The sequence below is a fragment of the Porphyromonas sp. COT-239 OH1446 genome (assembly GCF_000768875.1).
Classification (GTDB): domain Bacteria; phylum Bacteroidota; class Bacteroidia; order Bacteroidales; family Porphyromonadaceae; genus Porphyromonas.
Map to the genome: position 1 here is coordinate 1 of NZ_JRAO01000015.1, position 57,671 is coordinate 57,671.

Genomic DNA, 57,671 nt, shown 5'->3' on the forward strand with positions numbered 1-57,671 from the left:
ACCTTCAGGGAAGATGCCTGCCGTGCTCGTAAGAATTATTCAGCCACCAACCTAAACACGTTGAGAAAGTTTGCTTTAGCCATTGTCTCTCAATACAAAGACAAACTATCCTTACGCAAGAGGCTGTTCAAAGCCGCTCTCAATATAGACTATCTCAAGAAGCTCCTAAAGATTTGATGCGGTTGCCCTGNAAACTATCCTTACGCAAGAGGCTGTTCAAAGCCGCTCTCAATATAGACTATCTCAAGAAGCTCCTAAAGATTTGATGCGGTTGCCCTGACTTTTGAGATCGACGGCTGGGGGCGGTAAGAAGTGAGGCGCGACCAGTCTGAGACCTCCATCGAGCCTCCGAGAGGACTTCGCCCGAGAAACTATCTATCCCCTCAGGAGAGACACCAGCAGGTGCACAGCTGAGACTCAAATAGGATCACAACAGAGATCTAGATAGGAACTCCAACGAAGCATAAGTAGGATCGTAACAGAGACCCAAGTAGGAGCTCCATCAAGGGTTAAATAGGAACTCGATCGAGGCCCAAGTAGGGGCGTCAAAGAACATTCGGCTAGAGGTCCTTGGGTTCCTAAGTAGCAAAAAATCTTGTAAGTTATTAGTCCATTGGCTGATAAGTCGCAATGAAAAATCTTGTAAGTTAGCAGATCACAGAGAGCTAACGAGGAGATCCGTCGAGGTATAACTGGAAGCACAATGGAGGGGGAGAGAGACCTATAGATGAGCCCTCTGTCGGGCCTCTAGCGAGGAGATCCGAGGGCATCATGAGCTGCTCAACTGAGAGCATCAGAGCCCCATTGCAAGGCTCTAGGGAAGCGAGCCACAGACAACAAAAAAGGGCGGGTGCTGCAAGCCCAAAGGCCTACAGCACCCGCCTAAAGAGGGAGAAGAAGTATAGGGGTTTAGTAACGCATATTGAGGATGAGCTGGGCGATCGACTTACCCTCTCGATCGAGGAGGCTTAGGCGGATCTTATGGTCTCGGCCCTTATCCTCATCCTTGCGCACCAGGTAATGCAGCTGCACACTCTGCTTCTGATGTTCCTCCAGGCTCGTATCTAGGTGCAGATACTTGAGCGAGAGATCGCCCTCATAGTAGCTCGTATGCTCTGCGATGAAGCACTGGCCATTGAGGCAGACTTGTCCAAGACCGATCTGTGTCAGGTCGAGATGATCGAGCTTCTCGAGGCGTACCCGATAGTCTCCCAGCTGGGTCTTGAGCCCTGGGACGACAAAGATATAGGGGCTGAGGAGCTCATCCTTCGTACCGATCTCCTCATCAGCAGGGACGAAGGAGCCACACTGGACTTCCGCCCCCGACCCCCACTGCTTACCATCGACGACAAAGCTCATCTGCTCCCTGGGTTCGATCTTGAGCTTGGGAGGCTGTGGCCTATTGGGGTCTTCCTCCTCATGAGAGCCTCCTCCTTCACCCCAAGCTCGCAGCGTAGTACTGACGACCTGCCCCCTTGCATCAGTCGCAAAGGCTATGAGCTTGGCAGCCCCCCACGAGGTAATGCGTGAGGCCTCGATCCGACGACGATAGAGGATCTCTTGCTCCATAGAGATACCCTCACGGGGGGTTAGGCTGTGGCGTAGGACTTGGCGGTGGAGGTGCTCTTTACCCTTGGGGCTATTGCTCTGCCAGGCACGCACATCCTCGACGAGCCATAGATGCAGACGGAGATCCTTGGCCACACCTTCGACAAGGCGAAGCCTTGCCTGGAGCTCGTCTCCAGTGCGAGAGAGCTCAGCGATTTGAAGCTGAGCCTGACGCTTCGCAAGAAGCATCTGCCCGATAAGACCACGCCACTGACCAGTATCTTGACTGAAGCGTGAGCCGTCGGGCAGGAGGGGGCTGCGATTGATCATCACAAGAGGGAGCTGTCGGGGCAAGCCAAAGGCTTCGCCGAGGCGATTGGCCTCCTCCGAAGCCAGGGCCGAGGTCGTTAGGCCACTACGCTCAGCGTGCATAGCCACGACGATGATCCGCCCCCGATGCTGCGAGGCCAGCTCCTCCAGCAGTCGAGCCGCCTGAGGGCATTGGCTGCATAGCTGCCCCGTGTATTCCTCGACGAGGAGGGTAGAGCCAGTCTCCCCACCCTCCATAGGAGGCGAGGGGACTGGCTCGAAGCGTTGATAGTTAGGATTACAAGCCCCCAGTACGACAAGACTCAGCACGAAGAGTCCTCGCCACACAGAGGAAGAGATAGGACGATACATATTCGGAGGGAGTTTAAAGAGAGAGTAGTAGGGAGAGATTCAAACCAAAGGTCTCGGGGACATAGCGGCATACCCCACCCGAGCAGTTAATTCCCGCTCGGGTTCGCCCCCAACCCAGCTGCAGGCGATGAGCCTTGTAGCTATGAGCCACAGAGAGCTGATAGTAGTGCTGATCCGAATGAGAGGCCCATTGGTCGCTCAGGGAGATGATCCACCTTGGGGAGAGGCCTAGTTCAAGGGCGGCGTAGAGCCAATGCCCTCGATCCTTGTCCGAGACCTTAGAAGGATCGAAGGACTCCTCGTGCAGATACTGCAGCTCCGTACGCAACGAGGTCTTCGCCCCAAGCTTGTGTTTGCCTTCGTAGACGAAAATATGGCTTCGGATGAGCCCAGGCGTATCGCTATGCCCCTCGATCACCTCTTGATTGTAGGCTTGGTGGGTATAACTCAGCGTGGCAGCATAGGAGCGGGAAAGCTTGCGAGAGGCCTCAAGCGTAATATCATGGAAGTACTTCTCTCCAAAACCCAAGAAGCTATAAACTGCCCCATCCGAACCATAGAGCTGCTCCTTAGAGGTCTGCCCTCGCAGTACACTCAAAGGGCTAAGCTCCGATCGGTCAGCAATCCGCAGAGCATTGATATGCGAGGCACTCAGACGCAGCTGCGTGCCATATCGGCCACCTAGGGCTGTACCCCGAGGGATCGTATAGCGTAGCTCTGCCTGCATTGCCCATTCGCCCCAGGCTTGCGTAGCATAGGGTCTGAGGGCAGAGAGGGTGTAGCTCTGCTGCTGGGTAAAGGGGATGAGGTGATTGATACGCAGGTCTAGCTGTCCAGCCGAACGCTGCGAACGGAAGTCGAAGTTCTCACTTCGCCTTGCCCCGAGCATGAAACTGAAGCCTCGGGACGAATAGCTCGTCATGAGCATAGCCACCGAGCCTGAGCTGAAGATATAGTTATTAAGTCGATTGGGGTCGGCCCACTTATAAGCGAACTCACCATTGACCTCCCAAGCTCCTCGCTGCAAGAGCATACGTCCCGACCAAGCAGGCACTTGCCTAGGAGCGACAAGGCGTAGTATGGTGCGCCCCTCACCCATGCGCTGGATCAAATGCACATCGCTCAGATCTGTCTCACTCTTGACTACCAAAGAGAGACCGAAGTCAGCCCGCCAGCCTCGTTGGCTCAGAGGGCTGATCCACTCGGAGAGGCTAAGCGAGACATCGCCCGCCACAACGAAGCCTCTATGGCGATTGAGTAGTCCCCAATGTCCTCGGTCGAAGTGATTTCTCTGCTGACCCGCCGAGGCCTTAATCTGTAAGCCCTCAATAGGAGTGAGTCTGAGGTGAAGCCCTCTAAGAGAGTTATCAATACCCAACAAGCGATCTTCATAGGTGCGTAGCAGCAGCCCAGAACCAAGCTGGTCGTAGCTATCGCCCAGCGACACCTCAGCCCATCCGAGCGAACTCATCAGCTGCCAATAAGCGAGACCCCATCCAGCCCCACCCTCAAGCCCTGGCAGTGGCCGAGGCATGTGCTCCAGGCGTGCGGCAGCACTGAGTCCTCGGCCCTCAGCCCAGAGGTTTAGGTAACTGTTGCTATGCAGCCTATAGCTATTCGTAGTCTTGGAGGCATAGTGTGCCTCGCTCTGCAGCACTCCCCTCACCCGCCGGTCCTCAGCAGATAGTCTTTCAGTCTGCCAAAGGAGAAGCGAGAGGGCTAGGGCCCAGCCTTTCAAGATACATCCTTTGCCCCTCATCACTGCTTTTTGCTCTTACGAATAGCCTGGATGAGCTCCTCCTCGCTACCTGAGGAATAACCTGTATGACGATAGATCTCCTTGCCCGAGGTATCGTAAACAAAGACTGTAGGCAGATAGACTACGCCGAGATGACGTTTGAGCTCCTCGTTGGGGTCTAGCAGCACCTCATACTCCCATCCTCGAGAGCGCACCAGGGGCTTCACACGGAGGCTATTGCTGCCCTTGTCGATGGAGATCGCAAGCATGCGCACATTTGTCTCCTCTTGCCAATCGGCGTAGACCTCGCTGATGGCCGAGAGCTCCATGAGGCAGGGCTTGCACCAAGTAGCGAAGAAGCTGATAATGACGGGGCGACCTTGGCCAACAAGCGTGCTCACATCAACCTTGCGCCCCTCTATATCAGAGAGGATCATCTTGGGCAGCTGAGCTGCCAGAGGAAAGACAGAGATGAGGATGAGCAGGAGGCCCAAGAGAGTTGTGTGGATCTTCTTCATTGTGCCTAGCCCTTCTTCTGAAGTGGGAATGAGGTAGCATCGATAATGCGCTTCGTATCACTATCCATCAGCAGCACGATGAGCTCGCAATGCTCGGGGTTGAGGTAGCTAGGGAGTGTGTACTGCTTGCTGTACTTCTTGCCCAGCTCGATCTTCTCACCCCAAACTCCGTTGAGAGAGCCTCGGAAGACGAAGTTATGCTTAAAGTTACGATCGAGACTGCCTGAGGGCATTCTCTGATAGCTAATGATATTGTTCTCTATAACCCAAAGGACCAAGTTTATCTTACCCTCCTTGTGGCGTGCTCGCTCACTTTCATACAGCTGCATCACGAGCTCTAGGTCGAGCTTGCGATCCGCAAGCTTGATGCTCGCAGAGGCCTTGTAGATATCCTTGAGATTGATGAGCGAACGAACATCTAAGGGTTCATGGACAACGTTGTTAAATCGGCCAGTAGGATAGCTCGTAACCTTCAGATGAGTGTGATAGATAGCAGCATCAGGGTGGTGCAATGCCTGGGAATAGAAGCGACCATCGCTGTGCAGGGCTACAGCGATGTAATGAGGGGCGAACTCTTCGTAAGTTCTTTTGAGCGCAGCCAAGCTACCTGGGCAAGCAGGGCAGAGCTGCCCTGTGAAATCCATCGCAACTACATTGCTCTTGCCTGCCTGCTCGCTGGTCATAGGTGCTGTCGGCAGAGTGGGCTCCTCTTGTTTGGGAGGTACTGGCTCTTCCTTTTTCGGAGGTGTAGGCCCTTCCTTACCGGGTTTAGGTTCGGGAATGTTGGGTTTGTCTTTGTTACAGCTGACTGGTAGCAAAGTCAGCGATAAAGCGCAGAGAGCAAGTCCTGCCGATGAGTAAGATCTCTTCATCTTTTCTATATCGTTAAGTTTATTTGCAACAGTAAAATCTCCGAAATTTGGTGAATCTTTGATCTAAGTGGTGAGCAAAACAATCTTCAAGAGACTAACCACTCCCCACAGGGCTCTCTAGAAGGGGTAACCCACGGCTAGGTGAAAACCCAGAGCATCCCCAAACTTGGGGATATTGTACCACCCCGAGCGGCTTGTCTTGTAGGGCAGATGCAGCCCCACACCAATGTCCAGTCGGACGACAAGGTAGCTAAAGTCTAACCTAATCCCCCCACCAGTACCGACTGCGATCTGATCGAGGAAGTCCCCTACGCTAGAGACCTCAGAGAGAGCTCCGCCTGGGCGCAGCGGATCGGGACGGAGTAGCCATACATTGCCTGCATCTACGAAGAGAGCTACATCAAGCAGACCTGTCAGCTGCTTGCGCCACTCTATATTCGTCTCGAGTTTAAACTCCCCCACGTGATCCATGAAGGCATAGGGGCTCTGGTTGTCTAGAGCACTGAAACGACCAGGACCTAAGCTACGCACTCGGAAGGCTCGTAAACTATTTGCCCCACCGACGTAGAACTGCTCCATATAGGGCGCACGCAGCATATTGCCGTAGCTATAGATCCCTCCAAGGAGTAGCCTTGAGACGAGCTTGGTACGTCTATCCAGCTGCCAGGAGTGGCGGGCCTGTCCGCTAAGCTTGACAAACTGAGCGAAGGGGACACCGAGGATGTGCTTTGTCTCGTCGAAGGACTTTCGACCAAGAAGGGCGAAGAGACCCGAGGTCAGATTGCCCGCTTGACTCACGCTAGCCCCAATGAGGAGATTGCTGCGTCCAGGTCTTAGGGTAGCATTGTCATAGACGAAGCTATAGCCAATCTGTGGTACGAGCTGATCTCTCATGCTGAGCCCCAGGGAGGGGTTGTACACGAGCATCTCTCTAAACTCTGCTGTACTACTGCGCAGGCGGTTGTAGCTCAGATCCAGCACTCGAATGCTGTGCGTCTGAGTAGCATTGGGCTGAAAATCGTAGGAGAGGTTAAGCCCCACAGAACCCAGGCTATAGAAGCCCGAACGGTTGATCATCTGTGCGCTGAGACTCAGCGTCGTCGAGGTCGGGTAAAGGTGATAACGATCGAGCCTGCCAGGGAAGAGGAGGGTCGGTAGCGTAAGCCCAACATTTGCCCCGAGCTGGTAGCTGTTGATGCTCACCTCGGAGGCTTTGCCGAGAGCGTTGGAGCTATTGGTCTGCCACTCATAGCTGCCGAAGAGGGCTGCGGTAAAGGTCTCCCCTCCGCCGAATACATTCCTCTTGTCGAGGCTAATCTTCCCCCCAGGCCCTACGAGGTCATTGGTCTTGGTCGTAAAGTGTGCTTGCACACTCGCATCCCAGGGGAGGTCGCTACGCAGCAGCACATTCATATCCATGACCCTATCCCCGTGTCCGTAGGTGATCAGTGGGGTTGCTGCCCCACCGGTATGTTCCTGGGCGAAGAGGCTCGTCTGCGGGAAGGCAGCGGCAGGGGTGAAGCTAATATCCACGGAGGAGAATGCCCCCAAAGCCCCTAGAGCCTTAAGGCTACTGCCCTCGAGACTCTGACGATAGAGGCTATCAGGCTTCAGATGCAGACGATTGGCCAATACTCCTCGTCTAATGGGTAGGCGACCTCGGTAATAAGCCTTCAGCCTCGGGGATAGCTCGAGACTATCTCGTCCACGCTGGCCGTAGCTGTCTACGAAATGTATGCGCACCTGGCCGATGCGCCAGCGTTGCTTCGCCTCCTCGGGTAGCCCACTGACCAGTGAGCTGCGCAGCTGCACCCGTCCTGAGTGTTGTAGGGTATCCGCCTCGTAGGCGATATAGCTGGGCTTGAAATAATAAAACCCATGCTCACGCAGGTTCGCACTGACCTCTGTGCGGTCGCCCTCAAGGACATCTACGCCGAAATAGCCACCACGGTGCAGACGGCTGTACCTCTGATGATCATACACCAAGCTGTCCTCTAGGTCAATGGGCGGCAGATAAGCCACCGAATCAAGTAGATAGGGCGAACCCATACGCACCTCATAGGCAACCTTGGCCTGTAGGCTGTCCGCCCTCCGGGGGATGATCCGTGCGCGAACCTCGGCATTGAGATAGCCATACTCTCTGAGAATGCGCTCCGAGACCTTGGCTCGCAGATCGGGGGCTACATCTGAGATCCAAATGGGTTTACTCCCAAGCCTACGCATCCATCGCCCCATGAAGGTACTATCAGCCTCGTACTTTTTGTAGAGCCAGAGCCCCATACTCGGCCAGGGCCATCGGTAGATCGAGCTACCGAAGATTGCATTGTTGGGGGCATAGGCCAATTGCTCCTCGATGGCCTCGATGGCCCTCTGTCCATGCGAAGACTTATCCTCATCCGAGATCTCGATGCTCTTGATCCCGATGTAGAGTTGCTCACCCGATCCCTGATACTGGGAGATGGAGCAAGAGGAGAGTAGGAATATCAGAGCTAAGAAGATAGCTCCTCCTACCAACCAACCTATAGGCCCATGAGGCCTTTGTTGTGGGGACAGCTGTATGATATGGGTCAATGGGGTCATGCTTAGTCGTTGCGGACAAAGATACGACAAGCGAGGGCTGATGTCAAGCCCCCTTGAACAGAGCTTCCCCAGCCTTGGGGGGGGTATTTACAAAGCAGCCATGTAGCCACGCACACACCTCGTGCAGCGAAGCTACATGGCTACCATCTGAGAACAAAGCCCGAGCGGACATCCGCTCGGCATCCTCCAGCGAATACTCGGCCCGATCCTAGCTAGGGAGATACGGTGCTTGGCAAGCCCCCTTCGGGCGAAGCCAGGCGACGAACTTAGGGTATTTGCTCCACCGGAGGCAGGGGGACGGCGTTGGTGCATTTGACCTCGCCAATCACAAAGACACTGTGCAGGCTACCGACACACTCCATGCGCCCAAGCGTATGCAAGACAAAGTCTTGATAATGCTGCATATCACGCACATAGATCTTGATCAGGAAGTCATACTCACCCGAGGTATTGTAGCACTCAGTAACCTCCTCGAGCTGCATGATGGCATCCATGAACTGGTCTGCGTAGTCCTGACCATGCTGCTTGAGGCGGATATTGCACATAACAATAATACCATTGCCAACCTTGTTGGCATCAAGTACCGCAACATACTTGCGTATGTATCCACGACGCTCTAGACGCTTGAGGCGTTCGAATACTGGCGAAGCGGATAGCCCAACGATCTGTGCGAGCTCTTTTGTAGTTAGCTTAGCATCCTCTTGGAGTGTCTTCAAAATCAAGATGTCGATAGCATCTAATCCTTGCATAGAATCCTTGTATTAAGTGGCTCAGCGAGCCAAATGAGACAAATTATTTTGCTGACAAATGTACAAATTTAAGTATTACTATCGCTCCCATAGTCTCAGTGAAAAGTTCTGCAAACAAGCCCCCATGCTCCCGAAAAGAGGATGGCTAACGGCTACCTCAAGCGATAGGAATCCTGACACCATGCTGCAAGGAGTTCAAGGGCCGACAAATAGAATATTTGCAGGTTTGTGCACTTGCTAAGTGAAGAAAAATGGCTATATTTAGCACCTCAATGAAAGCGATGCTTACGAGATAAGCAAGCAACACGAACGTAATAGTATGAAAAAGGAGAAATATCATCTAGAGTACGTCTTTGATCGGGTATCACAAGACAGCCTATGGAGGAAGCTCTCTACCGAAGATGGGCTCGTAGAGTGGTTTGCCGATGGAGTGATGATCGAGGGAGATCGTATTCACTTCTGCTGGAGCGACGAAGATTGCTCATCTGCCACCATCTCAGAGGTTAGGTCGGGCGAGGCTATTCGCTTCGACTGGGAGGACGATCCTGGTACCTATATGGAGTTCTGCATACACACGACCGAGCTCACGGGCTCTCGCTCCCTGGAGATTACCGACTTCGCCGAGTCTGTTGAGCGCATGATCGCCATCGGGCTATGGGACAAACAGATCGACCGCCTCAAACACTCCCTAGGTGTACAGCACTGATCCGAAGGGGTGCAGCTGAGCCGGAGTGGTGTGCCCTCGCCACCCAATCAGGACGACACCTCTAATAGCCTTATTGTCTCTGCTCTGGATAGAGTAGATACAGCCGTCTACGCACCTTGAAACGCTCCAATCCCTCCTGCCAACTTGCTCGGATCTCCGCCTCATCCAGCCCCTCATCCAACTGTCGGGCCAGCTGCTTCGTACCAGCGATGAGCTCGAAAAATCTCTTTCGGGTAATCAACTTATGCCCTAATCGCTTAGCGAGACGGTGGTAATGTATCAACCAGCCAAGGGAGAGCTCTCGCCGAGGCATCTCTCCACGAGACAAATCGACACCATAGCACCGCTTGCCCCGATGCAGTGGAGATGAATCCGCCCCCTGGATGGCTCGAGGTACGAAGCTATACGATCCGTAGGCTTTATTTGGGTAGCCCAACACGCAGAAGGGCCTGTCCGTCCCTCGGCCGACACTCATCCCCGTCCCCTCGAAAAAGCACAGAGACGGATACAACGTAACCGAGCGAGTATTGGGCAAATTGGGACTAGGACGTACAGGAAGCTCGTAGGGCTCACCATGCTCCCAGCCGACTAGAGGGACGACCGTGAGGGCACAGCGAAGGCTGTCCCCTGGGCTCAGCCAATCCTCGCCATTGATCATCTCCGCCAGCTCGCCCACTGTCATGCCGTGCAGGATGGGGAGTGGCAAGAGGCCGACGAAGGACTTGCAGTCCGCCTCCAGCATCGGGCCATCGATGTAGTCATTCGGATTAGGACGATCGCACACGACCATCTCCAGTCCGTTCTCCTGGGCTGCCTGCATAAGGTAGTACATCGAGTTGATATAGGTGTAGAACCTCGCCCCTACATCCTGTATATCGAAGAGGAGCACATCCACGCCCTGGAGCATCTCTGGGGTTGGCTTCTTCGTTCGCCCATAGAGGCTGACAATCGGGATACCCGTCCGCAGATCTCGTCCATCACGGACGGACTTCCCAGCATCCACATCCCCTCGGAAGCCGTGCTCTGGTGCAAAGACCTTGCTTACCCGAATGCCGCTGGAGAGCAGAGTATCGAGCAGATGTAGCTGGGCTTCTCCGACGAGAGAGGTCTGATTGACCATGAGGGCCACACGCTTCCCCTCGAGCAGAGGGAGTAGGAGCTCCATACGCTCTGCTCCCACACGCAACTTGCAGGGGGGACTCTCTTGCCCCTGGGCAGGTATAGGTAGAAGCAAGCGAAGGGCTAGGCAAAGGGGCAATAGCCTCACGAGGCAACGGGTATGGGAGGGCAGAGCCATGTCTAATCAATTTTGACCCGTTGGGCCGCCACCTGCGTATCAATGAAGATCGAGGCTAGATCTCCGAACTTGTCGGGGCATTCCGTCGTGAGGAAGCGAACCTCCTCTCCCCGACTGAGTCTAGTCTCCATCTCAGGATGGCGAATGAGGTAATCGGCCAAGGAGCTAGCCACAAGATCCCCCTGGGCGATGAGGCGGATATGCCGAGGCAGAGCTGCCTCGATCTTGTCCCTGAGTAGCGGATAATGAGTGCAGGCCAGCAAGATGGTATCGATCTCTGCATCCTGTGCCAGCAGAGCACGAGTATACTTGTCCACGAAGTAATCTGCCCCCGCCCCTTGGCTCTCGCCATACTCGACGAGGGGAACGAACATCGGGCAGGCCTGCTCATAGACCTCAAGGTCGGGGAAGAGCTTGCCGAGCTCGAGGGTGTACGACTGCGAGGCGACAGTGCCTGGCGTAGCCAAGACACCGATCTTGCGGCTGCGGGTCATATCACCCACCACCTCTACTGTCGGGCGAATAACCCCCAAGACACGCCGTGTAGGGTCGGACGAATAGGGCAGATAGGTCTGCTGGATCACCCTTAGAGCCTTGGCCGAGGCGGTATTACACGCCAGGATAACCAGTGGACACCCTTGGGCGAAAAGATATTCGACGGCCTGTCGGGTAAAGTCCTTGATCACGTCGAAGGATCTTGTCCCGTACGGTGAGCGTGCATTGTCGCCGAGGTAGATATAGTCGTATTGGGGCAGAGCACGACGGATCTCTGAGAGGATCGTAAGCCCCCCATAACCCGAGTCGAATACCCCTATCGGATGCGATGCCATGTTGAGTTGATTGTATTGTTGAACCCCATAAGCCCTCGAAGTGCCTACGACACCTCGCTCATGCTAGGGGCAGGAGCTAAGCTCGTACAAAGGTAGCACAAAGCATCTTGCCCGAGAGCCCCTCTCTCCATATTGTCTCTCGTCTAGGATGCACAACCAAGAGGGAGGGAGGGAGGAGATTGTCGGATGAATGCCCCCTAAACGTCAGGGCTGTCGGTTGAGGCTATTCGAGGGAGAGGCCCTATTTCTCTTGCACTAGAGACTCAAGTAGGACTTGGATCGAGGCTCCTATAGAAACCTCTATCGAAAGAGCAATAGGGTCGCTATCGAGAAGATCCGAGGGCCATGGAGGATCACCCCTCGGGATTTTTACAAAGGGCCGATCAAGAGATAGGGCGGTTATCCTGGAGGATCTGCGGGGATAATACAACGAGGGTGTGGCGAAGCATTCACGTCGCCACACCCTCTAGGTCTATTTATTCCCTCAGCCCTAGGCTAAAGGGCTCGAGGTTGATAGCTTAGCCCTCCTTGGTTTCAGCAGCTTTGGCTTCTTCCCAAACCTCGCTTGCACGACGCTTGTAGCCAGCATAACGCCATTGAGAGTTACGCTTAGCTTCTTCAAAGAGCTCTACAGCCTCTGTGGGATACTGTTTCTTGAGTGAAGCGTAGCGCACTTCGCCCTCGAGGAAGGGAACGAAGTTGTCCCAGTTAGGCTCCTTACTGTCAAGGGTGAAGGGGTTCTTACCCTGAGCTTCAAGCTCTGGATTAAACCTCCAAAGATGCCAGTAACCACAGTTTACAGCGTTCACCTCTTCCTTCTGAGCCTTACCCATACCTGCCTTCAGACCATGAGAAATACATGGAGAGTAAGCGATGATCACAGAGGGCCCATCGTATGCCTCAGCCTCACGGATGGCCTTGAGCGTTTGGGCGGGATTAGCCCCCATGGCTACCTGAGCAACGTACACATATCCGTAGGTTGTGGCGATGAGGCCAAGATCCTTCTTGCGCACACGCTTACCAGCAGCGGCAAACTTGGCGATAGCCCCTACAGGCGTACTCTTAGAGCTCTGTCCACCCGTGTTGGAGTAGACCTCTGTATCGAGGACAAGGATATTGACATTAGCCCCTGTTGCGATCACATGGTCTAGGCCACCGAAGCCAATATCGTATGCCCAACCGTCTCCACCGATGATCCACTGGCTGCGCTTGATAAAGTAAGAGCGTAGATCGTACATCTGCTGGCAAACACCCGTGATACGACGAGCAATAATGGGCTTGATGGCGTCTGCAAGACTCTTGGCACGAGCAGCATCCTCACGGTTGTCGATCCACTCACGCAAGAGGCTCTTGAGCTCTGCATGGTCGATCTCTGGGTTAGCGATGCACTCCTCAGCCAAGCGTACAAGACGCTCACGCATCTTCGTGTAACCAAGGTGCATCCCGAGACCGAACTCGGCATTGTCCTCGAAGAGAGAATTAGCCCATGCAGGTCCTTCGCCTCTCTCATTTACGGTGTATGGAGTAGATGGAGCTGAACCCGAATAGATAGACGAGCAACCAGTCGCATTAGCAACCATCTGACGATCTCCAAAGAGCTGAGAAATAAGCTTCACGTAGGGAGTTTCACCACAGCCAGAGCAAGCACCAGAGAACTCAAACAGAGGTGTAGCGAACTGAGAGTTCTTGACATTGGCGGTAACGTCCACTAGGTGGGCCTTGCTGCTTACATCGGCCAGGAGCTTGTCCCAATTGTCCTGCTCTGGGAGCTGGCTCTCGATCTCCTTCATCACAAGAGCCTTGCCGTTCTTGTTACCTGGGCAGACATCGACACAGTTGCTACAGCCAAGACAGTCAAGCACATTCACCTGAATGCGGAAGGTCATGTCAGCAAACTGCTTACCCATAGCCTTGATGGCATTGACGCCCGTCTTAGCCTGCTCGTCTGCCGTCATCACGAACGGACGGATCGTGGCATGAGGACAAACGTAAGCACACTGGTTACACTGGATACAGTTCTCAGCAAGCCATTCGGGCACATGAGAGGCTACCCCACGCTTTTCGCTGGCGGCAGTACCGTTGTCCCAAGTACCATCCTCACGGCCCTTGAAGGCAGAGACGGGGATGCTATCGCCGTCCTGAGCATTGATGGGGCGAACGATCTTCTGAATGAACTCCGTATCGTGGCTGTGCACCTCTTGGGCATCATCAGGCAGGTTAGCCCACTCAGGCTTGACAGCCACCTCGATGACATCAGCCCCTCGGTCTACGGCGGCGAAGTTCTTATTGACTACGTCCTCACCCTTCTTACCATAGCTCTTGACGATGGCTTTCTTCATCTGCTCGACAGCTAGGTCATAGGGGATCACCCCAGAGATCTTGAAGAAGGCAGACTGTAGGATGGTATTCGTACGGTTACCCAGGCCGATCTCAGCTGCGATACCTGTAGCGTTGATCATGTAGAAGCGAATATTGTTCTTGGACAGATAACGCTTCACTTTGTTGGGCAGGTGCTTCTCGATCTCGCTGGCATCCCAAACGGAGTTGAGCAGGAAGGTGCCATTCTTCTTCAACCCACGAGTTACGTCATAGAGACGCAGGTAAGCGGGCACATGGCAGGCTACGAAGTCCGGCGTTACAACGAGATAGGTAGAGCGAATTTGATTGTCCCCGAAGCGCAGATGCGAGCAAGTGAAGCCCCCTGACTTCTTCGAGTCGTAGGCGAAGTAAGCCTGACAGTACTTGTTGGTATTGTCCCCGATGATCTTCACGGAGTTCTTGTTAGCCCCTACAGTACCATCGGCACCGAGACCGTAAAACTTAGCCTCAAACGTCTTGTTATCCTCGAAGATCAGGTCTTCCTTCTCAGGCAGAGAGGTGAAGCTAACGTCGTCTACGATACCGATCGTGAAGTGATCCTTGGGCAAGCGCATCTGCAGATTCTCATATACAGAGAGGATATGTGCAGGCGTAGTATCCTTGGAGGAGAGACCATAGCGACCACCCACGATCAGAGGAGCATCCTCTGCGCCATAGTAGCAAGACTTAACGTCTAGGTAGAGAGGCTCACCATCAGCCCCGGGCTCCTTGGTACGGTCGAGCACAGCGATGCGCTTAACCGTCTTGGGCATAGCCGAGAGGAAGTGCTTGGCACTGAAGGGGCGATAGAGGTGAACGGAGAGCAGACCCACACGCTCACCCTTGGCACGCAGATGGTCGATAACCTCGCGGATCGTCTCTGTAACCGAGCCCATGGCGATGATGACACGATCAGCATCCTCTGCCCCGTAGTAGTCAAAGAGGTGATAATGCCTTCCTGTAACAGTGGCGAGCTTGTCCATATAGTCCTGAACGATCTCGGGGACTGAGTTGTAGAAGGGATTAGAAGCCTCCCTGTGCTGGAAGTAAACGTCGGGGTTCTCCGCCATACCACGAGAGACTGGGCTCTCAGGGTTAAGGCCACGAGAGCGGAAAGCACGCAGGGCATCCCAATCGATGAACTGTGCTAGGTCTTCATTGTCCAAAGCCTCGATCTTCTGGATCTCGTGAGAGGTACGGAAGCCATCGAAGAAGTGGATAAAGGGAACTCGAGACTTGAGCGTAGCCAGGTGTGCTACCCCGGCCAAATCCATCACCTCCTGCACACTACCAGTACAGAGCTGAGCGAAGCCTGTGGGGCGTGCAGCCATGACGTCCTGGTGGTCGCCGAAGATAGAGAGCGCATGCGAAGCGATAGCACGTGCCGAGACGTGGAATACAGCGGGCAAGAGCTCCCCAGCGATCTTATACATATTGGGGAGCATGAGCAGCAAGCCCTGAGAGGCCGTGTAGGTCGTCGTTAGTACGCCAGTCTGCAGAGAGCCGTGTACTGCACCTGCAGCCCCAGCCTCGCTCTGCATCTCCTCTACGAGGACGGTCTCTCCGAAGATGTTCTTACGCCCCTGAGCAGCCCATTCGTCCACGTACTCTGCCATGGTTGATGAAGGGGTGATGGGGTAGATGCAAGCCACCTCGCTAAACATATAGGATATATGTGCAGCGGCTTGGTTACCATCACAGGTCAGGAACTTTTTCTCTTTAGCCATTTCTTGATCCTTTATTATTTTAAGTGATTATCTATATTCTATCTCTCTATAGCAATCGGTTTGGTTGGTCGGTATTCTCGGGGAGGCTTGATCAGCAGTAAGGGCGATGGCATCACCTACGCAAAGAACAGCCCAAACGACCCGAACATATACCTAATTTTCGGTAGCAAAGGTAGTCCATCTAGTGAAAAAAGCCAAGGATATTCCTAGATTATTAACACAGTATTGGTATACAACCGAGAGCATATAACTTTCGGGACCAGAATCATCAATCTAGAAGTCCCCTATAAATGAGATATTTAGATCTCAAATAGCAAGCCCGAGGGCGGATCTTCAGATGATCCACCCTCGGGCTTGCCTGATGAAGTGAGGCTAATAAGTTACGACTAATCGGGGATGAGCACAGATCGGCCAGGGATGAGCTTCGTCCTCGAGTTCATGCCATTGACAGAGAGAAGATTGGCAAGGCTCACGCCATGAGCCTGGGCGATGCCATAGAGGGTATCCCCTTTGCGAATGCGATACACCTGAGTGGCTGTAGAGGCTAGAGCGGAGACACCCTTACCCTTGCTACGCACCTTAGCAGAACGTGCCGCATAACGAGCCCCTCCGATATGTTGCTCCTTGACGAAGGTATAGGAGTCGCTGCGAGGCGCTCCCTCGGCGAAGTCGAAGAGAAGTTCTGGGTCGATGGCTACCCCCAAAAAGCGTGTCTCGAAGTGCAGGTGAGGGCCAGAGGATCGGCCAGTATTACCCCCTAAGCCAATGGGTTGGCCAGCCTTGACGATCATCCCCTCCTTGACGAGGCTACGGCTCAGGTGGCCATAGACGGTCTCTAGGCCATTAGGATGACGTACGATGATGTAATTGCCGAAGCCACCTCGGTTGTAGGAGCTCACACGCACCTTACCTGAGAAAGAGGAGCGGATCGTATCGCCTCTAGTGAGGCCGAAGTCCGTACCATAGTGGTGGCGGCGATATCTACGGCGATAGCCATAGTGAGAAGTTACTCGCCTCGTGTCTAGAGGCATAACAAACTCCCCCAGGTCTATAGTGTAACTATCAGGGATCGTCGCCTCGCCAGAGGTGAAGGGGTTCAGCCTTCGACTCCAAGAGTTCTCCCCATACAGATCGATCGAGGGGAACTCCAGTGCCTCACTCTCCAGCTCAGCTCGAAGCTCAGCCTCTCGGAGCTTCTTCTCCTCCGACAGTCTTTTCTTGAGCTCTACTCGATCAGCGAAGAGAGGATGCTCTGCCTGCAGCAGACTATCGACAGACGGACTCTTCGGGTTTGCCGTGCGTATCTCTCTGCGTGGTGTCTGCGCTGTAGCCTCGATGGTCGTTGCCGCCATAAGGCTTACCCCCAGACACAAAGACGCGCATAGCAAAAGCAATTTGTTCTTTGTCATAGGTTGTTTAAATGTCGTTCAAATAAGATACCTCCGCTTGAGATATTCTTAAATAAATAAGAAAAGCCCCAATGGTTTAAGGCTCGGTGGCAAAGATATATTTTCCATGTTAAACGACAAAATATTCTCCAAATTAAGGACATTATTTTCTCTAAGCCCTACGATCTACACTCCATCGCAGGGTCTATAGAAGAGTCTCCATTGGGGCTAAAGCCACCCCAATGGAGAGGAGGGATAGGCGATCTGAGGAGAAAATCTTTGTCCGATCATAACTACAGCATAAAAGTTGAGGGCTATCTTTGCAATATTATCCTATAGATTGATCTTATGAAAAGGACTGTACTCATCGCCCTAGTAGCCCTCAGCTGCACAAGCTCTATAGTTTGGGCACAAAATCCTAAGAAGGAGCTTCGCAAGCTCACCCAACGTGTCGAACGGCTCGAGAAGGCGACCATGAACCAACGGCGTCTCTCCATCTCTGGCTACCTCCAGGGGCAAACTCAGTACGGCCAAGAGCAGGCTAGACTACGTGTAGGCGAGCCCTCCAAGGAAGAGGGGATGCCGCACCGCATGGGTATACGCCGAGGACGGATCAAGTTCGACTACACCGAGAGACTTGCTCAGATGGTGTTCCAACTGGATGTAAATGAGAGCAAGGTTTCACTCAAGGATGCCTACTTCGAGCTCAAGAGCCCCTGGAGGAGCTTGCGACGCAGCGGACTCAAGCTCGGAGTCTTCAATCGTCCCTTCGGCTACGAGATCGAGTACTCTTCCTCTCGGAGAGAGTCGCCCGAACGCTCGCAGATCTTCAACGAACTCTTCCCTGGCGAGCGAGACATGGGCCTGATGCTGAGCCTAAGCCCCAACAAGGGCAATGCTCTGGACTTCCTCAAGCTGGAGGCAGGCCTCTTCGTCGGCAGTGGCATACACTCCGAACTGGACAATCGTCGAGACTTCATTGGCCACCTCTCGGGTGGAGGTAAACTGAGCGAAGACCTCAAGCTCTCGGCAGGGGTATCGTACTATCACGGCTTCGTACAGCACACCCGAGAGCAATACTTCTCGATGGAGGTTGACGGCTTCAAGACCCATGAAGTCAAAGCCGTAGGCAGCTCCTATGCCTTGAGACAATACTTCGGTGTAGATGCTCAGCTTGCCCTCAGCACCTCTCTAGGCACAACGCAGCTCAAAGGCGAATACCTCTGGGGGCAGCAACCCAGTCGCCGAGGGAGCTTCCGCAGCCCTAACTCGAACAAGCTGCACATCGAGCCTCTCTACCTGCGCCCCTTCTCAGGTGGCTATGTAATGCTCGTGCAAGGTCTCGGGGGGCTACCCGTCTCGGCCGTACTCAAGTACGAATGGCTCGACCCCAATACCCAGCTCTCGGGGGATAACCTCCTGCCCAAGGGAGGCTCTGAGGCCGACCTCTCGAGCCAAACACTCGGTATGGGCCTGGTCTGGAGGATGAGCAAAAGCCTGCGCCTACAAGCTTATTACGACTTTGTCCACAACGAGAGGGCCCAGGGGCTCGAGGGCTACGAGACGGATCGGGCCGATAATGTTCTAACGCTGCGCATACAGTACAGCTTCTAGAGGGATCGCTACTGCTGCATCGGTGGGCAAAGGCAATACAGAGAGGGTGTGATCAGAAAAAGTAGTGATCACACCCTCTCTGTTTGTCCATCGAGACCGTCTAGAGAGGCTCAGATAGCCTCGGCCTCGAGCGGAATATAGGATGGCGGATGAAGGCCTAGATGGGATCGCAATGGAGATCTAGATGAGAGTGCGACAGAGGCTCAAGTAGGATCGCAATAGAGACTCAAATAGGATCGCAATAGACGCTCAAGTAGGAGCTCCATCGAGGCACAAGTAGGCCCTCGATGGAGGGTTAAGTAGGAGCGCAACAGAGCATCCAGTTAGAAGTGCATGGACACCCAAGTAACGTGAGTTCGGTACAAAGATTGCCGTCCTCTCGGCTTCATTACTTCGCCTCGAGCTCCTCCACCCCACTAGAGGCCTGCCATCGCTCTCGCTGCCGCTGGGCCATCTTAGCCTCGGAGGCATTGCTTGGATTGGGCTGCCAAAAGACTTGCCCTAGAGCCCCATCGGGGAGGTATTGCTGAGGTACAAAGCCACCAGCATAGTCGTGGGCGTAGAGGTAGCCAGAGCCGTAGCCCAGCGAGGCCATCAGCTCGGTTGGGGCATTGCGCAGGTGCAGAGGGACGGGCAGATTGCCGCTGCCTCGAACGAACTCCAGTGCCCGATCGATCGCCCGGTAGGCCGTATTGCTCTTCTCACTACAAGCGAGGTAGACAGTAGCCTCGGCCAGGGGAATTCTCCCCTCGGGCCATCCGATACGCTCCAAGGTCTGAGCGCAGGCATTGGCCAGCAGGAGGGCATTCGGATTGGCTAGGCCAATATCCTCTGCGGCCGAAATCACTAGGCGACGAGCAATGAACGAGGGGTCTTCTCCCCCCTCGATCAACCGAGCGAGCCAGTAGAGGGCAGCATCGGGGTCGCTCCCTCGGATACTCTTGATCAGTGCCGAGGCAATATCGTAGTGAAGCTCGCCCCCCTTGTCGAAGGCGATCGGATTTTCTTGTACTCGGCTCGAGACCAGCTCGTTCGTAATCTCTAGCGGATCGAGGCTACTCGACAGGGCTACCAGCTCGAGGATATTGAGGGCACGTCGGGCATCGCCCGAGGAGAGGCGCAGCAAAGCCTCCCACTCAAGCACGACGATCCTGCGCTTCGAGAGCAGTTCATCTCGCTCAATAGCATACTCGAGGAGGGCACGGAGCTCCGCCTCGCTCAGTGGACGGAGCGTATAGACCTGGCAGCGAGAGAGCAAGGGGCGGATAACCTCGAAGCTGGGGTTCTCCGTTGTCGCACCGATGAGGGTAATCACCCCTCGCTCGACAGCCGAGAGCAGGGAGTCCTGCTGGCTCTTGCTGAAGCGATGGATCTCATCGATGAAGAGGATAGGACGAGCGGTATCCGAGAAGAGGCCACGCTGTCGCTCAGTGGCTGCCTCGAGCACCTCTCGCACATCCTTGACCCCCGAGTTGATCGCACTCAGGCAATAGAAGGGGACTCCGAGCGAGTGGGCAATGATCTCCGAGAGTGTGGTCTTGCCCACCCCAGGAGGGCCCCAAAAGATGATCGAGGGCAAGCGACGCTGCTCGATCATCTCCCGCAGCGTAGCCCCCGGAGCGACCAAGTGGCTCTGCCCGAAGTAATGCTCGAGCGAGGTGGGGCGCATACGCTCGGCCAGGGGTTTGCTTGCTGTCATCATAAGCTATAGGGAAATAAGAAAGTCGGGCACGAGAGCCCAGCTCCGACGCACCCGACCATCTAGGTTATTAGTCTTTGAGTTTACTTGCTCAGAGGACGAAGCGAGAGGTGGAGCTCGTCCAGCTGCTCCTGGTCAATGATCGATGGAGCATCGATCATCACATCTCGGCCAGCATTGTTCTTGGGGAAGGCGATGCAGTCTCGGATGCTATCCAGCTCGGCAAAGAGGGAGACGAAGCGGTCGAGACCATAGGCGATTCCTCCGTGAGGAGGAGCTCCGTATTTGAAAGCATTGAGCAAGAAGCCGAACTGCTGCTGAGCCTTCTCGGCCGTAAAGCCCAGCACCTCGAACATACGTGCCTGTAGGCTACTGTCGTGGATGCGGATCGAGCCCCCGCCGACCTCAACACCATTGATCACCATATCGTAGGCATTGGCTCGTACTCGGGCAGGATCGGTGTCCAAGAGGGCAATATCCTCCGGCTTGGGGGAGGTGAAGGGGTGATGCATGGCGTAGAAACGCTGCGTCTCCTCGTCCCACTCCAGCAGTGGGAAGTCCACGACCCAGAGGCAGGAGTAGACGTTGCTCTGTCTGAGCCCCAGCTGAGAGCCCATCTCGAGGCGAAGCTCAGAGAGCTGCTTGCGGGTCTTGTCGGCATCGCTACCCGACATGATGAGGATGAGGTCTCCGGGCTTGGCCTGCATGGCTTCGGCTAGAGCCTTGAGGGTATCTTGACTGTAGAACTTATCCACGCTGCTCTTGACCGTACCGTCTGCCTCTACTCGGGCATAAACGAGGCCACTAGCCCCGATCTGAGGACGCTTGACGAAGTCCGTCAGAGCATCCAGCTGCTTGCGGGTATAGCTGGCTGCGCCCTTGGCACAGATGCCCCCGATATACTCTGCCGAGTCAAACACAGAGAATCCGTGGCCCTGCAAGAGATCTTTCACCTCGACGAAGGTCATCCCGAAGCGGGTGTCAGGCTTGTCCGAACCATACAGACGCATAGCATCGGCATAGCTCATCCGAGGCAGAGGTAGAGGGATATCGATCCCCTTGAGGGTCTTGAAAAGGTGTTGGGTCATCCCCTCGAAGAGCGTGAGCACATCCTCCTGCTCGACGAAGCTCATCTCACAGTCTATCTGAGTGAACTCAGGCTGGCGGTCAGCTCTGAGGTCTTCGTCTCTAAAGCACTTAACGATCTGAAAGTAGCGATCGAATCCGCTGACCATCAGGAGCTGCTTGAAGGTCTGAGGAGACTGTGGTAGGGCATAGAATTGGCCTGCATTCATGCGGCTAGGGACTACGAAGTCTCGAGCACCCTCGGGGGTGGACTTGATCAGTACTGGGGTCTCTACCTCTAGGAAGCCTTGGCCGTCAAGGTAGCGACGTGTCTCTAGGGCAAACTTGTGTCTAAGCTCCAGGTTAGCACGCACGGCACTGCGGCGCAGGTCGAGGTAGCGGAACTTCATTCTGAGGTCATCGCCCCCGTCGGTATCGTCCTCGATCGTGAAGGGAGGGGTCTCTGAGACATTCAAGAGGCGCATCTCCTGCACCTCGATCTCGATGTCTCCAGTGGCCAGGTTGGGGTTCTTATTCGAGCGTTCGCTGACCTGTCCAGTTACCTGGATCACATACTCTCGCCCGAGCTCCTGTGCCTGCTCGGCAAGCTCTCCGCTTACGTGCTCGGCGTTGAATACGAGCTGAGTAATGCCATATCGGTCTCTAAGGTCTACGAAGGTCATTCCTCCCATGCGGCGGGCCTTCTGCACCCATCCTGCAAGCGTTACGCTCTGGCCGACGTGTGCCAGACGTAGCTCACCACAAGTTCTATTCCTATACATATTTTACTGACAATGTTTTTGTAGTCAATTGAGTATCGGGGCAAAAGTAGTCAAATCTCCCCCATTCACCAATAACTGTGTCCAATTAAACTGAGCTCTAAGCCTTGGGCCTAGTGATCCTTCTCCTCGAGCTCGAGTTGCCTTAGGGTTAGGCTGTCCATCCGTTCGATGATCTCGGCCAGACGCACCGAGGCCTGCATGAGTGCCTCGCTGCTCATCCCACCCGAGCTCATAGCCTGCTCGAGGGAGCGATGCTCCTCCTCGAGCAGGGGCATTTGACGGTTGATGTCCTCTAGCTCTCTACGCTCGGCAAAGCTAAGGCGGGGTGTCCGCTCGCGGGGAGCTCGGCTAGGGGCTTCGCTCTTGGGCGTGGAGGCCTTCTCGGCCAGACGTTGCTGGGCCTCTCGCTCCTCTCTCCATGCCCGATAGAGGCTATAGTTGCCGGGGAAGTCTCTAATCATCCCTTCGCCCTCAAAGGCCAATAGATGCCCTACGACCTTGTCCATGAAGAAGCGGTCATGTGAGACAATGAGCACACAGCCCGAGAAGTCGGCCAAATACTCCTCAAGCACCTGGAGGGTCAATATATCTAGGTCGTTGGTAGGCTCGTCCAGCACGAGGAAGTTGGGCGAGGTTACCAGCACGCTACATAGGTACAGCCTGCGCAGCTCACCCCCGCTGAGCTTGCCGACCTCGGTGTATTGCCGCTCGACGGGGAAGAGGAATTGGGTCAAGATCTGCGAGGCACTCAGCACCGAACCATCTGCATTCAGGCTGGCAAACTGCTCGGCAATATCCTGTATGACATCTATTACCCGAGCTTCGGGGGCGAAGGAGGGGGCCTCCTGGCTATAGTAGCCGAAGCGCACTGTAGAGCCAATATCTATCGTCCCTGCATCGGGCTGCTCGAGACCGAGTAGGAGGCGCAGGAAGGTCGTCTTACCTACCCCATTCTCCCCAACGATGCCGATCTTGTCGCCTCTAGAGAAGATATAGTCAAAGTCCTTGAGTATCGTCCGCGAACCATAGCTCTTCGAGAGGCTCTCGACCTCGAAGATCTTCTTACCGATATAGGTTGCCCCCGCATTGCCTAGGTCTATACGCTGCCCACTGCGCTTGGTGTGCAGCTTGCCCTCTAGCCCATGGAAGGCTTCGATGCGATACCTGGCCTTCGTACCTCTAGCTTGTGGCTGTCGGCGCATCCACTCGAGCTCTCGACGATAGAGATTGCTTGCACGGCTCTCGGCCTCAGCTTCGGCCAATCTACGCTCTTCCTTTTTGGCCAAATAGTAGTCATAATTGCCCCGATAACGATAGAGCTGCCCACGGTCAAGCTCTAGGATCTGATTGCATACCCTATCGAGGAAGTAGCGGTCATGTGTAATGAGGACGAGGCTCACGCTAGAGCGAGCGAGATAGCTCTCTAACCACTCAATGCTCTTGAGGTCTAGGTGGTTCGTAGGCTCATCAAGCAGGAGCAGCTCTGGAGCACTGATGAGCGTAGCCGCTAAGGCAATGCGCTTGGCTTCGCCGCCCGACAGGTGGGCGACAGACCTCTTGAAGTCCTTGATGCCTAGCCGGTCGAGGATCTCCTTAGCTCTCTGCTCATAGTCCCAAGCCTGGGTACTCTCCATCTCGGGCAGTAGTCTCTCGAGGCAGGTCTGATCGTCCTCGGCGAGGGCTTGCTCCCACTGTGCGACGAGCCTAGCTACTGGATCATAGCTGCTGAAGCAAGCCTCAAGCACCATCCCCGTCTGGGGGAGCGTGGGGCTCTGTGGCAGGTAAGCCCACCGAAGGTCATTCTCATAGGTAAGCAAACCTCTATCGTAGGGCTCTACCCCGACGAGGATATTCATCAGTGTTGTCTTACCTGCTCCGTTGGGTGCGATAAGCCCTATCCGCTGCCCACGATCGATGGCGAAGGTAAGATCCTCGAAGAGTACTCGGTCGCCGAAGCTCTTGGTTAGTTTGTCTACTTGTAGCATATAGCGGTCAAAGGTATTTGCCGGGGCTCTAAGCCTGCTGATGACGGCGGTAGATCGAGTCGATGATGCCGTCGCTAAGCCCCTTGGCGGGGACGATCACCCCATCGGCTGCGAGCGTATCACCTACCAGGAGGAAGATGTCTGCTGCGGGGACGATCACCTCTGCTCGGTCTGGTTTGAGGCGGAAGTGTATCATACGTCCCTCGCTATCGTATTGCTTGAGCTCACGAGCCACTCGATGTAGGCTCTCCAGGGGGAGGAAGTTGATGTTACTCCGCTCGGCGGGTGCACCTAGGCGCAAGAGCTTGTTGATATTGCCTCCTGAGCCGACGACCTTGATCGAGCCATATTGATCTTTGAGTTGCCGAAGATATTGGGCGAAGTGTGCCCATTCCTCAGCCTTGACCATACCATTGAGGCTACGCACAGTACCAATGTCGAAGGAGTGCGAGGCGACGAGCTGTCCAGCCACGATGATGTTAAGCTCCGTGCTTCCGCCTCCGACGTCTACATATAGATAGGTATCGTCCGGGCCGAGATGCTTGGGGGCGATGAGGTCGCTGGAAATAAGTTTTGCCTCCTCTCGTCCGTCCAGGATCTCGATCCGGATGCCCGTTTGGAGCATGATCTCACGGCAGAGTTCGGGCCCATTGTCAGCGTCTCGCATGGCCGAGGTGGCACAGGCACGATAATCCTCTACTTCGTAGATGGCCATAAGCTCTTTGTAGGCATTCATCAGCGAAAGCATTTGCCGGGCTTTCTTCTTACCTATTCGGCCCTTGACGAAGGCGTCTTCGCCCAGGCGGATAGGGACGCGCACGAGCTGAACCTTGGACATACGCTCCTCGGACTCGGGAGCATTAACGCACTTGATGAGCAATCGAATAGCATTGGAGCCTATATCTATGGCGGCATAATGGGTCTTGGACATATTGAATTAAGATTGTAGTTGCTGATAATATTGGTAGAGGGTGTCCTGGGAGCGCAGAGGGGCTTGTCCCTGGGAGAGGTGCTCTCGGCGCATAGCTCCATCGAACTGATTGACGAAGTAACCCTGAGCGGTATCGTCCATCCCCAGGCTTACGATCAGATCCAGCTCTCGCTGTATCTCGGGATCATATACAGGGGTCATGACTTCGATGCGCTTGTCGAGGTTGCGGCTCATCCAGTCGGTCGAGCCGATGAAGTACTGGGGCTGCCCGCCATTGCCGAAGATATAGATCCGAGAGTGCTCAAGGTATCTGTCGATGATGGCATTGGCACGGATGTTGTCGCTATAGCCTGGGACGGCAGGCACTAGGGAGCAATTGCCCCGCACACAGAGCTCTATGCGCACCCCGGCCTGGGAGGCTTCGTAGAGCTTCTGTACCATTCGTTCGTCCACGATGTGGTTGATTTTGATCTTGATGTAGGCTTCGTGTCCGCTTTGGGCGAACTTGATCTCTCGATTGATCTTGTAATAGAGCCTACGACGCATATCGTTGGGGGCGACCAGCAGCTCGTGGAAGCGCACCGAGATGAAGGGGCGTTCGATGAAGTCAAATACCTTGAGCACATCGTTCGTAATACCCCTGTGGGCGGTCATGAGCATATAGTCGGTGTAGAGACGTGCAGTGCCCTCGTGCAGGTTGCCGCTGCCGATGCAGGCAATAGCTCCATGTCGAGAGGTGATATGTACGAGCTTGGAGTGGATCTTGAGCTGCTCGTGTCCTAGGACAACGCGCACGCCTGCGTCCTGCATCTTCTTGCTCCAGGAGATATTGCTCCGCTCGTCGAAGCGTGCAAGGAGCTCGACGACGGCGATCACCCTCTTGCCATTTTGGGCTGCGGCCATGAGGGTTTTGACGACCTTGGAGTTTTGGGCCACACGGTAGAGGGAGATGCGGATCTCTGTAACCTCCCGGCTAATAGCCGCCTCGCTCAACAGGCGCAGGAAGTGATCAAAGCTCTGATAGGGGAAGTGCATCCCTCGATCCCGCTGATGGATCAGCTCGATCATGCTCTCCCCATAGGGCAATTGGCTCAGCTGCAAAGGCGGTTGAGCCGGGAAGCGAAGATCCCCTCGCCCACAATCAGGTAGCGACATCAGATCCTTCATATTATGATACCTCCCTCCGCCGATGCGGGTGTCGTGAGCATTGAGCTCAGCGATCTGCGAGAGACGATCGAGGATGTACTCGGGCATCATGGCATCGTAGACGAGTCGGATGGGCTCTCCGAGGCGACGCTGCTTGACGCCCTGTGAGATACGGTCGATCACGCTGCTGCGCAGATCACTATCCATCTCGATCTCGGCATCTTTGGTAAACTTGAAAGTGTATGCCTCGTAGTGGTCATAGTCTCGTCCGACAAAGACATAGGGTAGAGAATAACGAATGACATCGTCCAGGAACATCAAGAAGCTCTCACCCTCAATATCCGGCAAACGTACGAAGCGACCAAACTCTCGGCTAGGGATCTCTACGAGGGCCAGCTCGGGCTCAGGGCGCACACCCCCCACCGAGCGCGGGCGCAGCTCTATGGCCAGATAGAGCGCATCCTCTAGGTGCTGCTCAGCATCGAAGGAGGGACTATCCGGGAAGATCGGATTGATCGCCCCGCTCAGGTGCTTCGTATAGTAGTCGACGACCTGACGCTGCTGCTCGGGGCTCAGCTGCTGCTCGTTGATGATGTGGATGTGCTCACGATCTAGCAGATACATCAGCCGCTCGAGGGTCTGCTCGAAGAGGTGCGAATACTCCTTATTGAGCCGAGCAACGGTCAGTAGAGTACTGCGAGCAGCCTTGCGCTCGACGTCAGACAGGGTACGATAACCGATGGTGCGCAGCAGAGAGGCGATGCGCACACGAAAGAACTCATCGAGGTTGTTGGAGTATATCCCTAGGTAATTAAATCGCTCCAAAAGCGGGAGATCCTCCCTCATAGCCTGAGCGAGCAAACGCCTATTGAAGTACATCCAGCTCTCGTCTCGTGGGATGTAGGGCATACGCCCCGTTACTTTATTCGTCGGCATAGCGTTAGAGATATGATTATATATATGTAGTGAACGCTTACCCTTAGGTAATGTAGCTCGAAGATACCGAATAATTACCAAACAATCATTTTGCCTAAAAATGACTACCCCTCGATCGGACGGAGAGGAGGATTTTCGAGCGACTATTATAGGTCGGAAATCGGCCCATAATACCCCCCTGATCGAAAACGTATACGTTTTATGCCCGAAACGTATATGTTTTGGCCCTGAAACGTATACGTTTTAGCCGCGAAACGTATACGTTTTGACCGTGAAACGTATACGTTTTAGGGCACTCAACCTATACCTCTGTCTTACAGACACATATAGAATTACCCTTGAGGGGGTATTAGTTAAGCCCGCCAAGGGTATAGGTTTTATCCGCCGAGGGTACAGATTTTGCTCGTCAGGGATGTTGATTTTGTGTGCCGAAGGGATGGACTTGCGCCCTATTGGCTATAGATTTTTCGCCCCAAGGGCATGGGTTAGGAGATCACTCCCCAGTTCGTATCCCGATGGAAGAGCTCAAGTAACCTTCGCCCGAGAGCCTCATGATCCGGGTGGCGCAGCTCAGGGTCTGCCGCCAGGAGCTCCTCGACCAGGGCACGGGCATAGCTGATCATCTCGCCATCGCGAGTAGGATTGGCAATGCGCAGGCTGAGCTGTTGGCCACTCTGCTGCGTTCCCTCAAGCTCGCCGAAGCCCCTGAGCCGCAGGTCTTGCTCTGCGATCTCGAAGCCATCATTGGTCTCGACCATGATCTGCACACGACGCTTGGCATCCTCTCCTAGCTCATTGCCCGTAACCAGGATACAATAGCTCTGCGCAGCCCCACGCCCGACACGCCCTCGAAGCTGGTGCAGCTGAGAGAGTCCGAAACGATTTGCCCCCTCGATGACCATGACTGAGGCATTGGGTACATTGACCCCGACCTCGATCACCGTCGTGGCCAGGAGCAGCTGAGCCTGGCCCGAGACAAAGCGTTGCATGTGCTCTTCCTTCTCCTTAGGCTTCATTTTGCCGTGCACGATGACGATGTTGTACTCGGGGAAGACCTCCCGATAGCGTTGCAAACCTTGCTCGAGGTTGCGCATATCCTCCCGCTCCGACTCCTCTATCATGGGGAAGACAACGTAGATCTGTCGACCTTCCCCGACCTGAGAACGAATGAAGTTGTAGACCGTGTACATCCTCTCCTCGAAGCAATGTACCGTCTGTATGGGCTTGCGCCCTGGGGGCAACTCGTCAATGATCGAGATATCCAGGTCGCCATAGAGTGTCATGGCCAGCGTACGGGGGATGGGCGTGGCACTCATGATCAGGATGTGGGGCAGGATACGCCCCTCATTCTTCCCCCATAGACGCGCCCGCTGCTCCACCCCGAAGCGGTGCTGCTCGTCGATAATGGCCAGGCCTAGACGGTCAAACTGCACCGCTGGCTCGAGCAAGGCATGCGTGCCGACAATCATCCGAAGCTCCCCAGAGGCTAGTCGATCAAGTATTCGCTCTCTCGAGCGTTTAGGGGTGCTCCCCAAGAGCAGGCCCACTTCGATGCCCAGCGGCGCAACCAACTCGCTCAGACCTATGTGGTGCTGGCGAGTAAGGATCTCCGTCGGGGCCATCATGCAGGCCTGATAACCATTGTCCAGGCAGAGGAGCATGGCCATCAAGGCCACCAACGTCTTTCCACTGCCTACATCTCCCTGCACCAGACGATTCATCTGTATCCCCGAGAGCATGTCGCTGCGGATCTCCCTGAGCACACGCTTCTGCGCCCCAGTGGGTTCGAAGGGCAAGTGCTCCTTGTAGAGTGCGTTGAAGAGAGCTCCTACTCGCTCCATCCGATAACCCTGGTAGGCTACCCGTCGCTCCAAACGCATGCGCTGCAACTTGAGCTGGATGAAGAAGAGCTCTTCGAACTTGAGCCGTCGCCGAGCCCCCTCGAGACGCTCCGTACTATCAGGGAAGTGGATCTGCACGATGGCCTCTGGATAGCTCATCAGCATGGCTCGATGCAGGATCCACGGAGGCATTGTCTCTCCAAGGTATGGTGTGAGGGCACGCAGGAGTGTGTAGAGCATCTGCCGCATTTGGCGGTTCGAGAGGCCAGAGCTCTTCATCCTCTCGGAGGTATTGTACAGGGGCATCAGTCCGCCCGTCATGCCCTCGAGCTTTTCCTCGTCGTCAATCTCAGGATGTACGATGCTGTAGCTCCCATTGAAGAACTGGGGCTTGCCGAAGATGATGTACTCCCGCCCCAGCTGATACATCCGCTCGATCGAGGCCAACGAACGAAACCAAATCAATTCGATCGAGCCCGTGCCGTCAGAGAAGATCCCTACGAGGCGACGCTTGCGCCCTTGACCGACCTCTTGCCAATCCCTGATGTAGCCCTTGAGCTGTATGTACGGCATATCCGCCCGGATGTCCCTGATCCGATAGATATGCGTTCGGTCTACATATTTATAAGGAAAGTAGTGCAGCAGATCTAGGTAGGTTACCAGATCCAAATCTCGCTCGAGGACCTCGGCCCGCTTCGGACCAATACCTGGCAAATACTTGAGGGGCGTCTTGAATATATCTGCCATGGCGACTACAACTAACCCTGCGCTCGAAGAGCTAGCAAGCCCTCGGCCAAGATCATATCCCGAGGCGTGGTGATCTTAATATTCTCCTCATTGCCCCGAACCAGGCTGATCGGCAGTGCATGGTAGGCTTCAAAGACCGAAGCATCGTCCGTAAAGCTCTCCACCTCCTCGACCGAATAAGCCGAGAGGATGAGCTCCGACCGAAAGGTCTGTGGTGTCTGCACGCTAACGTATTGCGAGCGATCGACCGCCTCGGAGCTCTCCCCCTGCAGCCTACGCAGGCTATCGACCATCGGCAGATAGGGCAAGGCAGCTCCCGAATGCTCTGCCTCGGCGAAGCAGAGCTCGATCACCTCGCCACTGACCAAGGGACGAACGCCATCATGGATCGCTACGAGGCTATCCTCTCGCTCGACGAGCCTGAGCCCATTACGCACAGAGGCAAAGCGGCTTGCCCCTCCCGTGCAGACCCTGTGCGGAGTGCTGCATTGATACCTCCGACAGAGCTCCTGCCAGAGGCTCTGCTGCTCGAGCGGCAGGACAAGGATAAGCTCATCACAATGCTGCTGCATACGCTCGAGCGTATGCAGCAGGATCGGCTTACCTCCGAGAGAGAGGAATTGCTTGGGCAAGCCTCCTCCCATGCGTAGCCCTTTGCCTCCAGCCACGACGATGCCGTAGCGATAGCTTCGCTCTCGTGTCTGCATGAGTGGATTAGTTTTCATCCTCATCGAGCTGAGCGATGAGTGCGCTAAGTTGCTTATTGGCCGTAGTGAGCTTACCCTTGCAATATTTGGTGAGCTCGACCGCTTCGCCGACGAGCTTCGTCAGTTCGTCCACGTCGGGACTCTCGTGCTCGATGCGTCGAACGATCTCCTCGAGCCTCTCGGCTGCCTGAGAGTAGGTTAGATTACTTTTCGTCATGATGTCTGTTCAGAAATATCCGTTCTTAATCCGTCAAAGCATAGGACTCCGTGCGAAACCTTTACGACACCTTCCTCAAAAACTGAGTATCTAAGGCATAGCAATGAAATCTCGGATGATCTGCTCCACCTCTCGGGTGCATCGATCCAGGTCGTCATTGACCACAGTGCGATCGAAGCGAGGGGCATAGGAGAGCTCCAACTGTGCCTTGGCCAGTCGCTCCTCGATGACCTCGGGGCTATCTGTAGATCGCTTCTCGAGGCGACGGCGCAGTTCCTCGATCGAGGGAGGCTGAATGAATAGACTGAGCGAACGATCGGGGTACGAGCGTTGGATGTTTAGAGCCCCGACACAGTCCACATCCAGGATGACGTTGTCTCCCTGAGCCAGGCGACGATCGACCTCTGAGCGCAGTGTGCCATAGTACTTACCCTCGTAGACCTCCTCCCACTCGAGCAGTTGATTGCTCTGGATCAGTTGGCGAAACTCATCCGTAGAGAAGAAGTAGTACTCGACACCATGCCGCTCCACCCCTCGGGGCGGGCGACTGGTGGCCGAGATAGAGAACTGTAGGTTGAGCTCTGGGGCCTGCCTCTGTAGCTGGGCAATGATCGAGCTCTTGCCCGTGCCCGAGGGGGCGGAGATGATGATGACTTTGCCCATAGCTCGGGGTCTTAGGCTTGGGTCTGCTTGATCTTGTCCGTGATCTGGGCAGTGATTTCCTCCATCAGCTCGGGGTTGTCCCTGAGGGTTGCCTTGGCGGCCTCTCGACCCTGGCCGAGCTTCACATCGCCATAGCTAAACCATGAGCCACTCTTCTTAACGATACCGTGCTCGGTACCCAGGTCGATGATCTCCCCAGTGCGCGAGATTCCCTCACCGTAGACGATGTCGAACTCTGCCTTGCGGAATGGGGGCGCAACCTTATTCTTGACGATCTTGACCTTGGTAAGGTTACCCAGCACCTCCTCGCCATCCTTGATCGCAGTGCTCTTGCGGATGTCGATGCGCACAGAGGCGTAGAACTTGAGGGCATTCCCCCCCGTAGTTGTCTCGGGGTTGCCGAAGGAGACACCGATCTTCTCTCTCAACTGGTTAATGAAGATGCAGGTCGTATTCGACTTATTAATCGCACCAGTCATCTTACGCAGGGCCTGCGACATCAGTCGGGCATGTAGGCCGACCTTATTGTCGCCCATGTCTCCCTCGATCTCCTGCTTGGGGGTCAAGGCTGCCACAGAGTCGATGACCACCAGGTCTACTGCCGAGGAGCGAATGAGCTGCTCAGCGATATCGAGGGCTTGCTCGCCATTGTCTGGCTGCGAGATGAGCAGATTATCCACATCTACACCGAGTTTGGCTGCATAGACGGGGTCAAAGGCATGCTCTGCATCGATGAAGGCCGCGATGCCGCCAGCCTTCTGCGCTTCGGCGATGGCATGGATGGTCAGGGTCGTCTTACCCGAAGACTCTGGGCCGAAGATCTCGATGATGCGCCCACGAGGATAGCCTCCGCAACCCAAGGCAAGGTCTACACCTATAGAGCCCGAGGGGATAACGCTAATGGCCTCTACGGGGCGAGAGCCGAGGTTCATGATCGAGCCCTTGCCGTGTACCTTCTCGATATTAGCCATGGCGGCCTCGAGGGCCTTGCGCTTGGCTTCGTTGATCTTGTCTTTTGTATTCTCGTCCGACATATTTGTATTCGTTAATTCTATTATGGGTTCAATATCTGTGCGGCATGCGTGCTGGTAGACACCTCTCGGCCTCGGAGGATGCGCTCGATCGTGCCCGAGGCATCGATCACGAAGGTAGTGCGCTCCGTCCCCATGTACTTACGCCCATACATGCTCTTCTCGACCCAAACGCCAAAGTTCTGATTGAGCTCTGTGTCTGTATCGGCGATGAGGCGAAAGGGGAGCTGATGCTTCTCGATGAAGCTCCTATGGCTGCGGGAGGAGTCTCTACTCACCCCAACGATCTCATAACCAGCAGCCCTGAGCTCGGCATAGGCATCTCTAAGGCTGCAGGCCTGCGCCGTGCATCCGGCTGTATTGTCTTTGGGGTAGAAGTAGAGGACAATCTTCTTACCTGGATAGTCTGAGAGGCGCACCTCTTTGCCGTCTTGGTCGAGACCGAGTAGATCGGGCACTTGATCTCCTAGTTTCATTCTCGTTTTCGTTTGGGAAAGCACCAATTGGTGTATCATTATTTATTGCGAAAACAAAGATAGGTAATTCGACCGACACCTCGCACGACGCTCCTCACAGGGCTTCGGCCAAGACCCCGGAAGGGATGCGGCTAAAGTTCAAGCAGAGCCTCCATGGAAACATAAGTAAGATAGCACTGGAGACTCAAATAGGATCTCCATCGAGACTCAAATAGGATCTCCATCGAGACTCAAATAGGATCACAATGGAGGTCTAAGTAGAAGCTCAATCGAGACCCAAGTAGGAGCTCGGTCAAGGTATAAATAGGATCGCAATAGAGGTCTAAGTGTAAGCTTCGGAGAGGCTCTATCGAAACCCGAGCAATGGCAATATAAGGAGCGAGAGAGGAGGGATGACAATTGTCATCCGAGGGCAAGTTCGTATATTTGGGCAGATATTCGCTCAACGACCAATGAAGCATCGACTATACCTATTATGTATATTTGCCACTCTCGCAGTGTGCTGCCCCCAAGCACTCAAGAGTGAACCTATCTATGGACTTCCCGATAGCCTCAGCTCCGAAGCCATCGTGAGCATTCTCGTAGCAGAGCCCAGCCCCGACGAGGTCTACACCCTCTATGGCCATGCAGGGCTGAGGGTTCAGGATCGGGAGCAGGCGATAGACCTCACATTCAACTATGGGATCTTCAACTTTGACGATGGTTTCCTCCTGCGCTTTGTGCCAGGTCGAACGGACTACATCGTGCAACCACAACTCAGCCAAGACTATATACACAGCTATCTCTCCCGAGGCAGTCAGGTGCGAGAACTGATCCTTGAGATGGACAGCGAGGCCCGTCAAGAAGCTTGGCACTACCTCATGCACAACATCCAACCCGAGAATAGGGTCTATCGATACAACTTCTTCTACGACAACTGCTCTACTCGCCCTGTACAGATCTTCGCCGAGGCTCTTCGCCGCTCAGGTGAACGGACTGGCAAGGCTCGCATCCTAACCCTCCCCACGCGACCTGAGCAGCCCACCACCTGGCGCAAGCAGATCAACCACCTGGAACAGAAGCATCCGTGGGTCGTCCTAGGGACAGACCTAGCCCTCGGAGCACCGACCGACGAGGCGATGTCTGCTCGCGATCTGCTCTTCCTCCCGCACCACATCGAGCACGTCCTGCGCTCGGGCATCATCAAGGGCGAGCACAAGGCTTCCCCCATCAGAGCGACTCGCCTCTATGAAGCCTATGGTGATGCTTCTCAGGGAAGTAGCTGGCTCAGGTGGCTCTACCACCCTACCCTTATTTTCACCTTAGTGCTGATAGGTAGCCTCATTGCCTTCGTACGAATGCTCCTAGGGCACAGTATATGGAGAGCTCTAGAGATCGCACTTTGGAGCTTGGGTGGTCTTGCAGGGCTCATCCTGTGGTACATTGCCTTGGGAACGGAGCATCCCAAGGTGTGGCCTAACTATAACCTCATCGTCCTACACCCAGCTCTATGGCTCGGGGGTATCTCTCCTTTAGTCAGACCTAGATGGCAGGGACTTCGTTTATCCTTTCATTTTCTTAACTTTGCGGGGCAAATTGGCTTCCTCCTACTCTCCTGGGCCCTGCCTCAGCACTTCAACAGTGCTGTCTATATGCTGGCTGCCTCGCTGGCACTGCTCTCGCTCGGTCGCCTCTTGGAGTATCGCCGCCGGAGGCTACAGATACAATAGATGGAACAGAAACCCTTACGCTACCTCCTAACCTCTCTGGTGGTCTTGGCCGCTATTCAGATGCAAGCACAGGCGCAGCAGCTGCCTAGGCTTGTGGTCTGCATTACGGTCGATCAGCTGCGCAGCGACTATCTGCAAGAGCTGGAGCCACTGATGGAGCAGGAGGGGCTACGCCGTCTGCTCTCCCAAGGGCGAGTCTATCCTGAAGTAAAGTTCCCACTCACAGCACCCGATGCTGCATCTGCTACAGCGACTATCTTCACGGGAACTTATCCCGAGACCCATGGCATCGAACGCTCAAGCATCTTCGTGCGCAAGATCGGGCGTTCACAGTCCATCTTTTGGGACGAGGCTTACCTAGGCAACTATACCCGAGAGACCTATTCCCCCCGAGCACTACTGGTCAATACCCTGGGCGACCGTCTCAAGGAGGCCTCCGATGGGGAAACACTCGTATACGGCATTGCGCCCGAAGCCGAGCAAGCCATCAGCTCAACAGGGATTCTAGCCGATGGAGCCTTTTGGATAGAGAATAAGGTCGGGGCTTGGGCTAGCTCGAGCTTTTACGGCCTTATGCCCAAGTATATCGAGCGATACAATCGCTCCGAAGAGGGGCTTAACAAACGTCTAACCTCCAACAAGCTCAGCTGGACTCCCCTGAGGCACTACATCACCCCAAGCATTGCCTATAGCGACTGGGGGCGGCGGTTCTCCTACACCTATCAGGGCAGCGACATCTACCCACTCAAGCAGAGCCCTCTGATTAATGAAGAGGTTACCACGCTCGCCCTCAAACTCATCGAAGAGGGAGGCTACGAACGACGCAAAAGCCCAGGTCTTCTATCCCTATCCTATACAGCCTCCCCCACCAACGGTAGCGAGCTCGGAGCAGAAGAGGTGGACAGCTACCTGAGGCTGGATCGAGAGATTGCCCGCCTGTTGCGAGACCTCGACAGGCGCTTTGGGCTCGACAACTGCCTCATTACCCTCTCAGGGACGGGTTATACCACCTCTGTACAGAAGTCCCCGAGGGCGAGCAAGCTACGCCGAGCCTTCGGACTAGGCCGAGCCTCTGCCCTGGTGAATATGTACCTCTCGGCTCTCTATGGCCAAGGAGCATGGGTCGAGACCCTACTCGAGGGACGTATCTACCTCAACCACAAACTAGCAGAGCAGAGAGGGATCGCCCTAGCAGACCTGCAGAGAGAGACAGCCTCCGTACTCAGACAGATGGAGGGTGTAGCCTCGGCTACGACAGCCGATCGCCTGCGACAGGCCGATGGGCTCTCGGGCGAGAAACTCAGACTTCGACGCTCAGTACACAACCGCCAAATGGCCGATGTCTACTGGCGCATCCTACCTGCATGGCAGATCGAGGAGCTCCAGCACAGCCCTAGACTCAACACCTATTCGACAGCCATCAGCTCCCCCTTCATCATCATGGGAGCAGGTGTCCACCCCAAGACCTTCGACTATCCAGTCGTAGAGGCGAGAGACATCGTGCGGGCTATATGCAGCGTCCTGCGCATTCGCCCTCCGAACGAAGCGTACTAAACCACAGCCTGCCTTTGAGATAAGGGGCAGGCTAACCGTTCGCTTCACATTCATTCTAAACAAAAAGATAATAGATACATGGGACTTAATTCATTCCTATCCAAGATCTTCGGCAACAAGTCTCAGCGAGACCTCAAGGAGATCAAGCCATTTGTAGACAAGATCAAGAGCATCTACCCCAGCATCAGCCAGCTCTCCAACGATGAGCTACGAGCACGCACCCAGGAGCTGCGCCAGTATATCCAGGACTATGTAGCCCAGGAGCGTAAGGAGCTCGAGGAGCTCAAGGCCTCGGTCGCAGGCAAGAACCTCGACGAGCGTGAGGAGATCTGGGCTAAGGTAGACAAGATGGAGAAGACCATCCTCGACAAGATGGAGGAGGCCCTCGAGGAGATTATGCCCGAGACCTTCGCCATCGTCAAGGACACCGCCCGACGCTTCACCGAGAACAGCGAGATCCGCGTCCAGGCTACAGAGCTCGACCGAGCCCTGGCTGTCAGCAAAGACTTCGTGAGCATTGAGGGCGATACAGCCGTCTACCGCAACGAGTGGGTTGCAGGAGGTAACCTACTGCAGTGGAATATGATCCACTACGACGTTCAGCTTATCGGGGGGACAGTCCTGCACAAGGGTAAGATCGCCGAGATGGCTACTGGGGAGGGAAAGACCCTCGTGGCCACGCTCCCGGTCTTCCTCAATGCCATGACGGGTAATGGCGTCCACGTCGTTACGGTCAATGACTACCTCTCCAAGCGAGACAGCGAGTGGATGGGACCACTATACATGTTCCACGGGCTGACGGTAGACTGCATCGACAAGCATCGGCCCAATACGGCCGAGCGTAGAGCTGCCTACAATGCTGATATTACCTTCGGGACAAACAACGAGTTCGGCTTCGACTACCTGCGTGATAATATGGCGACAAGCCCTGAGGATCTGGTGCAACGCAGGCACAACTACGCCATCGTCGATGAGGTGGACTCCGTCCTCATAGACGACGCTCGTACCCCTCTGATTATCTCCGGCCCTGTGGCCCGTGGGGATGACCAGCTCTTCGAGACCTTCCTGCCCAACGTAGAGCAAGTGGTGGAGGCTCAGAAGAGACTTGCCCAGCAGCTCCTCATCGATGCCAAGAAGAAAATTGCCAGCACGGACAAGGCTGAGCAGGAGGAGGGTTACCTGTCGCTCTTTCGCTCCTTCAAGGGACTACCCAAGAACAAACAGCTCATCAAATACCTCAGCGAGCCCGGTATCAAGACCGGTATGCTCAAGACAGAGGAGTACTACATGCAGGACAATATGCGCAATATGCACCTGGCCACCGATGAGCTCTTCTTCATCATTGACGAGAAGCAGAATAGCGTAGAGCTCACGGACAAGGGCTTTGACCTCCTGACCCGAGGCACAGAGGACAGCTCCTTCTTCATCCTGCCCGATATTGCTTCGCAGCTGGCAGAGCTCGATGCTCAGAGCCTCCCAGACGAAGAGAAAGCACAGCAAAGGGAGCAGCTCCTGACCGATTACTCAGTCAAAAGCGAGCGTGTCCACACAGTCAATCAGCTCCTCAAGGCCTACGCCCTCTTCGAGAAGGATGACCAGTACGTGGTCATGGACAATAAGGTCATGATCGTGGACGAACAGACAGGGCGTATCATGGACGGCCGCCGCTACTCAGATGGTCTGCACCAGGCCATCGAGGCCAAGGAGCGGGTCAAGGTCGAGGCTGCGACGCAGACCTTCGCCACCATCACGCTGCAGAACTACTTCCGCATGTACCACAAGCTCGCTGGTATGACTGGTACGGCAGAGACCGAGGCTGGAGAGCTCTGGGATATCTACAAACTCGATGTGGTCGTTATCCCCACGAACCGCCCCATTGCCCGCAAGGATCTCAATGACCGTATCTACAAGACTACTAGAGAGAAGTATGCAGCCGTCATCGACGAGGTAGTCTCCCTCGTAGAGGCTGGGCGACCCGTCCTCGTCGGGACAACCTCGGTGGAGATCTCCGAGCTGCTGAGCAAGATGCTCACCCTACGCAAGATCAAGCACAACGTCCTCAATGCTAAGCTCCACCAAAAGGAAGCCGACATCGTTGCCCTGGCAGGACAGCCTGGGGTCGTAACGATCGCAACCAACATGGCTGGCCGTGGTACGGACATCAAGCTCACCCCTGAGGTGAGAGAGGCTGGCGGACTAGCGATCATCGGAACGGAGAGACACGAGTCTCGCCGTGTAGACCGTCAGCTGCGTGGCCGCTCGGGTCGTCAGGGAGACCCAGGTAGCAGTGTCTTCTACATCTCCCTCGAGGACCACCTCATGCGCCTCTTCGGCACAGACCGCCTCTCCTCGATGATGGACAAGATGGGTCTACAGGAGGGCGAGATGCTCGAGGCAGGCATGCTCAGCAAAGCCGTCGAGAGAGCTCAGAAGAAGGTCGAGGAGAATAACTTCGGCATCCGTAAGCGTCTGCTCGAGTACGATGACGTCATGAATTCGCAGAGAGAGGTGATCTATGGCCGTCGCCGCCATGCTCTCATGGGCGAGCGAGTGGAGATGGATGTGATGAATACCCTCTACGACGCAGGCAAGGCCATCATCGATGCCCATCACGGCTTTGGAGACTTCGCGACTATGAGGCTGGATCTCCTGCGTTACCTAGCCATCGAGCCTCCATTCGACGAGAAGACCTTCGCCAAGGGTAAGGCGGACGAGCTGGCCGACAGCCTCTTCGATGCCGTCATCGCAGCCTTCGACAAGCGTATCAAGACCATTGCCGAACGAGCTTACCCTGTCATCCACCAGGTATTTACCGAGTCAGGGCATCAGTTCGAGCGCATCATGGTCCCCCTAAGCGACGGGCTCAATAGCTACACCATCAGCTGCAACCTCGCAGAGGCCGATAGCACCCAGGGGATGAGCATCATCAAGGACTTTGAAAAGATGATCATGCTCCACATGATCGACGATGCCTGGAAGGAGCACCTCAGAGAAATGGACGAACTTCGCCACTCTGTGCAGAATGCTAGCTACGAGCAGAAAGACCCTCTGCTCATCTACAAGCTCGAGTCCTATGAGCTCTTCCGGCAAATGCTTGAGGAGATGAACCGCAAGACCGTCTCCGTCCTCATGCGCATTCACCTGCCTATGCCCGAGCCCTCAGAGCAAGAGGCTCAGCGGACAAACCTCCGCCAGGCCGAAGCTCCACAGCGCAGGGAGCAGCGTCCGCAGTACCACGAGTCTCGCAGCAGCGAGCCCGAGCAGCGTCGAGAGCCTGCTCGGGCAGAGCATCGCATCGGGCGCAACGAGCCCTGCCCATGCGGTAGCGGTAGGAAGTTCAAGCACTGCCACGGCAAGGGGATCTAGAGCTCCCCTGAGCCTCCTAACCTACCCACAAAGATCGACCTCTAGGGCGAGAGCTCCTCTCCCTAGAGGTTGCTTTTGGGCAGACGAAGGGCGGGCTTCATTTGCCCAAAGTGAACAAAGTGCGTACCTTTGTAGTTCCGATCAAAGAGAATGTAATCCATTAGTATTAGATGAGGCAATTAAAAATTTCGAAGTCGATCACCAATAGAGAGAGTGCCTCTCTAGATCGCTACCTACAGGAGATCGGCCGTGAAGAGCTGATCACCATCGAGGAAGAAGTAGAGCTCGCACAGGCTATCAAGCGAGGCGACCGCAAGGCACTCGAGAAGATGACTCGTGCCAACCTTCGCTTCGTAGTCTCCGTAGCTAAGCAGTATCAAAATCAAGGTCTAAGCCTACCAGACTTGATCAACGAAGGGAATTTGGGGCTAATCAAGGCGGCAGAGAAGTTTGATGAGACTCGAGGCTTCAAGTTCATCTCTTATGCTGTATGGTGGATTCGCCAGTCTATCCTGCAGGCTTTGGCCGAGCAGTCCCGCATCGTGCGCCTACCGCTCAATCAGGTCGGCACACTCAACAAGATCACCAAGGCTCTATCTAAGTTTGAGCAGGAGAACGAGCGCAGACCCTCGTCTGCCGAGCTCGCTCAGGAGCTAGATATCGCCGAGGACAAGATCGCCGATACGCTCAAGGTCTCGGGCCGACATATCTCGGTCGATGCCCCCTTCGTCGAGGGAGAGGACAATAGCCTACTCGACGTACTGGTCAATGACGATGCACCCAACGCCGACCGTACCCTCATGAATGAGTCTCTAGCCAAGGAAATTGACCGAGTACTCTCTACCCTAGCCGAGCGTGAGGCAGAGATCGTCAAGCTCTTCTTCGGCATCGGAGGCGGACAAGAGATGACTCTCGAGGAGATCGGCGACAAGTTCGGCCTCACCCGAGAGCGTGTACGTCAGATCAAAGAGAAGGCTATCCGTCGCCTACGTCAGAGCGACAAGTGCCAGCCCCTCAAGCCTTACCTTGGCTAAAGCGACTGGAGGCGTGCACCTTAGGAGCTAATTCGCAAAGCTCTTCCACAGGCAGAGAAGTTTGCATATATTTGTAACCGTTCTCTCTGGTTCTGAGACCAGGGAGGGCGGTTTTTCGTTGGAGGCAGGATCATCACTCACACAATATTATAATGCTATGTTACCTGAATGGAAACAGATCTATCAAGATCGTCTAACGACAGCTCAAGAGGCTGTCCGCCAGTCGATCAATAGTGGGACGTACGTTGTCTTCGGGCACGCTGTCGCCGCACCTGAGAGCATCTCGAGAGCGATCTATGAGCAGCGAGAGCGACTAGAGGATGTGCGCATCTTCCACATGCTCTACTTCGGTAAGGCCTGGCACCTGCGACCAGAGATGCAGGGGCATGTCATCCCCGTGATCAACTTCCTCGACAAAGCCTCTCGAGTAAGCTATGCTGATCGTCGGGCAGAGTTCTTGCCCTGCCACTTCCACGAAGTCCCCGATCTGTTTCGCCTCGGGCTATACCCAGTCGAGGTTGCAGCCATACAGCTCTCTCGGCCCAATGCCGAGGGTTACTGCTCCTTCGGAGTCTCCAACGACTACACCAAGGCCTCGACGGAGGCTGCTCGTGTCGTCATCGCAGAGGTGAACCAGCAGATGCCCTTCATCGGAGGGGACAATCTGATCCATGTCTCAGAGCTGGACTATATCGTCGAGGTGGATAGGCCTCTGCCAGCCTTCCCTCCTGCGCCTATCGGAGAGGTAGAGCAGCGCATTGCCAAGCATTGTGCGACCTTGATCTCGGATGGAGCTACGCTGCAGCTGGGGATCGGAGCCATCCCCGACGCAGTACTACAGTGCCTGGAGGATCGGAAGGATCTCGGCATCCATACAGAGATGTTCACTGACGGGGTGATGCACATGATGCGTTCTGGACAAATTACGGGGCAGAAAAAGACCAAAGATATAGGCAAGGTCGTCTCGACCCTCATCATGGGCTCAAAGGAGCTCTATGACTTCCTAGACGCCAACGAGAGCATTGCCATGCACCCAGTAAACTATACCAACGATCCCTACGTCATCGGGCAACAGGATAACCTCATCTCTATCAACTCCTGTATCGAGATCGACCTCACGGGCCAAGTAGCTTCGGAGGCAATCGGCCTGCAGCAATTCAGTGGCACAGGTGGACAGGTAGACTTCATCCGTGGGGCAAAGCGGAGCAAGGGCGGGTGTGCGATCCTGGCCTTCGCCTCTACGGCCCAAGGGGGTAAGATCTCTCGCATCGTCCCCATGCTCTCGGCTGGCACTCAGGTAACTACTGGGCGCAATGAGGTAGACTATGTCGTAACGGAATATGGATGTGTACGCCTGCGGGGGCTAACCCTCCGAGAGAGAGCCGAGGCCTTAATGAGCATTGCTCACCCAGACTTCCACCCGATGCTCCAGGCGGCCATCGAGGAGCGTTTCTATCCCTCACAAAGCTAAGCTTATTAACTACATATGAATCAAAAACACGTTATCTGCGTCCTCGGGACGCTCTCTGCCTTCGCAGCTACAGGAGCTACTGCCCAACAGAAAGCCAGCAAGCCACTCAACATCGTCTATATCATGTCCGACGACCATACGCAGCAGATGATCAGCTGCTATGACAAGCGGTACATTCAGACCCCGAACATTGATGCCATCGCTCGAGAGGGTGTTCGCTTCACGGAGAGTTTCGTAGCGAACTCTCTCTCAGGCCCTAGCCGTGCCTGTATGCTCACGGGTAAGCATAGCCACAAGAATGGCAAGCTAAACAATGAGCACCAAAGCCGCTTCGACCAAGGGCAGCAGACCATGCCTAAGATCCTGCAAAGCCACGGCTACCAAACAGCCCTCGTGGGCAAGCTACACCTGGAGGGCATCCCTCAGGGCTTCGACTACTGGACGATGCTCCCTGGCCAGGGGGACTACTACGACCCTAAGTTCATTCGGCCTAAGAACATGAAGGCTCAAGGCGAAGGGGTAGAGACCGTAAAGTACCAGGGCTATGTTACCAATATCATCACAGACCTCAGCCTTGAGTGGCTGGAGCAGAGGGACAAGGAGAAGCCCTTTGCCCTCTTCATCCACCACAAGGCAGCCCACCGCAACTGGATGGCCGATACCCTCGATCTCAAGAGCTTTGAGGATCAAGAGTATGAGCTGCCCGACACTTTCTACGACAACTACGAGGGGCGTCTAGCTGCCCAAAAGCATGAGATGGGTGTAGTCAATGACCTGGACATGATCAACGACCTGAAGATGCTCAAGGGGGCTAAGCCTACTCGACTGGGGGCATACTACAGCCGCAAAAACGACACCGAAGGCTGCCACGGGGTACTGCGCCCAGAGGTCAAGCAGAAGTTCAAGGAGCTCTACGATCCTCTAGCCAATGAATTCTATGCAGCGAACCTAGGGGGAGAGGCTCTAGCTCGATGGAAATTCGCTCGCTACATGCGAGACTACTCGAAGGTCGTTAAGTCCCTCGACCGAAATATCGGACGAGTACTGGACTACCTCAGAGAGCACAACTTGCTGGAGAATACCCTCATCGTCTACACCTCGGATCAAGGCTTCTACATGGGCGAACACGGATGGTACGACAAGCGATTTATGTACGAGGAGTCGATGCGTACCCCTCTGGTTATGCGTCTCCCTCAGCATCTTGGAAAGCGTGGAGATGTTACCGAGATGGTGCAGAACATCGACTATGCCCCCACCTTCCTCGATATGGCAGGCATCCCCATCCCCGAGGATATGCAGGGAGAGTCGATGCTTCCACTTCTAGACAAAAGGAGCAAGAAGAAGTGGACGCGCAATAGCCTCTACTACCACTTCTACGAATACCCTGGCGAGCATGCCGTGCGCAGACACTATGGGGTGCGTACGAAGCGTTATAAGCTCATCCACTTCTACGGAGACATAGACACTTGGGAGCTCTACGACCTAAAGAAAGACCCCAAGGAGCTAAACAACCTCTACGGCAATCCTAAGTATAAGAAGGTAACCGAAGAGATGCACAAGGAGCTGGAGCGAGTACGCAAGCTCTACGACGTAACGCCTGAGGTACACTAGACCCTTTTACAGATCATCATCCCCCCTGCCGACCCATCATGGGCCAGGCAGGGGGATCTTTGTATCGTCTTGGCAAACAGAAGAGATTTCGCACAAGTGAGAAATAATTACTACTTTTGTACGGGGAAAAGCTCAAGTTCCTCCACAAACAATTCCCTTTAGCTACCCCTCTCTCATCTTTTACTCACTAGGCTTGACCTCGTCGGCCTCCTCCTCAATAGGATCGAGAGGGTAGCTCTGCAAGCAGTCTGTTTGCTTGATGTCCCGAGCTTCGGTTTGCTCGAGCATCCACTTCATCCCCTACAACATCTTCCCCATCAAAGACCATCGAGGCAGGGGTGTATGTAGTATTACTTACTCGAATCAATTATTCATTATGCAGAGATATAACATCACAGAGCTCAGTGAGAAGAGCCTGGAAGAACTACGAGAGATCGCCACAGCCCTCGGCATGCAGGTATCCTCCTCCTCAACGAAGCAGACCCTAGTCTATGACATCCTGGACAAACAAGCCGAGTCTCTAGCTGGTGCACAGGCAGAGAAGCAGCAGTCTAAGGAGCAGAGCGAAACGAAGCGTCGTGGACGTCCTCGCAAGGAACAGGCCGCTAAGAGTGAAGCTCCTGCCCCCGAAGGAGAGGCTCAGCAAGCTAGAGACCTATTCTCCGATGTAGAGGCAGAGGAATCCGCCGAGAAGAAGGCTGCCCCAGCTGAAGACAAAGGCACTCCCGCTGCCGAACCTAAGCGTCGCAGCAGCCGTACAAAGAAGGAGGCGACCCCCACAGAGCGCCAAAAAGCCATCGAGATCGTCAATAAGGCCAGCGAAGAGGGCCAGGAAGTCAAGGCCGAAGCCCCTGCTCCTACAACCCCTAAGACCAAGCCCCAGGGCAGCATCAAGCCTCTAACCAAGGTAGCCCCCGTCCAACCCGCGGCAAAGCCTACCCCTGTCGATACCGAGGCAGAGCTCTCCGACGAGACAACGATCGAGACTAGCCCAGCCGAGGAAGACGAGGACAGCAGCAATGCGACCCCAACACCCCCAACGCAGATTGTCTTCCGCCACAAGAATGCCCGCAGCCGCCTCGATGACGTGCTGCCCATGGCCTCGGCTACCCCTGCCCCAACCAGAGCTGTGAAGCCAGCCCCCAGCAAGGCTGTAGTGAAGATCCAAGAGCCCGAAGAGGAACTCTTCGCTGAGGGTGTACTGATGGCGAGCGGGGTGCTGGAGATCTTGGCCGATGGCTATGGCTTCCTCCGCTCTGCAGACTACAACTACCTCTCCTCGCCCGACGATATTTACGTCTCACCACAGCAGATCAAGCAATGGTGCCTCAAAGCGGGAGATCTCGTCGAGGGGAGCATCCGCCCTCCTCAGGATGGGGAGAAGTACTTCCCCCTGGTCAATCTCTCTCTAGTGAATGGACGCAAGCCAGAGGAGATGCGCGACCGCATCCCCTTCGACCACTTGACTCCCCTCTTCCCCGATGAGAAGTTCAGGCTCGAGTCTCCTAACGTCCCCGAGGTCGGCGACAAGGTGGCCATGCGCATCGTAGACCTCTTCTCCCCCATCGGTAAGGGACAGCGAGGCCTCATCGTGGCACAGCCCAAGACGGGTAAGACAACCCTGCTCAAGAGCATTGCTAATGCCATTGCAGCTAACCACCCGGAGGTCTATATGATCATCCTGCTAATCGACGAACGCCCCGAGGAGGTAACCGACATGGCCAGCAGTGTCAAGGCTGAGGTCATTGCCTCGACCTTCGACGAGCCCGCCGAACGCCATGTCAAGATCGCCGAGATCGTCCTCAACAAGGCCAAGCGTATGGTCGAGAGCGGTCAGGATGTGGTCATCCTACTCGACTCCATCACCCGCCTGGCTCGTGCGTACAATACGGTACAGCCTGCCTCGGGCAAGGTCCTCTCTGGGGGCGTCGATGCCAATGCTCTACAGAAGCCCAAACGCTTCTTCGGAGCAGCCCGCAACATCAAGGGCGGAGGCAGCCTAACGATCCTGGCTACAGCCCTGCAAGACACGGGCTCGAAGATGGACGACGTGATCTTCGAGGAGTTTAAGGGAACGGGCAATATGGAGCTACAGCTCGACCGCCGTATCTCGAACAAGCGTATATACCCTGCCGTAGACCTCGTAGCCAGTGGTACAAGACGAGAAGATCTACTCCAGGATCAGACTACGGTCAATCGTATGTGGCAGATCCGTAAGATCCTCTCGGACATGAACCCTGTGGAGGCTATGGAGAGTGTCAAGAAGTACATGGATATGACGAGCAACAACGCAGAGTTCTTCTCCGTAGTCAATAGCTAACACATGAGGCTAGCACAAGGGTAGCGAATAATTAGATTTTTCTTGCTACCTTTGCGCTGCCTAAAGAGGATGGTTGGGTAGCTCAGCTGGATAGAGCAATAGCCTTCTAAGCTATCGGTCCTGGGTTCGAATCCCAGCCCAATCACTTGAGAGAGGTCGCACCATATGGTGCGACCTCTCTTTTTGCTTGATCGTCTCGGCAATCCCCATAGTGAGGCTGTAAATTGCTGAACTTAAGAGACTCCACTATCTTTCTTTCTAGTATATTTTTGTAACTTTGCTTCACTGGGTGAGACTTCACCTCAGAGTTTTTTGTAATCATATCGCAAATTGAAATGGTCAAGCACATTATCTTGTTGGATGCGACGTCGACGTAGTAGAGCTTCCCGATTATAAAATTCTTGGCTTCTATAGACCTAAATAGACTTACACTTGGATTTTGAATAGGAATCACAATATATTTTCTTCTTTTCTGCAGGCCCTACACAGTTTCGCTTATGCCACAGCAGATACCTTTGAAGCCAACTAAGCCATCTCTCCTACTGGCAATCTAAAGGTTTCCACGCATCTCGATGAGAGGTGCTGCAACTGATCGAACAGTAAAGAACAGAAACACTTCATTCTCTCAATAATCAAGATCATGAAACGACTAATCCTATTAGGCCTCCTCTATGCTGTATGCACGGGTAACATGAAAGCTCAGACACCAGTAGACACCCTCAAGACAAGCGATGGCAAGAAGGTTGTCTTAATGAGCGACCAAACTTGGCACTTTGTCGGCGAACGCACGAAGAGTCAAAAGGAGAGGATAAAGCCTCAAAAGACTAAAAAGAATAAGACTTACCGAAGGGACAACCAGCAGTATAGCAGTTCTAGCTACTGTGGAGCTCCCACAAAGAAAGGCGGAGCATGCAGGCGAAGGGTTCGAGGCGGTGGCTATTGTTGGCAGCATAGATAGCGGCCTAGACCTCAGCCATCTAGAGTAAAGGCACTCTATCGTAGGCCATCATCTTCCTACTAGAGACCTCGTGAGGGGGGCTAGGAAAGGAGTTCTATCATTCTCTCGGATGAACCTCTATCCAGGCCTTCCATTTCTATCCTATTGAAACCTCGGAATAGAGCCTACCTGGGTCTCTGTTGCGACCCTACTTAGACCTCGATGGAGATCCTATTTGGGTCTCTGCTGCGATCCTACTTATACCTCAATCGAAGTCCTATTTATATCTCATCGGCATTGCTATCGAAGTCTCTGCCGAGAGCCTCACTAGTCTCAAAAGGGGACAACAACTCGGCCCCTGGAAGTCTATAATTTCATAAATTTGTCTTGAATATCTGTCGCCCAGTCTACTGAACAAGGTATGCCCGAGCTAGAGAGACTTATGATGCTTTTGCCCATCGTATTCATGATCCATGAATATGAAGAGATCATCATGTTTAGGCGTTGGTTGTCCGGTCAGCGAACCCAGCTGAGGGTGCAATTTCCTCGAGTTGAGGCCTTCTTCACCAAGCGTAACGTTTTCGCATACTCCACGGCCACATTTGCCCTTGGCACAGCACACAACTTTGTTCTCATCAGCGGTGTAACCCTCATCAGTCTCTATCTAGAGGCATATCACTGGTGGTTCGTAGCTCTGATGGCCCATACCTTTCACCTGCTTATCCACCTATTCCAGTGGTTCGCTTACCGTCGATATATCCCCGTCATCGCCACGACGCTACTGACACTCCCCTACTGCATCTATGCTGGTTGGCGGTTTGTAATGGTCTCACAGCTGTCTATCCCTAGCCTCGCCCTATGTTCTGCTATTGGGTTCGTACTTATGCTCCTAAGCTTCCTCCTTACCTTTTACCTCATGTCCCGACTGCACAAACTCTAACGGCAAGAGAGGTTACTCTAGGGATCTCCTCGGATAATGCTTGGGCGGAGGGCTCAGATTGTCGTACCTTTGCAGCTTGAAACGTATCACAACCTATCCTAAACCTATCCTAGATGAATGGACTAGACTTGGCCCTACTGGTCATCCTACTGCTATCGACCATCAGTGGAGCTTGGGCGGGAGCGGCTAAACGCCTCGTACAGATTGCCTCGATCTTGATTGCCTTCTCCGAGAGCTGGCGACTGGCTCCTTGGCTTAGGGAGGCGATCCTCCCCTACTTCTCCCTCTCCTCGTCCTGGGCGAGCTTCCTGCTGCCTATTATCTCATTCCTCTTACTCTATCTCGTGCTCAGCCTCCTGGGCAGGTGGATCGCGTCGCTATTCGAGGGTGGCATCATCGGGATATTCAACCACTTGCTCGGGGCACTGCTGGGCTTAGTTATCGGGGTCTATGCCTTGGGCTATGCCCTCATCTTCGTCGACAAGCTCCTGCCTAGCCCAGCAGAGCTGGCCCGCAGCGGACTCGAGGATGTACGCAATACCTCAGAGCTCTATCACCCCATCCGACATTCGATTACCGACATCGAACAAATCATCGACTACTACACCCCTCGAGGGGAAAACAAAAAGTCTTGATGCTTGTTACAGCATTAGACGAGGATGCGTCTCTTCTGTCATGCAGCTTAGGGAGATAGACCTCGGAGACGATTTCACTTTACACATAGATTCATGCAAGAGAATGATAACATAATTGAGGAAGTTACATCAGGTGAGTATAAGTATGGCTTCACGACCGAGATCGAGACTGAAACCATCGGCAAAGGGCTCACGGAGGAAACTATCCGCCTAATCTCAGCCAAAAAAGAGGAGCCCGAGTGGCTGCTCGAGTACCGCCTCGAGGCCTTCCGTGTGTGGCAGGGGATGAAGTCCCCTCAGTGGGCTCACCTACGCATTCCCGAGATTGATTACCAAGATATTATCTACTACGCTGCCCCAAAACAAAAGGCTGGGCCTAAGAGCCTGGACGAGGTAGACCCCGAGTTGCTGCGAACCTTCGAGAAGCTCGGCATCCCCTTGCACGAGCAGAAGATCCTCAGCGGTATCGCCGTAGACGCTGTGATGGACTCGGTATCGGTCAAGACGACCTTCAAGGAGAAGTTGGCCGAGAAGGGTATCATCTTCTGCTCCTTCAGCGAGGCAGTCAAGGAGTACCCCGAGCTCGTGCGCAAGTACCTCGGCACAGTCGTCCCTGTCAAGGACAACTTCTTCGCAGCCCTCAATTCGGCGGTCTTCAGCGATGGTTCTTTCGTCTACATCCCCAAAGGGGTTCGTTGCCCGATGGAGCTCTCGACCTACTTCCGCATCAATGCCATCAATACGGGCCAGTTCGAGCGCACCCTCATCGTAGCAGACGAGGGCTCGTATGTGAGCTACCTGGAGGGCTGTACAGCTCCGCAGCGTGATGAAAATCAGCTCCATGCAGCTATCGTCGAGATCATCGTCGAAACAGATGCTGAGGTGAAATACTCGACCGTACAGAACTGGTTCCCAGGCGACAAGGAGGGCAAGGGCGGTATCTACAACTTCGTAACCAAGCGAGGCATTTGCCGAGGCGATCGCTCCAAGCTCTCCTGGACACAGGTAGAGACGGGCTCGGCCATTACCTGGAAGTACCCCAGTTGTGTGCTCAAGGGCAATGACTCTGTGGCAGAATTCTATTCGGTAGCGGTAACCAACAATTATCAACAGGCCGACACGGGTACGAAGATGATCCACCTGGGCAAGAATACCCGCAGCCGCATTGTCTCCAAAGGGATCTCGGCAGGACGCAGTCAGAATAGCTACCGAGGCCTCGTACAGGTCAGCAAGCATGCAGACAATGCCCGCAACCACTCACAGTGCGATAGCCTCCTCTTGGGCAGCACCTGCGGGGCACATACCTTCCCCTATGTGCAGGTGGACAACGACACAGCCATCATCGAGCACGAGGCCACGACCAGCAAGATCAGCGAAGATCAGATCTTCTATTGCCAGCAGCGTGGTATCGGTGTCGAGGAAGCTGTCGGCCTAATCGTCAATGGATATGCCAAGGAGGTGATGAACAAGCTCCCCATGGAGTTCGCCGTCGAAGCACAGAAGCTCCTAGCCATCTCCCTCGAGGGTTCGGTCGGCTAAGGCCTCTCCTCGCTCTACAAACTACCCTATTCAATCCTCAAACAGAGGGCATTAGATCATATATATTTAATCGGTACAAGCAATAATGCTACATATAGACAATCTCCACGCCAATATCGGAGACAAAGAGATCCTCAAGGGAATTAACCTACAGGTAGGCCCAGGAGAAATTCATGCCATCATGGGGCCTAACGGCTCAGGTAAGAGCACCCTATCATCCGTACTCGTGGGGCACCCTGCCTACGAAGTTACTTCGGGCTCGGTAACTTTCGAGGGACAAGATCTCCTTGAACTAGAACCCGAGGAGCGTGCCCATCTAGGGATGTTTCTCAGCTTCCAATACCCCGTTGAGATCCCTGGGGTGAGCATGGTCAATTTCATGCGTGCAGCAGTCAATGAGCACCGCAAGGCTACAGGACAAGAACCTATCTCCGCCAGCGACTTCCTCAAGCTCATGAAGGAGAAGCGCGCCCTCGTAGAGCTCGACAACAAGCTCGCTAGTCGCTCAGTAAACGAAGGCTTCTCGGGTGGAGAGAAAAAGCGCAATGAAATCTTCCAAATGGCCATGCTCGAGCCCAAGCTCGCCATCCTAGACGAGACAGACAGCGGCCTCGACATTGATGCCCTGCGCATCGTGGCCGGGGGGGTCAATGCCCTGCGCAGCCCCGAGCGCAGTGCGATCGTGATCACCCATTATCAGCGTCTACTCGACTATATCAAACCCGACTTCGTCCATGTGCTCTACAAGGGGCGCATCGTGCGTAGCGGAGGCCCAGAGCTAGCCCTCCTACTCGAGGAGAAAGGCTACGACTGGATCAAAGAAGAACTAGGAGAGTAAGCCCATGGGACAATTAGAGACACAGCTAGTAGCACTTGCTCAGAGGGAGGATTTATGCCCCTGTAGGCAGGTAGCACTACAGCGATTTAAACGCATCGGCCTACCTGCCTATCGCTCCGAGGACTATCAGCGCACAGACCTCTCAGCTATGCTCGAGGGCCGCTGGCAGATCTCACAAGGTAGCTATGAGAGCAATATCGAAGAGATTAGCTGGCCAGAGGGGTCGTATGTAGGGCTGCTCAGCGGCTTCAAGGGCAATCTACCCAAGCTACATTCGACCGATGGCGATCCTTTGCAGGCTCTTATCGAGGGTCTAGACGACCATACCTTCCTCGTCTACCTACCCAAGGAGGCTAAGGTACATCAGCCCCTCAACTACACCTACCTCCTAGAGGAGGCTGAGCAGGGGGCTATGCTGCTGAGCCGCTTCATCATCGTCCTGGAGGCTGAGGCTGAGCTAGAGATCGTTGGTTGGGATCGCAACCGCTTCACAGGCCACAGTGTTAGCCTGCAGAGCACTGAGATCTTCGTGGGTAAGGGAGCGAAGCTCACCCTCACAGACATCGAGGATAGCGTGGCAGAGGCACAGCGCATCAGCACGCTACACCTCGTCCAGGAGGCCCACAGCCAGGTTAAGCTCTACAGCCTTACCCTGGGGGCTGGCCGCACACGAAATAACTTCCACTGCGACCTCATGGGTGAGTATGCCAACCTGAGCCTCTCGGGCGTAGTCCTCAATACAGGCAAAAGCCACGTGGACAACTTCTCATACATCTCGCACTCAGTGCCCCACTGCACTAGCGACGAACTCTTCAAGTACATCCTGGCAGACGAGGCCAGCGGGGCATTCACAGGACGCATCCTAGTGGCCATCGATGCGCAGAAGACACAGGCTTATCAGAATAACCGCAACCTGCTGCTCTCTCCATCTGCTCGCATGCAGGCCAAGCCCCAGCTCGAGATCTACGCTGATGATGTGAAGTGTAGCCACGGGATGACGACCGGACAGCTGAGCAGCGATGCGCTCTTCTACCTCCGTCAGCGAGGCATTCCCGAACGGCAGGCTCGGATGTTCCTGAGCATCGCCTTCGCCGAGGATGTACTACAGCGCATCGAGGACGAAGACCTGCGCTGCAGCCTCAGGGAGCAGGTCGAGCACCATCTGCACTCGATTTACTAGCCTTCCTCTCTCAAGGAGACAGAGCTTAAAGGACAAAGGTTACCCCCTAGCGGCATCCGTAAAATGCCACTAGGGGGTAACCTTTTCTCTTAGTCCTCTCTAGGCGAGGCATCATAAGCAGCAAGGCTGTAGTCCCAAAGGAACTACAGCCTTGATTCATTTCTTTGTAAGTCGAGAGAGAACTATGCCTCCTCGGCAGGAGCAGCAGCCTCCTCAGCGGGGGTCTCCTCCTTCTTCTCAGCAGCTACAGGAGCATTCTCCGAGATCACTTCGAAGGGGATCTCTACAGCGACCTCCTTGTGCAGACGAACCGTAGCTACATAGTTGCCAAGCTCCTTAACGTTCTTCACGAAGATAAGCCTGCGCTCGATGTCGAAGCCCTTCTTAGTAAGCTCTTCGGCAATCTGAATGTTAGACACAGAGCCATAGATAGCTCCTGCATTACCAGTCTTAACGGCGATAACCAGCTTGATACCATCGAGCTGAGCAGCCTTTTGCTGAGCCTCCTGCTTGATAGCGGCGAGCTTATGAGCACGCTGCTTGAGGTTCTCTGCGAGTATCTTCTTAGCAGATGCAGTGGCTAGGACTGCCTTACCTGTTGGGATTAGAAAGTTGCGACCATAGCCATCCTTAACGACTACGATGTCGTCCTTGTAACCAAGATTGATTACATCTTCTTTCAAAATAACTTCCATTGTATTCTGTCTCCTCTTTAATATCGGTGATTACTTAATAGTCATGTTGTCAGTTACGTAAGGCAGCAGTGCAAGATGACGAGCACGCTTTACGGCCTGAGCTACACGACGCTGAAACTTGAGCGAAGTGCCAGTGATACGACGGGGAAGGATCTTACCCTGTTCATTGAGGAACTTCTTGAGGAAGTCGGGATCCTTGTAGTCGATATACTTGATACCGCTCTTCTTGAAGCGGCAGTACTTCTTACGGTTCTTGTCTACTGTCAGGGGAGTGAGGTAGCGAATTTCTGATTGCTGAGCCATTGTTTAGTTCTCCTTTTCGTTAGATGATGACTTCAAGTTTCTTCTCTTAGCAGCGTACTCGGCAGCGAACTTGTCCTGACGGAAAGTCAAGAAGCGAAGTACTGCTTCATCGCGACGGAACTGCGTCTCTAGGAGCGCAATAGTCTCAGGCCTGGCCTTGAACTCTACCAGCTGATAGAAGCCAGTAGACTTCTTTTGGATAGGATAGGCGAGCTTCTTCAGCCCCCAATTCTCATGATTGACAATCTCTGCCCCCTCGCTCTCGAGGAAGTTTACGAACTTGTCTACCGCTTCCTTCATCTGAACCTCAGACAAAACGGGAGTTAAAATGAAAACGGTTTCGTAATTGTTCATACTGATCGTTTATTAACTAATTGTTTATAATTAAAACCGTGCAAAGGTACGACAATTTGCCGAGAAAGTCAAATCGCCTTCCAAGTCGGTCGGTAGAGCAGGCTCTAGGGCTTTGACAGCTTGGGAGGGGCAAGGTAAAAAAGGCGGAGGATTGCCCAGCTCCCTCCCTCAGAATAAGCCTCTGAAACAGGAATATCCATAGCTACCTCTCTACTATTGAACTGTTTATCAACATAAATCCAAACAGGACAACGTACCAGCTTCTGCTCATAATCATCAGAGTCTGTAATATAGATAGCGACGACAATTCCCTGATCATTGACCTCTGCTCCCCAAAGAGTGATGGCATGTAATGAGCCTCCAAGACCCACATGTGTTTTGATCTCGAGACCGATACTCGAGCCTACTCTTAGGCGTTCAAGAAGGTACTCTGAGAAAATCTTCTGGGCTTCCTTAGGGCTTTTTGCGGAACTCCAATCATCATAAGAGGCGAAAGCACTCTGACTATAGTCAACCACCTTATCTCGGAGATAACCACCAGTATTGGGCAACGGGTAAGAGTGATTACTAATTTTAACATGCTTACCCTCTATATACCAAAGTAGTCCACTACTAATATTCCCTCCCCTAGTCAGCTCCCTAAATTTCGATATTGCATCATCAAATATAGCTGATTTGTACAGGCCAGTACCTCGACCATGAGGTGTGCCCTGAGGCAGAGTATTACCTTGCTCAAGGTAAAGATCTTGCCACCATTGCAACATATTCGAGGCTGAAATCAGCCAACAAGCCATAATGTCCTCTGGCCTCTTGAGCTTATCGACATCGTACCAACCGTCCTCTAGGGTTACACCTGTGGCAAAGATGTGATTACTGGGTAACGGCTTTTTTTGCGGAGGCCTAGGGTCTGAAGGATTTTTCTTTGGGGGCTCCTGGTTAGGCTGGCTAGGCTTATTGGGTTTAGCCTCTTCTCTTTTGACATCGAGCTTGCCTCGCTCAGAACAACCGGGTAAAAAAAGAGAGAGCAAGAGAGCCAGCCCAAATACCAAGACAGCGATGTAACTCCGCCGAGCTGAATAGGACATAATATCTCTGATTTTTACGCAATAAAAGGACAAGCACTAATGGGGCAAAGATAACGATAGAGTTGAGAAGATCCCTACCCATTCGATGAGGCCTCAGACGAGCGTTCGGCCTCAAGCAGGCGAGCAGCCTCCTCGAGCTGCCCATACCAGGCCTCGCCAAAGGCTCGCTTGAGTGGAGCCTCGAGGAAGCGATAGAGCGGTATACCCTCCCTGCGTCCTCTCTTAAGAGCGCACTTGCAGAGAGACCACTTGTGATAGTTCACCGCAGTGAAGTCTCTGTAGCGGCTCAAACGTATGGGATAGAGCTGACAGCTAATGGGTTTGATGAAGTCCGTTTTACCCTCGTAATAGACTCGTTCGAAGGCACACTGACACCCCCCAGAGCCGTCGTAAGTCGTGAAGACACAGTCCTTACCGTCCACGATACTCGTAACCTCATCGCCCTCCTCATCGATATAGCTCACCCCCTGAGCTTCAATCACCTCTAGGGCTCGGGGAGAGAGTAGCGGACGGACGACCTCAAGGTATCGGCGAAGCTCATCGGCCTCACCTGCCTCCAGGGGAGCCCCACTATCTCCCTCGATGCAGCAAGCTCCTTGGCAAACCGCATAGTCGCAGGCAAATAGTGTGTCGAATACGTCTAGACTTACGATCTTGTCCTCGATCTCTATCATATACTCTTTCAAGTTTCTGCAATGGAAGATCCCCCGCCTAGGGGCTTCTCGACGAAGCTCTTGGCGAGGGATCGATAACTGTCCGAAGAGCTCAGACTTACTCTGCTATGAGTGAAGCACGATAGAATGCTACTACAGAGAGCGTATTGCTCTGGCTGTGCAGGTACTGAGCAATCGTCTGCTTGTTATCCTTAACAAACTCTTGCTCCATGAGCGTATTCTCCTTGAAGTACTTCTTGAGAGCACCCTGAGCGATGTGATCGATGAGGTTCTCGGGCTTGCCAGCCTCACGAGCCTTCTCACGAGCGATCTCAAGCTCACGATCCTTGATATTCTGAGGCACATCAGCTTCGGTGATCCCTACGGGGTTCATTGCAGCGATCTGCATGGCCACGTCTCTAGCTACCTGGAGCTCGAGGGGCTCGTTGAAGGCTACGATCGTAGCGAGCATGTTACCTGGGTGGATGTAGGACACCGTTGAAGCACCCTTAACGAACTCGTACACACCGAGCTCCATCTTCTCACCCGTTACACCGCTGCGCTCGGTGATCATCTCCTGTACAGAGCGACCATCGACCATAGGAGCAGCGAGGATCTCCTCCTTGCTAGCCCCACGCTTTTCGAGGGCGATAGCCAGTACAGCCTTGGTCAGGTCGATGAACTCCTGGTTCTTAGCCACGAAGTCCGTCTCGCACTTGATACCGACAACGATGGCGAAGTCTCCATCGTGAGCGGCCAGTACACATCCCTCCTCAGTCTCACGGTCGCTACGCTTGGCGGCGATAGCTTGCCCACGCTTGCGGATGATCTCAATAGCCTTGTCGAAGTCGCCAGCAGCCTCTTCGAGGGCCTTCTTAACGTCCATCATACCTGCGCCAGTCATCTTGCGCAGCTTGGCGATGTCTTGAATTGATACAGCCATTGTATTGTTGGTTGTGTTAGGTTATTGTTTTGATGTTTAACGAAGAGTACAGTCAAAAGGCGGAGGCCATCGCTGACCTCCGTCCCTGTTGAACTGACTATTCTTCGCTTGAGTTTTCAGCCTCTGTAGTCTCTTCGGCAGCACCACGACGCTCACGACGAGCACCGCTGCGTCCGCGACGGATGCGACGAGGCTCTTCTTCGCCAGCCTCGCTCTCCTCACCCTTACCCTCGGCCTTACGCTCCTGCAGACCTTCAGAGATCGCAGAGCAGATAGCACTCATGATGAGCTCTACACCGTCTGCAGAGTCGTCATTGGCGGGGATTACATAGTCTACATTGGTTGGGTCGCTATTGGTGTCCACAATAGCAAACACGGGGATACCCAGGCGGTTAGCTTCTGCGATAGCGATATGCTCCTTGAGCACATCCACTACGAAGAGTGCAGAGGGGAGGCGATTCATATCGGCAATAGAGCCGAGGGTCGTCTCAAGCTTCGCACGCTGACGAGTGATCTGCAGCTTCTCACGCTTGGAGAGGTTATCAAAAGTACCATCGTTGGTCATCTTGTCAATCAGGGTCATCTTCTTGACAGCCTTACGGATGGTGGGGAAGTTGGTCAGCATACCACCTGGCCAACGCTCCGTTACATAGGGCATACCAACGCTCTTTGCCAGCTCGCCCACAGACCCCTTGATCTGCTTCTTGGTAGCTACGAAGAGGATCTTCTTGCCACCCTTGGCCATTTGCTTAGCGATCTCAGCTGCTTCGTCTATCTTGGCAACTGTCTTATGTAGGTCGATAATGTGAATATCGTTGCGCTCCATGAAGATGTATGGAGCCATTGCTGCGTTCCACTTACGTGTCAGGTGACCGAAGTGTGCACCAGCATTCAATAGTTGTTCAAAAGAAACTCTTGACATTGTTTTTTCGTTTACGTTCTATAAATGTAACATACGATTACTTTCAACCGCTCGGTAGTACGCTCCTCTAGGAGGGGTAATCCCAGCGATTTAGATACTAAACGCGAGTAACACTCGAGATCTACGATCCAAGTATTAACGCTTGCTGAACTGGAAGCGCTTGCGAGCCTTAGGACGGCCTGGCTTCTTACGTTCTACAGAGCGTGCATCGCGAGTCATGAAGCCCTCGGCACGCAGGGTTGCCTTGTCCTCTGGGTTGATCTTCACCAGGGCACGAGAGATAGCTAGACGAGCAGCCTCGCTCTGACCCTTGAAACCACCACCCTTGAGGTTGATCTTGATGTCATACTTCTCCACCACGTCGAGCTTAGCGAGGGGCTGACGCACGATGAACTGGAGGATAGATGAGGGGAAATAGGATGCAATATCACGCTTGTTGATCGTGATCTTGCCCGAACCTGCAGACACATACACTCGGGCTACTGCGGCCTTACGACGGCCAATGGCATTGATCTGTTCCATGATAGTCCTGTCTTACTTGAGTGTATTGATATCAATAACAACTGGCTGCTGGGCAGCGTGCTTGTGCTCTGCGCCATCGTAGACGAAGAGGTTGCCCAAGATCTTGTCGCCGAGACGGTTCTTGGGGAGCATACCCTTGACTACCTTGCGGAAGAGGCGATCGCTACCCTTAGCCTGCAAGGCACGAGGGCTAAACTGACGCTGACCACCAGGGTAACCAGAGTACTT

The 57,671-nt window shown here is 54.3% G+C and carries 45 protein-coding genes, 1 tRNA gene and 1 pseudogene (1 of these 47 running past the window's edge); 17 read left to right on the forward strand and 30 right to left on the reverse strand.

From position 1 onward, the window contains the following. Nucleotides 1–177, forward strand: a pseudogene (locus HQ37_RS08325) (ISAs1 family transposase); the annotation flags it as partial. A 732-nt stretch (nucleotides 178–909) separates the two neighbouring features. On the opposite strand, the gene HQ37_RS03255 reads toward HQ37_RS08325, so the two are convergent. The 6 genes from HQ37_RS03255 to HQ37_RS03280 all read right to left on the reverse strand — a co-directional run bounded on the left by HQ37_RS03255 (nucleotide 910) and on the right by HQ37_RS03280 (nucleotide 8,686). Continuing rightward, nucleotides 910–2,229, reverse strand: a complete 1,320-nt coding sequence (locus HQ37_RS03255) for a hypothetical protein (protein WP_036880432.1) — start codon at nucleotides 2,227–2,229, stop codon at nucleotides 910–912. A gap of 13 nt (nucleotides 2,230–2,242) precedes the next feature. Beyond that, nucleotides 2,243–3,988 (reverse strand): DUF6029 family protein, encoded by a 1,746-nt coding sequence (locus HQ37_RS03260; RefSeq protein WP_052080724.1) that lies wholly within the window; start codon nucleotides 3,986–3,988, stop codon nucleotides 2,243–2,245. Then, the gene (locus HQ37_RS03265) at nucleotides 3,988–4,485 is read right to left on the reverse strand and encodes a TlpA disulfide reductase family protein (RefSeq protein WP_036880435.1); all 498 of its coding nucleotides are present in this window, start codon (nucleotides 4,483–4,485) and stop codon (nucleotides 3,988–3,990) included. Before HQ37_RS03265 ends, HQ37_RS03260 begins: the two co-directional genes overlap by 1 nt. 5 nt (nucleotides 4,486–4,490) lie before the next feature. Further along, nucleotides 4,491–5,168 (reverse strand): Omp28-related outer membrane protein, encoded by a 678-nt coding sequence (locus HQ37_RS03270; RefSeq protein WP_036880437.1) that lies wholly within the window; start codon nucleotides 5,166–5,168, stop codon nucleotides 4,491–4,493. A gap of 306 nt (nucleotides 5,169–5,474) precedes the next feature. Further along, nucleotides 5,475–7,937 carry a BamA/TamA family outer membrane protein gene (locus HQ37_RS03275; RefSeq protein ID WP_081951743.1) on the reverse strand — a complete coding sequence of 821 codons (2,463 nt, stop codon included), beginning with the start codon at nucleotides 7,935–7,937 and terminating at the stop codon, nucleotides 5,475–5,477. Nucleotides 7,938–8,203: 266 nt separating this feature from the next. Next, nucleotides 8,204–8,686, reverse strand: coding sequence for an Lrp/AsnC family transcriptional regulator (locus HQ37_RS03280; protein WP_036880444.1), 483 nt, complete (start codon nucleotides 8,684–8,686; stop codon nucleotides 8,204–8,206). Between the two features lie 319 nt (nucleotides 8,687–9,005). On the opposite strand from HQ37_RS03280, the gene HQ37_RS03285 reads away from it, so the two are divergent. Then, the gene (locus tag HQ37_RS03285) at nucleotides 9,006–9,392 is read left to right on the forward strand and encodes an START-like domain-containing protein (RefSeq protein ID WP_036880446.1); all 387 of its coding nucleotides are present in this window, start codon (nucleotides 9,006–9,008) and stop codon (nucleotides 9,390–9,392) included. 70 nt (nucleotides 9,393–9,462) lie between these two features. Here HQ37_RS03285 and HQ37_RS03290 read toward each other — a convergent pair whose 3' ends face one another. From HQ37_RS03290 to HQ37_RS03305, 4 genes are all read right to left on the reverse strand, one after another. Then, nucleotides 9,463–10,689, reverse strand: coding sequence for a DUF1343 domain-containing protein (locus tag HQ37_RS03290; RefSeq protein WP_052080725.1), 1,227 nt, complete (start codon nucleotides 10,687–10,689; stop codon nucleotides 9,463–9,465). A 2-nt stretch (nucleotides 10,690–10,691) separates the two neighbouring features. Continuing rightward, nucleotides 10,692–11,519, reverse strand: coding sequence for a glutamate racemase (gene murI / locus HQ37_RS03295; protein WP_036880450.1), 828 nt, complete (start codon nucleotides 11,517–11,519; stop codon nucleotides 10,692–10,694). A gap of 518 nt (nucleotides 11,520–12,037) precedes the next feature. Further along, on the reverse strand, nucleotides 12,038–15,604 hold the full coding sequence (gene nifJ / locus HQ37_RS03300; protein WP_036880453.1) for a pyruvate:ferredoxin (flavodoxin) oxidoreductase: 3,567 nt from the start codon (nucleotides 15,602–15,604) through the stop codon (nucleotides 12,038–12,040). Nucleotides 15,605–15,990: 386 nt separating this feature from the next. Next, nucleotides 15,991–16,956, reverse strand: a complete 966-nt coding sequence (locus HQ37_RS03305) for a peptidoglycan DD-metalloendopeptidase family protein (RefSeq protein WP_235264627.1) — start codon at nucleotides 16,954–16,956, stop codon at nucleotides 15,991–15,993. 384 nt (nucleotides 16,957–17,340) lie between these two features. Here HQ37_RS03305 and HQ37_RS03310 point away from each other — a divergent pair, with 384 nt between their 5' ends. Beyond that, a complete protein-coding gene (locus HQ37_RS03310) occupies nucleotides 17,341–18,606 on the forward strand; it encodes a hypothetical protein (protein WP_036880456.1) in 1,266 nt (421 codons plus the stop codon). 388 nt (nucleotides 18,607–18,994) lie between these two features. On the opposite strand, the gene HQ37_RS03315 is transcribed toward HQ37_RS03310, so the two are convergent. The 11 genes from HQ37_RS03315 to bcp form a co-directional block, all read right to left on the reverse strand. Next, nucleotides 18,995–20,308: a replication-associated recombination protein A gene (locus tag HQ37_RS03315; protein ID WP_036880457.1), complete on the reverse strand. Its 1,314-nt coding sequence runs from the start codon at nucleotides 20,306–20,308 to the stop codon at nucleotides 18,995–18,997. A gap of 80 nt (nucleotides 20,309–20,388) precedes the next feature. Then, a complete protein-coding gene (gene aspS / locus HQ37_RS03320; RefSeq protein ID WP_036880458.1) occupies nucleotides 20,389–22,152 on the reverse strand; it encodes an aspartate--tRNA ligase in 1,764 nt (587 codons plus the stop codon). A 110-nt stretch (nucleotides 22,153–22,262) separates the two neighbouring features. Then, nucleotides 22,263–24,137, reverse strand: coding sequence for an ABC-F family ATP-binding cassette domain-containing protein (locus HQ37_RS03325; RefSeq protein WP_036880459.1), 1,875 nt, complete (start codon nucleotides 24,135–24,137; stop codon nucleotides 22,263–22,265). A gap of 28 nt (nucleotides 24,138–24,165) precedes the next feature. Beyond that, nucleotides 24,166–25,068, reverse strand: a complete 903-nt coding sequence (locus tag HQ37_RS03330; RefSeq protein WP_036880461.1) for an exopolyphosphatase — start codon at nucleotides 25,066–25,068, stop codon at nucleotides 24,166–24,168. 6 nt (nucleotides 25,069–25,074) lie between these two features. Next, nucleotides 25,075–27,150 (reverse strand): RNA degradosome polyphosphate kinase, encoded by a 2,076-nt coding sequence (locus HQ37_RS03335; protein ID WP_036880463.1) that lies wholly within the window; start codon nucleotides 27,148–27,150, stop codon nucleotides 25,075–25,077. Nucleotides 27,151–27,635: 485 nt separating this feature from the next. Continuing rightward, nucleotides 27,636–29,738 (reverse strand): ATP-dependent DNA helicase RecG, encoded by a 2,103-nt coding sequence (recG, locus tag HQ37_RS03340; protein WP_036880466.1) that lies wholly within the window; start codon nucleotides 29,736–29,738, stop codon nucleotides 27,636–27,638. A gap of 11 nt (nucleotides 29,739–29,749) precedes the next feature. Beyond that, nucleotides 29,750–30,463, reverse strand: a complete 714-nt coding sequence (locus HQ37_RS03345; protein ID WP_235264628.1) for a 2-C-methyl-D-erythritol 4-phosphate cytidylyltransferase — start codon at nucleotides 30,461–30,463, stop codon at nucleotides 29,750–29,752. After that, the gene (gene xseB, locus HQ37_RS03350) at nucleotides 30,453–30,662 is read right to left on the reverse strand and encodes an exodeoxyribonuclease VII small subunit (RefSeq protein ID WP_036880468.1); all 210 of its coding nucleotides are present in this window, start codon (nucleotides 30,660–30,662) and stop codon (nucleotides 30,453–30,455) included. The genes HQ37_RS03345 and xseB overlap by 11 nt, the downstream gene beginning before the upstream one ends. Nucleotides 30,663–30,752: 90 nt before the next feature. After that, complete coding sequence (gmk, locus tag HQ37_RS03355; protein ID WP_036880470.1) at nucleotides 30,753–31,325, reverse strand: guanylate kinase; 573 nt, start codon at nucleotides 31,323–31,325, stop codon at nucleotides 30,753–30,755. An 11-nt stretch (nucleotides 31,326–31,336) separates the two neighbouring features. Beyond that, entirely contained in the window at nucleotides 31,337–32,359 is a 1,023-nt protein-coding gene (gene recA / locus HQ37_RS03360; protein ID WP_036880477.1) for a recombinase RecA, read from the reverse strand. A 20-nt stretch (nucleotides 32,360–32,379) separates the two neighbouring features. Further along, nucleotides 32,380–32,832 (reverse strand): thioredoxin-dependent thiol peroxidase, encoded by a 453-nt coding sequence (gene bcp, locus HQ37_RS03365; protein WP_036880479.1) that lies wholly within the window; start codon nucleotides 32,830–32,832, stop codon nucleotides 32,380–32,382. A gap of 452 nt (nucleotides 32,833–33,284) precedes the next feature. Between bcp and HQ37_RS03370 the strand changes: the two genes are divergently transcribed. The 14 genes from HQ37_RS03370 (at nucleotide 33,285) to sufD (ending at nucleotide 51,966) form a co-directional block, all read left to right on the forward strand. Next, nucleotides 33,285–34,541: a DUF4105 domain-containing protein gene (locus HQ37_RS03370; RefSeq protein WP_036880482.1), complete on the forward strand. Its 1,257-nt coding sequence runs from the start codon at nucleotides 33,285–33,287 to the stop codon at nucleotides 34,539–34,541. Next, complete coding sequence (locus HQ37_RS03375) at nucleotides 34,542–36,095, forward strand: alkaline phosphatase family protein (protein WP_036880485.1); 1,554 nt, start codon at nucleotides 34,542–34,544, stop codon at nucleotides 36,093–36,095. Between the two features lie 78 nt (nucleotides 36,096–36,173). Continuing rightward, complete coding sequence (gene secA, locus HQ37_RS03380; RefSeq protein WP_036880488.1) at nucleotides 36,174–39,461, forward strand: preprotein translocase subunit SecA; 3,288 nt, start codon at nucleotides 36,174–36,176, stop codon at nucleotides 39,459–39,461. 170 nt (nucleotides 39,462–39,631) lie between these two features. Then, nucleotides 39,632–40,495, forward strand: a complete 864-nt coding sequence (locus HQ37_RS03385) for an RNA polymerase sigma factor RpoD/SigA (RefSeq protein WP_036880490.1) — start codon at nucleotides 39,632–39,634, stop codon at nucleotides 40,493–40,495. Between the two features lie 157 nt (nucleotides 40,496–40,652). Further along, complete coding sequence (locus tag HQ37_RS03390) at nucleotides 40,653–41,966, forward strand: acetyl-CoA hydrolase/transferase family protein (RefSeq protein ID WP_036880492.1); 1,314 nt, start codon at nucleotides 40,653–40,655, stop codon at nucleotides 41,964–41,966. Nucleotides 41,967–41,981: 15 nt separating this feature from the next. Beyond that, nucleotides 41,982–43,577 carry a sulfatase gene (locus HQ37_RS03395; protein WP_036880493.1) on the forward strand — a complete coding sequence of 532 codons (1,596 nt, stop codon included), beginning with the start codon at nucleotides 41,982–41,984 and terminating at the stop codon, nucleotides 43,575–43,577. Between the two features lie 376 nt (nucleotides 43,578–43,953). Next, nucleotides 43,954–45,897 carry a transcription termination factor Rho gene (gene rho / locus HQ37_RS03400; protein WP_036880494.1) on the forward strand — a complete coding sequence of 648 codons (1,944 nt, stop codon included), beginning with the start codon at nucleotides 43,954–43,956 and terminating at the stop codon, nucleotides 45,895–45,897. 71 nt (nucleotides 45,898–45,968) lie between these two features. Next, nucleotides 45,969–46,042, forward strand: a tRNA-Arg gene (locus HQ37_RS03405). 495 nt (nucleotides 46,043–46,537) lie between these two features. Next, nucleotides 46,538–46,855 carry a hypothetical protein gene (locus HQ37_RS03415; protein WP_036880500.1) on the forward strand — a complete coding sequence of 106 codons (318 nt, stop codon included), beginning with the start codon at nucleotides 46,538–46,540 and terminating at the stop codon, nucleotides 46,853–46,855. 421 nt (nucleotides 46,856–47,276) lie between these two features. Beyond that, nucleotides 47,277–47,774: an HXXEE domain-containing protein gene (locus tag HQ37_RS03420; protein WP_235264629.1), complete on the forward strand. Its 498-nt coding sequence runs from the start codon at nucleotides 47,277–47,279 to the stop codon at nucleotides 47,772–47,774. A gap of 113 nt (nucleotides 47,775–47,887) precedes the next feature. Further along, nucleotides 47,888–48,409 (forward strand): CvpA family protein, encoded by a 522-nt coding sequence (locus HQ37_RS03425; protein ID WP_036880503.1) that lies wholly within the window; start codon nucleotides 47,888–47,890, stop codon nucleotides 48,407–48,409. A gap of 93 nt (nucleotides 48,410–48,502) precedes the next feature. Further along, on the forward strand, nucleotides 48,503–49,948 hold the full coding sequence (sufB, locus tag HQ37_RS03430) for a Fe-S cluster assembly protein SufB (protein ID WP_036880506.1): 1,446 nt from the start codon (nucleotides 48,503–48,505) through the stop codon (nucleotides 49,946–49,948). An 85-nt stretch (nucleotides 49,949–50,033) separates the two neighbouring features. After that, nucleotides 50,034–50,786: a Fe-S cluster assembly ATPase SufC gene (sufC, locus tag HQ37_RS03435; protein WP_036880509.1), complete on the forward strand. Its 753-nt coding sequence runs from the start codon at nucleotides 50,034–50,036 to the stop codon at nucleotides 50,784–50,786. 4 nt (nucleotides 50,787–50,790) lie between these two features. Next, entirely contained in the window at nucleotides 50,791–51,966 is a 1,176-nt protein-coding gene (gene sufD / locus HQ37_RS03440; RefSeq protein ID WP_052080726.1) for a Fe-S cluster assembly protein SufD, read from the forward strand. 182 nt (nucleotides 51,967–52,148) lie between these two features. Here sufD and rplI read toward each other — a convergent pair whose 3' ends face one another. The 9 genes from rplI to rplM form a co-directional block, all read right to left on the reverse strand. Then, nucleotides 52,149–52,661: a 50S ribosomal protein L9 gene (rplI, locus tag HQ37_RS03445; RefSeq protein WP_036880511.1), complete on the reverse strand. Its 513-nt coding sequence runs from the start codon at nucleotides 52,659–52,661 to the stop codon at nucleotides 52,149–52,151. Nucleotides 52,662–52,691: 30 nt separating this feature from the next. Next, a complete protein-coding gene (gene rpsR / locus HQ37_RS03450) occupies nucleotides 52,692–52,964 on the reverse strand; it encodes a 30S ribosomal protein S18 (protein WP_036880514.1) in 273 nt (90 codons plus the stop codon). 3 nt (nucleotides 52,965–52,967) lie between these two features. Next, nucleotides 52,968–53,318 carry a 30S ribosomal protein S6 gene (rpsF, locus tag HQ37_RS03455; protein ID WP_036880520.1) on the reverse strand — a complete coding sequence of 117 codons (351 nt, stop codon included), beginning with the start codon at nucleotides 53,316–53,318 and terminating at the stop codon, nucleotides 52,968–52,970. A 104-nt stretch (nucleotides 53,319–53,422) separates the two neighbouring features. Continuing rightward, complete coding sequence (locus HQ37_RS03460) at nucleotides 53,423–54,403, reverse strand: IdeS/Mac family cysteine endopeptidase (RefSeq protein ID WP_036880522.1); 981 nt, start codon at nucleotides 54,401–54,403, stop codon at nucleotides 53,423–53,425. Nucleotides 54,404–54,477: 74 nt separating this feature from the next. Beyond that, the gene (locus HQ37_RS03465) at nucleotides 54,478–55,077 is read right to left on the reverse strand and encodes a DUF3109 family protein (RefSeq protein ID WP_036880524.1); all 600 of its coding nucleotides are present in this window, start codon (nucleotides 55,075–55,077) and stop codon (nucleotides 54,478–54,480) included. A 97-nt stretch (nucleotides 55,078–55,174) separates the two neighbouring features. After that, nucleotides 55,175–55,999, reverse strand: a complete 825-nt coding sequence (tsf, locus tag HQ37_RS03470; protein WP_036880526.1) for a translation elongation factor Ts — start codon at nucleotides 55,997–55,999, stop codon at nucleotides 55,175–55,177. Between the two features lie 97 nt (nucleotides 56,000–56,096). After that, nucleotides 56,097–56,921 (reverse strand): 30S ribosomal protein S2, encoded by an 825-nt coding sequence (gene rpsB, locus HQ37_RS03475; RefSeq protein ID WP_036880533.1) that lies wholly within the window; start codon nucleotides 56,919–56,921, stop codon nucleotides 56,097–56,099. 135 nt (nucleotides 56,922–57,056) lie between these two features. Beyond that, nucleotides 57,057–57,443 carry a 30S ribosomal protein S9 gene (gene rpsI / locus HQ37_RS03480; RefSeq protein WP_036880535.1) on the reverse strand — a complete coding sequence of 129 codons (387 nt, stop codon included), beginning with the start codon at nucleotides 57,441–57,443 and terminating at the stop codon, nucleotides 57,057–57,059. Between the two features lie 12 nt (nucleotides 57,444–57,455). After that, nucleotides 57,456–57,671 carry the 3' end of a 50S ribosomal protein L13 gene (gene rplM / locus HQ37_RS03485; RefSeq protein WP_036880538.1) on the reverse strand. 240 nt of this gene lie beyond the right edge of the window, so the window shows 216 of its 456 coding nt (coding positions 241–456); the start codon falls outside the window, past its right edge; the stop codon is at nucleotides 57,456–57,458.

What these genes read in the sequence shown, in the direction of transcription:
- xseB (WP_036880468.1), bottom strand. Translation starts at nt 30,662, where the DNA reads ATGACGAAAAGTAATCTAACCTACTCTCAGGCAGCCGAGAGGCTCGAG.
- HQ37_RS03305 (WP_235264627.1), bottom strand. Translation starts at nt 16,956, where the DNA reads ATGGCGGCAACGACCATCGAGGCTACAGCGCAGACACCACGCAGAGAG.
- recA (WP_036880477.1), bottom strand. Translation starts at nt 32,359, where the DNA reads ATGTCGGACGAGAATACAAAAGACAAGATCAACGAAGCCAAGCGCAAG.
- HQ37_RS03335 (WP_036880463.1), bottom strand. Translation starts at nt 27,150, where the DNA reads ATGCCGACGAATAAAGTAACGGGGCGTATGCCCTACATCCCACGAGAC.
- HQ37_RS03285 (WP_036880446.1), top strand. Translation starts at nt 9,006, where the DNA reads ATGAAAAAGGAGAAATATCATCTAGAGTACGTCTTTGATCGGGTATCA.
- HQ37_RS03425 (WP_036880503.1), top strand. Translation starts at nt 47,888, where the DNA reads ATGAATGGACTAGACTTGGCCCTACTGGTCATCCTACTGCTATCGACC.
- rpsI (WP_036880535.1), bottom strand. Translation starts at nt 57,443, where the DNA reads ATGGAACAGATCAATGCCATTGGCCGTCGTAAGGCCGCAGTAGCCCGA.
- HQ37_RS03390 (WP_036880492.1), top strand. Translation starts at nt 40,653, where the DNA reads ATGTTACCTGAATGGAAACAGATCTATCAAGATCGTCTAACGACAGCT.
- HQ37_RS03465 (WP_036880524.1), bottom strand. Translation starts at nt 55,077, where the DNA reads ATGATAGAGATCGAGGACAAGATCGTAAGTCTAGACGTATTCGACACA.
- rplI (WP_036880511.1), bottom strand. Translation starts at nt 52,661, where the DNA reads ATGGAAGTTATTTTGAAAGAAGATGTAATCAATCTTGGTTACAAGGAC.
- HQ37_RS03265 (WP_036880435.1), bottom strand. Translation starts at nt 4,485, where the DNA reads ATGAAGAAGATCCACACAACTCTCTTGGGCCTCCTGCTCATCCTCATC.
- HQ37_RS03270 (WP_036880437.1), bottom strand. Translation starts at nt 5,168, where the DNA reads ATGACCAGCGAGCAGGCAGGCAAGAGCAATGTAGTTGCGATGGATTTC.
- HQ37_RS03315 (WP_036880457.1), bottom strand. Translation starts at nt 20,308, where the DNA reads ATGATGACAGCAAGCAAACCCCTGGCCGAGCGTATGCGCCCCACCTCG.
- HQ37_RS03310 (WP_036880456.1), top strand. Translation starts at nt 17,341, where the DNA reads ATGAAAAGGACTGTACTCATCGCCCTAGTAGCCCTCAGCTGCACAAGC.
- HQ37_RS03280 (WP_036880444.1), bottom strand. Translation starts at nt 8,686, where the DNA reads ATGCAAGGATTAGATGCTATCGACATCTTGATTTTGAAGACACTCCAA.
- rpsF (WP_036880520.1), bottom strand. Translation starts at nt 53,318, where the DNA reads ATGAACAATTACGAAACCGTTTTCATTTTAACTCCCGTTTTGTCTGAG.
- sufD (WP_052080726.1), top strand. Translation starts at nt 50,791, where the DNA reads ATGGGACAATTAGAGACACAGCTAGTAGCACTTGCTCAGAGGGAGGAT.
- murI (WP_036880450.1), bottom strand. Translation starts at nt 11,519, where the DNA reads ATGGCATCGCATCCGATAGGGGTATTCGACTCGGGTTATGGGGGGCTT.
- sufC (WP_036880509.1), top strand. Translation starts at nt 50,034, where the DNA reads ATGCTACATATAGACAATCTCCACGCCAATATCGGAGACAAAGAGATC.
- HQ37_RS03375 (WP_036880485.1), top strand. Translation starts at nt 34,542, where the DNA reads ATGGAACAGAAACCCTTACGCTACCTCCTAACCTCTCTGGTGGTCTTG.
- gmk (WP_036880470.1), bottom strand. Translation starts at nt 31,325, where the DNA reads ATGGGCAAAGTCATCATCATCTCCGCCCCCTCGGGCACGGGCAAGAGC.
- HQ37_RS03345 (WP_235264628.1), bottom strand. Translation starts at nt 30,463, where the DNA reads ATGAAAACTAATCCACTCATGCAGACACGAGAGCGAAGCTATCGCTAC.
- aspS (WP_036880458.1), bottom strand. Translation starts at nt 22,152, where the DNA reads ATGTATAGGAATAGAACTTGTGGTGAGCTACGTCTGGCACACGTCGGC.
- HQ37_RS03325 (WP_036880459.1), bottom strand. Translation starts at nt 24,137, where the DNA reads ATGCTACAAGTAGACAAACTAACCAAGAGCTTCGGCGACCGAGTACTC.
- sufB (WP_036880506.1), top strand. Translation starts at nt 48,503, where the DNA reads ATGCAAGAGAATGATAACATAATTGAGGAAGTTACATCAGGTGAGTAT.
- HQ37_RS03275 (WP_081951743.1), bottom strand. Translation starts at nt 7,937, where the DNA reads ATGACCCCATTGACCCATATCATACAGCTGTCCCCACAACAAAGGCCT.
- HQ37_RS03420 (WP_235264629.1), top strand. Translation starts at nt 47,277, where the DNA reads ATGATGCTTTTGCCCATCGTATTCATGATCCATGAATATGAAGAGATC.
- secA (WP_036880488.1), top strand. Translation starts at nt 36,174, where the DNA reads ATGGGACTTAATTCATTCCTATCCAAGATCTTCGGCAACAAGTCTCAG.
- bcp (WP_036880479.1), bottom strand. Translation starts at nt 32,832, where the DNA reads ATGAAACTAGGAGATCAAGTGCCCGATCTACTCGGTCTCGACCAAGAC.
- nifJ (WP_036880453.1), bottom strand. Translation starts at nt 15,604, where the DNA reads ATGGCTAAAGAGAAAAAGTTCCTGACCTGTGATGGTAACCAAGCCGCT.
- recG (WP_036880466.1), bottom strand. Translation starts at nt 29,738, where the DNA reads ATGGCAGATATATTCAAGACGCCCCTCAAGTATTTGCCAGGTATTGGT.
- rho (WP_036880494.1), top strand. Translation starts at nt 43,954, where the DNA reads ATGCAGAGATATAACATCACAGAGCTCAGTGAGAAGAGCCTGGAAGAA.
- HQ37_RS03260 (WP_052080724.1), bottom strand. Translation starts at nt 3,988, where the DNA reads ATGAGGGGCAAAGGATGTATCTTGAAAGGCTGGGCCCTAGCCCTCTCG.
- HQ37_RS03460 (WP_036880522.1), bottom strand. Translation starts at nt 54,403, where the DNA reads ATGTCCTATTCAGCTCGGCGGAGTTACATCGCTGTCTTGGTATTTGGG.
- HQ37_RS03385 (WP_036880490.1), top strand. Translation starts at nt 39,632, where the DNA reads ATGAGGCAATTAAAAATTTCGAAGTCGATCACCAATAGAGAGAGTGCC.
- tsf (WP_036880526.1), bottom strand. Translation starts at nt 55,999, where the DNA reads ATGGCTGTATCAATTCAAGACATCGCCAAGCTGCGCAAGATGACTGGC.
- HQ37_RS03395 (WP_036880493.1), top strand. Translation starts at nt 41,982, where the DNA reads ATGAATCAAAAACACGTTATCTGCGTCCTCGGGACGCTCTCTGCCTTC.
- HQ37_RS03415 (WP_036880500.1), top strand. Translation starts at nt 46,538, where the DNA reads ATGAAACGACTAATCCTATTAGGCCTCCTCTATGCTGTATGCACGGGT.
- HQ37_RS03330 (WP_036880461.1), bottom strand. Translation starts at nt 25,068, where the DNA reads ATGTCCAAGACCCATTATGCCGCCATAGATATAGGCTCCAATGCTATT.
- rpsB (WP_036880533.1), bottom strand. Translation starts at nt 56,921, where the DNA reads ATGTCAAGAGTTTCTTTTGAACAACTATTGAATGCTGGTGCACACTTC.
- HQ37_RS03290 (WP_052080725.1), bottom strand. Translation starts at nt 10,689, where the DNA reads ATGGCTCTGCCCTCCCATACCCGTTGCCTCGTGAGGCTATTGCCCCTT.
- HQ37_RS03370 (WP_036880482.1), top strand. Translation starts at nt 33,285, where the DNA reads ATGAAGCATCGACTATACCTATTATGTATATTTGCCACTCTCGCAGTG.
- rpsR (WP_036880514.1), bottom strand. Translation starts at nt 52,964, where the DNA reads ATGGCTCAGCAATCAGAAATTCGCTACCTCACTCCCCTGACAGTAGAC.
- HQ37_RS03255 (WP_036880432.1), bottom strand. Translation starts at nt 2,229, where the DNA reads ATGTATCGTCCTATCTCTTCCTCTGTGTGGCGAGGACTCTTCGTGCTG.